Origin of the sequence: Sphingomonas sp. S-NIH.Pt3_0716 (assembly GCF_003950715.1) — a bacterium.
Lineage (GTDB): Bacteria > Pseudomonadota > Alphaproteobacteria > Sphingomonadales > Sphingomonadaceae > Sphingobium > Sphingobium yanoikuyae_A.
Genome location: NZ_QLJK01000028.1, coordinates 1 through 55,579 on the forward strand (window position 1 = coordinate 1; position 55,579 = coordinate 55,579).

54 protein-coding genes and 3 pseudogenes (1 of these 57 cut by a window edge) are annotated in these 55,579 nt (G+C 63.4%); 25 read left to right on the top strand and 32 right to left on the bottom strand.

All coding sequences use genetic code 11. The features are described 5' to 3' along the window. Positions 1-207: 207 nt before the first annotated feature. The gene (locus BRX37_RS19965; RefSeq protein ID WP_206434191.1) at positions 208-828 is read left to right on the top strand and encodes a GIY-YIG nuclease family protein; all 621 of its coding nucleotides are present in this window, start codon (positions 208-210) and stop codon (positions 826-828) included. Between the two features lie 4 nt (positions 829-832). Here the strand turns inward: BRX37_RS19965 and BRX37_RS19970 are convergent, their stop codons facing one another. The 7 genes from BRX37_RS19970 to BRX37_RS20000 all read right to left on the bottom strand — a co-directional run bounded on the left by BRX37_RS19970 (position 833) and on the right by BRX37_RS20000 (position 8,898). Further along, positions 833-1,432 carry a hypothetical protein gene (locus BRX37_RS19970; protein ID WP_206434192.1) on the bottom strand — a complete coding sequence of 200 codons (600 nt, stop codon included), beginning with the start codon at positions 1,430-1,432 and terminating at the stop codon, positions 833-835. A gap of 197 nt (positions 1,433-1,629) precedes the next feature. Then, positions 1,630-2,274, bottom strand: coding sequence for a hypothetical protein (locus BRX37_RS19975; protein WP_206434193.1), 645 nt, complete (start codon positions 2,272-2,274; stop codon positions 1,630-1,632). A gap of 3 nt (positions 2,275-2,277) precedes the next feature. After that, entirely contained in the window at positions 2,278-2,955 is a 678-nt protein-coding gene (locus tag BRX37_RS19980) for a hypothetical protein (RefSeq protein ID WP_125988968.1), read from the bottom strand. Positions 2,956-3,061: 106 nt separating this feature from the next. Next, a complete protein-coding gene (locus BRX37_RS27400) occupies positions 3,062-3,184 on the bottom strand; it encodes a hypothetical protein (RefSeq protein WP_318276798.1) in 123 nt (40 codons plus the stop codon). A 44-nt stretch (positions 3,185-3,228) separates the two neighbouring features. Next, on the bottom strand, positions 3,229-6,312 hold the full coding sequence (gene mobF, locus BRX37_RS19990; protein WP_125988970.1) for a MobF family relaxase: 3,084 nt from the start codon (positions 6,310-6,312) through the stop codon (positions 3,229-3,231). Between the two features lie 2 nt (positions 6,313-6,314). Then, positions 6,315-8,618, bottom strand: coding sequence for a type IV secretion system DNA-binding domain-containing protein (locus BRX37_RS19995; RefSeq protein ID WP_125988972.1), 2,304 nt, complete (start codon positions 8,616-8,618; stop codon positions 6,315-6,317). Beyond that, positions 8,608-8,898 (bottom strand): hypothetical protein, encoded by a 291-nt coding sequence (locus tag BRX37_RS20000; protein ID WP_125988974.1) that lies wholly within the window; start codon positions 8,896-8,898, stop codon positions 8,608-8,610. The genes BRX37_RS19995 and BRX37_RS20000 overlap by 11 nt, the downstream gene beginning before the upstream one ends. A 693-nt stretch (positions 8,899-9,591) precedes the next feature. Here BRX37_RS20000 and BRX37_RS20005 point away from each other — a divergent pair. After that, entirely contained in the window at positions 9,592-9,810 is a 219-nt protein-coding gene (locus BRX37_RS20005; RefSeq protein WP_125988983.1) for a hypothetical protein, read from the top strand. 111 nt (positions 9,811-9,921) lie between these two features. Here the strand turns inward: BRX37_RS20005 and BRX37_RS20010 are convergent, their stop codons facing one another. Then, entirely contained in the window at positions 9,922-10,146 is a 225-nt protein-coding gene (locus tag BRX37_RS20010) for a hypothetical protein (protein WP_125988985.1), read from the bottom strand. A 275-nt stretch (positions 10,147-10,421) separates the two neighbouring features. Between BRX37_RS20010 and BRX37_RS20015 the strand changes: the two genes are divergently transcribed. Both BRX37_RS20015 and BRX37_RS26825 read left to right on the top strand, forming a co-directional pair. Beyond that, positions 10,422-11,351, top strand: a complete 930-nt coding sequence (locus BRX37_RS20015; protein WP_125988987.1) for a hypothetical protein — start codon at positions 10,422-10,424, stop codon at positions 11,349-11,351. Between the two features lie 326 nt (positions 11,352-11,677). Further along, positions 11,678-11,851 (top strand): hypothetical protein, encoded by a 174-nt coding sequence (locus BRX37_RS26825; RefSeq protein ID WP_164522492.1) that lies wholly within the window; start codon positions 11,678-11,680, stop codon positions 11,849-11,851. A gap of 70 nt (positions 11,852-11,921) precedes the next feature. Here the strand turns inward: BRX37_RS26825 and BRX37_RS20020 are convergent, their stop codons facing one another. Together BRX37_RS20020 and BRX37_RS20025 are read right to left on the bottom strand one after the other, a co-directional pair. Continuing rightward, entirely contained in the window at positions 11,922-12,500 is a 579-nt protein-coding gene (locus tag BRX37_RS20020) for a hypothetical protein (protein WP_125988989.1), read from the bottom strand. 188 nt (positions 12,501-12,688) lie between these two features. Then, entirely contained in the window at positions 12,689-13,663 is a 975-nt protein-coding gene (locus BRX37_RS20025; RefSeq protein WP_125988991.1) for a DUF2493 domain-containing protein, read from the bottom strand. 470 nt (positions 13,664-14,133) lie between these two features. On the opposite strand from BRX37_RS20025, the gene BRX37_RS20030 reads away from it, so the two are divergent. After that, the gene (locus BRX37_RS20030; protein WP_125988993.1) at positions 14,134-15,336 is read left to right on the top strand and encodes a hypothetical protein; all 1,203 of its coding nucleotides are present in this window, start codon (positions 14,134-14,136) and stop codon (positions 15,334-15,336) included. Here the strand turns inward: BRX37_RS20030 and BRX37_RS20035 are convergent. Beyond that, positions 15,294-15,614, bottom strand: coding sequence for a single-stranded DNA-binding protein (locus tag BRX37_RS20035; protein ID WP_125988995.1), 321 nt, complete (start codon positions 15,612-15,614; stop codon positions 15,294-15,296). The two genes, BRX37_RS20030 and BRX37_RS20035, sit on opposite strands and share 43 nt — an antisense overlap. 982 nt (positions 15,615-16,596) lie before the next feature. On the opposite strand from BRX37_RS20035, the gene BRX37_RS20040 reads away from it, so the two are divergent. The 5 genes from BRX37_RS20040 (at position 16,597) to BRX37_RS20055 (ending at position 19,028) form a co-directional block, all read left to right on the top strand. Further along, on the top strand, positions 16,597-17,442 hold the full coding sequence (locus tag BRX37_RS20040; protein WP_125988998.1) for a hypothetical protein: 846 nt from the start codon (positions 16,597-16,599) through the stop codon (positions 17,440-17,442). A 92-nt stretch (positions 17,443-17,534) separates the two neighbouring features. Continuing rightward, positions 17,535-18,152, top strand: a complete 618-nt coding sequence (locus BRX37_RS20045) for a DUF4410 domain-containing protein (protein ID WP_164522493.1) — start codon at positions 17,535-17,537, stop codon at positions 18,150-18,152. Next, entirely contained in the window at positions 18,149-18,454 is a 306-nt protein-coding gene (locus tag BRX37_RS20050) for a hypothetical protein (RefSeq protein WP_125989002.1), read from the top strand. Before BRX37_RS20045 ends, BRX37_RS20050 begins: the two co-directional genes overlap by 4 nt. Further along, positions 18,451-18,612, top strand: a complete 162-nt coding sequence (locus tag BRX37_RS26830) for a hypothetical protein (protein ID WP_164522494.1) — start codon at positions 18,451-18,453, stop codon at positions 18,610-18,612. Before BRX37_RS20050 ends, BRX37_RS26830 begins: the two co-directional genes overlap by 4 nt. After that, positions 18,609-19,028, top strand: a complete 420-nt coding sequence (locus BRX37_RS20055) for a hypothetical protein (protein ID WP_125989004.1) — start codon at positions 18,609-18,611, stop codon at positions 19,026-19,028. The genes BRX37_RS26830 and BRX37_RS20055 overlap by 4 nt, the downstream gene beginning before the upstream one ends. Positions 19,029-19,042: 14 nt before the next feature. Here the strand turns inward: BRX37_RS20055 and BRX37_RS20060 are convergent, their stop codons facing one another. The 4 genes from BRX37_RS20060 to BRX37_RS20075 all read right to left on the bottom strand — a co-directional run bounded on the left by BRX37_RS20060 (position 19,043) and on the right by BRX37_RS20075 (position 25,123). Continuing rightward, entirely contained in the window at positions 19,043-20,377 is a 1,335-nt protein-coding gene (locus BRX37_RS20060) for a TolC family outer membrane protein (protein WP_125989009.1), read from the bottom strand. Then, positions 20,374-23,469 carry an efflux RND transporter permease subunit gene (locus tag BRX37_RS20065; RefSeq protein WP_125989011.1) on the bottom strand — a complete coding sequence of 1,032 codons (3,096 nt, stop codon included), beginning with the start codon at positions 23,467-23,469 and terminating at the stop codon, positions 20,374-20,376. The genes BRX37_RS20060 and BRX37_RS20065 overlap by 4 nt, the downstream gene beginning before the upstream one ends. Next, positions 23,466-24,539 carry an efflux RND transporter periplasmic adaptor subunit gene (locus tag BRX37_RS20070; RefSeq protein ID WP_125989013.1) on the bottom strand — a complete coding sequence of 358 codons (1,074 nt, stop codon included), beginning with the start codon at positions 24,537-24,539 and terminating at the stop codon, positions 23,466-23,468. Before BRX37_RS20070 ends, BRX37_RS20065 begins: the two co-directional genes overlap by 4 nt. A gap of 164 nt (positions 24,540-24,703) precedes the next feature. Then, the gene (locus tag BRX37_RS20075) at positions 24,704-25,123 is read right to left on the bottom strand and encodes a hypothetical protein (RefSeq protein ID WP_125989015.1); all 420 of its coding nucleotides are present in this window, start codon (positions 25,121-25,123) and stop codon (positions 24,704-24,706) included. A gap of 191 nt (positions 25,124-25,314) precedes the next feature. On the opposite strand from BRX37_RS20075, the gene BRX37_RS20080 reads away from it, so the two are divergent. From BRX37_RS20080 to BRX37_RS20095, 4 genes are all read left to right on the top strand, one after another. Beyond that, entirely contained in the window at positions 25,315-25,605 is a 291-nt protein-coding gene (locus BRX37_RS20080; protein ID WP_206434197.1) for a hypothetical protein, read from the top strand. 79 nt (positions 25,606-25,684) lie between these two features. Then, complete coding sequence (locus tag BRX37_RS20085; RefSeq protein WP_318276802.1) at positions 25,685-26,422, top strand: response regulator; 738 nt, start codon at positions 25,685-25,687, stop codon at positions 26,420-26,422. After that, entirely contained in the window at positions 26,416-27,753 is a 1,338-nt protein-coding gene (locus BRX37_RS20090; RefSeq protein WP_125989019.1) for an ATP-binding protein, read from the top strand. The genes BRX37_RS20085 and BRX37_RS20090 overlap by 7 nt, the downstream gene beginning before the upstream one ends. Positions 27,754-27,820: 67 nt before the next feature. Next, positions 27,821-28,318 (top strand): RcnB family protein, encoded by a 498-nt coding sequence (locus BRX37_RS20095; protein ID WP_051887092.1) that lies wholly within the window; start codon positions 27,821-27,823, stop codon positions 28,316-28,318. A 69-nt stretch (positions 28,319-28,387) separates the two neighbouring features. On the opposite strand, the gene BRX37_RS20100 is transcribed toward BRX37_RS20095, so the two are convergent. The 3 genes from BRX37_RS20100 to BRX37_RS20110 form a co-directional block, all read right to left on the bottom strand. Beyond that, entirely contained in the window at positions 28,388-29,362 is a 975-nt protein-coding gene (locus BRX37_RS20100) for a 2-hydroxyacid dehydrogenase (protein WP_318276803.1), read from the bottom strand. 197 nt (positions 29,363-29,559) lie between these two features. Next, positions 29,560-30,969: an argonaute/piwi family protein gene (locus BRX37_RS20105; RefSeq protein ID WP_125989021.1), complete on the bottom strand. Its 1,410-nt coding sequence runs from the start codon at positions 30,967-30,969 to the stop codon at positions 29,560-29,562. Then, the gene (locus tag BRX37_RS20110; protein ID WP_164522495.1) at positions 30,966-32,411 is read right to left on the bottom strand and encodes an SMEK domain-containing protein; all 1,446 of its coding nucleotides are present in this window, start codon (positions 32,409-32,411) and stop codon (positions 30,966-30,968) included. The genes BRX37_RS20105 and BRX37_RS20110 overlap by 4 nt, the downstream gene beginning before the upstream one ends. A 730-nt stretch (positions 32,412-33,141) precedes the next feature. Here BRX37_RS20110 and yhhA point away from each other — a divergent pair. The 5 genes from yhhA to BRX37_RS20135 are packed head-to-tail and all read left to right on the top strand — an operon-like array spanning position 33,142 to position 38,093. Beyond that, a complete protein-coding gene (gene yhhA, locus BRX37_RS20115) occupies positions 33,142-33,324 on the top strand; it encodes a YhhA family cyclophane-containing RiPP (protein WP_125989023.1) in 183 nt (60 codons plus the stop codon). 12 nt (positions 33,325-33,336) lie between these two features. After that, positions 33,337-35,472, top strand: a complete 2,136-nt coding sequence (yhhB, locus tag BRX37_RS20120) for a cyclophane-forming radical SAM/SPASM peptide maturase YhhB (RefSeq protein ID WP_125989025.1) — start codon at positions 33,337-33,339, stop codon at positions 35,470-35,472. Further along, complete coding sequence (locus BRX37_RS20125; protein ID WP_125989027.1) at positions 35,472-36,482, top strand: hypothetical protein; 1,011 nt, start codon at positions 35,472-35,474, stop codon at positions 36,480-36,482. Before yhhB ends, BRX37_RS20125 begins: the two co-directional genes overlap by 1 nt. After that, positions 36,472-36,963 (top strand): GNAT family N-acetyltransferase, encoded by a 492-nt coding sequence (locus BRX37_RS20130; RefSeq protein ID WP_125989029.1) that lies wholly within the window; start codon positions 36,472-36,474, stop codon positions 36,961-36,963. The genes BRX37_RS20125 and BRX37_RS20130 overlap by 11 nt, the downstream gene beginning before the upstream one ends. Positions 36,964-36,995: 32 nt before the next feature. Beyond that, positions 36,996-38,093, top strand: coding sequence for a glycosyltransferase family 2 protein (locus BRX37_RS20135; protein WP_125989031.1), 1,098 nt, complete (start codon positions 36,996-36,998; stop codon positions 38,091-38,093). Positions 38,094-38,353: 260 nt separating this feature from the next. Here the strand turns inward: BRX37_RS20135 and BRX37_RS20140 are convergent. Beyond that, a pseudogene (locus tag BRX37_RS20140) lies at positions 38,354-38,704 on the bottom strand (hypothetical protein); the annotation flags it as partial. A gap of 60 nt (positions 38,705-38,764) precedes the next feature. Beyond that, on the bottom strand, positions 38,765-39,061 hold the full coding sequence (locus BRX37_RS20145; RefSeq protein WP_206434194.1) for a hypothetical protein: 297 nt from the start codon (positions 39,059-39,061) through the stop codon (positions 38,765-38,767). A 381-nt stretch (positions 39,062-39,442) separates the two neighbouring features. On the opposite strand from BRX37_RS20145, the gene BRX37_RS20150 reads away from it, so the two are divergent. Continuing rightward, complete coding sequence (locus BRX37_RS20150) at positions 39,443-39,703, top strand: transposase (protein ID WP_125989036.1); 261 nt, start codon at positions 39,443-39,445, stop codon at positions 39,701-39,703. A 207-nt stretch (positions 39,704-39,910) separates the two neighbouring features. On the opposite strand, the gene BRX37_RS20155 is transcribed toward BRX37_RS20150, so the two are convergent. Further along, positions 39,911-40,936: an IS110 family RNA-guided transposase gene (locus tag BRX37_RS20155; RefSeq protein ID WP_017503545.1), complete on the bottom strand. Its 1,026-nt coding sequence runs from the start codon at positions 40,934-40,936 to the stop codon at positions 39,911-39,913. A 77-nt stretch (positions 40,937-41,013) separates the two neighbouring features. Between BRX37_RS20155 and BRX37_RS20160 the strand changes: the two are divergent. Next, positions 41,014-41,439: pseudogene (locus tag BRX37_RS20160) on the top strand (IS5 family transposase); the annotation flags it as partial. On the opposite strand, the gene BRX37_RS20165 reads toward BRX37_RS20160, so the two are convergent. From BRX37_RS20165 to BRX37_RS20175, 3 genes are all read right to left on the bottom strand, one after another. Further along, positions 41,406-42,380 carry a phosphoadenosine phosphosulfate reductase domain-containing protein gene (locus BRX37_RS20165; protein ID WP_318276808.1) on the bottom strand — a complete coding sequence of 325 codons (975 nt, stop codon included), beginning with the start codon at positions 42,378-42,380 and terminating at the stop codon, positions 41,406-41,408. The pseudogene BRX37_RS20160 and the gene BRX37_RS20165 sit on opposite strands and share 34 nt — an antisense overlap. A gap of 147 nt (positions 42,381-42,527) precedes the next feature. Continuing rightward, complete coding sequence (locus BRX37_RS20170; RefSeq protein WP_125989039.1) at positions 42,528-43,172, bottom strand: hypothetical protein; 645 nt, start codon at positions 43,170-43,172, stop codon at positions 42,528-42,530. Positions 43,173-43,233: 61 nt separating this feature from the next. Then, positions 43,234-44,244: a deazapurine DNA modification protein DpdA family protein gene (locus tag BRX37_RS20175; protein ID WP_125989041.1), complete on the bottom strand. Its 1,011-nt coding sequence runs from the start codon at positions 44,242-44,244 to the stop codon at positions 43,234-43,236. 67 nt (positions 44,245-44,311) lie between these two features. Between BRX37_RS20175 and alkB the strand changes: the two genes are divergently transcribed. Then, entirely contained in the window at positions 44,312-44,950 is a 639-nt protein-coding gene (alkB, locus tag BRX37_RS20180) for a DNA oxidative demethylase AlkB (protein ID WP_125989043.1), read from the top strand. 68 nt (positions 44,951-45,018) lie between these two features. Then, positions 45,019-45,507 carry a hypothetical protein gene (locus BRX37_RS20185; RefSeq protein ID WP_125989045.1) on the top strand — a complete coding sequence of 163 codons (489 nt, stop codon included), beginning with the start codon at positions 45,019-45,021 and terminating at the stop codon, positions 45,505-45,507. Here the strand turns inward: BRX37_RS20185 and BRX37_RS20190 are convergent. From BRX37_RS20190 to BRX37_RS20210, 5 genes are all read right to left on the bottom strand, one after another. Continuing rightward, positions 45,496-46,017, bottom strand: a complete 522-nt coding sequence (locus tag BRX37_RS20190) for a thermonuclease family protein (RefSeq protein WP_125989047.1) — start codon at positions 46,015-46,017, stop codon at positions 45,496-45,498. The genes BRX37_RS20185 and BRX37_RS20190 overlap by 12 nt on opposite strands. Beyond that, on the bottom strand, positions 46,017-46,205 hold the full coding sequence (locus tag BRX37_RS20195) for a hypothetical protein (protein ID WP_318276805.1): 189 nt from the start codon (positions 46,203-46,205) through the stop codon (positions 46,017-46,019). The genes BRX37_RS20190 and BRX37_RS20195 overlap by 1 nt, the downstream gene beginning before the upstream one ends. A 52-nt stretch (positions 46,206-46,257) precedes the next feature. Continuing rightward, complete coding sequence (locus BRX37_RS20200; RefSeq protein WP_125989051.1) at positions 46,258-46,866, bottom strand: DUF6927 domain-containing protein; 609 nt, start codon at positions 46,864-46,866, stop codon at positions 46,258-46,260. Positions 46,867-46,898: 32 nt separating this feature from the next. Then, positions 46,899-47,852: an ArdC family protein gene (locus BRX37_RS20205; RefSeq protein WP_125989053.1), complete on the bottom strand. Its 954-nt coding sequence runs from the start codon at positions 47,850-47,852 to the stop codon at positions 46,899-46,901. A 119-nt stretch (positions 47,853-47,971) separates the two neighbouring features. Next, positions 47,972-50,098, bottom strand: coding sequence for a ParB/RepB/Spo0J family partition protein (locus BRX37_RS20210; RefSeq protein WP_125989055.1), 2,127 nt, complete (start codon positions 50,096-50,098; stop codon positions 47,972-47,974). Between the two features lie 153 nt (positions 50,099-50,251). Here BRX37_RS20210 and BRX37_RS20215 point away from each other — a divergent pair, with 153 nt between their 5' ends. Then, entirely contained in the window at positions 50,252-50,842 is a 591-nt protein-coding gene (locus BRX37_RS20215; RefSeq protein ID WP_125989057.1) for a hypothetical protein, read from the top strand. Positions 50,843-50,870: 28 nt separating this feature from the next. On the opposite strand, the pseudogene BRX37_RS20220 reads toward BRX37_RS20215, so the two are convergent. After that, a pseudogene (locus BRX37_RS20220) lies at positions 50,871-52,706 on the bottom strand (strawberry notch C-terminal domain-containing protein); the annotation flags it as partial. A 159-nt stretch (positions 52,707-52,865) separates the two neighbouring features. On the opposite strand from BRX37_RS20220, the gene BRX37_RS20225 reads away from it, so the two are divergent. Beyond that, the gene (locus tag BRX37_RS20225; protein ID WP_082737013.1) at positions 52,866-54,170 is read left to right on the top strand and encodes a hypothetical protein; all 1,305 of its coding nucleotides are present in this window, start codon (positions 52,866-52,868) and stop codon (positions 54,168-54,170) included. On the opposite strand, the gene BRX37_RS20230 is transcribed toward BRX37_RS20225, so the two are convergent. Further along, positions 54,160-55,176 carry a tyrosine-type recombinase/integrase gene (locus tag BRX37_RS20230; protein ID WP_019053426.1) on the bottom strand — a complete coding sequence of 339 codons (1,017 nt, stop codon included), beginning with the start codon at positions 55,174-55,176 and terminating at the stop codon, positions 54,160-54,162. The two genes, BRX37_RS20225 and BRX37_RS20230, sit on opposite strands and share 11 nt — an antisense overlap. Continuing rightward, positions 55,173-55,579: the 3' portion of a tyrosine-type recombinase/integrase gene (locus BRX37_RS20235; RefSeq protein WP_019053427.1), read on the bottom strand. Its footprint extends 508 nt past the window's final position; only the last 407 of its 915 coding nucleotides appear in the window; the start codon falls outside the window, past its right edge; the stop codon is at positions 55,173-55,175. The genes BRX37_RS20230 and BRX37_RS20235 overlap by 4 nt, the downstream gene beginning before the upstream one ends.

A 55,579-nucleotide genomic window follows, 5' to 3' on the forward strand; every position in this document is an offset into this window, starting at 1 on the left:
ACAATACCAGCGCACCGCCCACAGGATCACATCACCCTGGAAATGGCGCCACTTGAAATCCGTCATCGTTCCGTCCGTCCAATCTCCGCCAAGCATGCTCAAGCTTCACGATTTTTGCAACAGAGCCGATTCGAGCGCTCTCAGGAGACACAAGGGATCGGGGACGCGCACGATCTCCGCGGTCCGATCTGGGCGTCGTTTATTGGCATGCCCGGCAAGGAAACGCTGTTCGTGGGCCTCTACTCCGCCGAGCTCGAAGGGCTACTCGCTAAAGACCGGCCTCACCCGATGACGGGTGGCACCGAAGCCGCCGGGAGCTGCCATTTCTACCGTCTGACGCCCCGCGCCGAGCTAGCTGACTACGCCGGTCGGCTCTGGATTGATTGGGGACCTGGTTATCGAGCGTGGATTCAACGCGGCGATCGCAAGGAGAAACCCATCGTCGAACTGCGGCGCGTTTTCGGAGAAGATCCCTTCCCTGGTTTCGCGGCTCTCATCATCAACCTATCCGAGCTCGGTTCCCTTCCGTCCGGCTGGGCTGCCGTTCTCTCTGCTACGCGCGGCATCTATCTTCTCACCTGCCCCCGTACCCGCGAACAATATGTCGGAATGGCGGCGGGCACCGGCGGCTTCCTCAGCCGCTGGCAGGAGTATTTTGCCTCGGGACACGGAGGCAATGTCGGCCTCAAGAGCCGCGACCCGAGCGACTACCGTGTTTCCATTCTCGAAACCGTGGGCACATCTGCAACGACGGCCGACCTTCTCGGTCTCGAAGCACGCTGGAAGGACAAGCTGCAGAGCCACGAGATGGGGCTCAATAAGAACTGATCAGCTACGCGACCCTGCCCAGTGCCCGTTTGACGCGCGGAGCGATGGTGTACACCGCTTCGCGCTGGGCGCCGCGGTTTTCATGATCGACGCGGTAGCCCTGATAATGGCGCCGGATCAGGCCTGCGCGAACAAGGTCGGAGACCGCCCGGCTCACGTTGGTGCGTCCCGAGTGACGCAAGCGGCTCCGCACCTCTTCCGCGATCATTTCCTCGGCCGACGCCTGATCGGCCGGAAGGAGGCCCGAGCGGTCGAGGTCCGAACGTACCTGGCGCACAAGAGCTACCCGCCGAGCATCACGCTGAGCCATCGGTATCAGAGCATCGCTCAGCCAATCGCGGATGCCGATCGCGCGGCCGTCTTCCCGGACATACGGGCCGGCGCTGTCGCTATGGCCGGCAGCTCGGGCGATCAGGTTGAGCACCATGAAAGTGTAGCGTGGACGAGCCGAGATGTCGGCAAGGGTCTCCAGCACGGCGGGCAGATCGAGCTCCGCAGCAGGAACGGCGTTGGTTGCCGCACCCGACCGCAGTGCCTCGACATCCGCAGACAGATCACTCTGCTCTGCGGGCTTATCAGCGGTGAAGAGGTCCGGCTGGAACATGGAACATTTCAAGCACAGATACGACGACGTGTGAATCCCTTCTCTGCACTTCGTCACCCCTTTAATCACGAGTGACACTTTACCAAGCGCTCTGGGTAAAGTGTCATTGGTGGTTCTTGGGGAAGGGATGATCGGTGACAGACCGCGCTTCATCATATCGAAGCTGGCCCCCGGAGGACTGACGGAACGAGCCTAGGCTAATCAGGCTGAGCGCCACCCAGCGCCGGTGGAAGCACCCAGTCGTCCGGAACGTAGGCGCCGTAGCACCGAAGGATGGCACGCGCTGCGCTCGACGTATCCCAAACCAGTCCATCCCCGCTCAGGACGCCGCTGAAATAGGTGCTGAGGGCGGCAAGCTGCATGTCGATAACATCATTGATGCGCAGATGCTCAGCACGACCCGTCTGACGACCGTTTTGCACCCACAGAATGTAATACACCATCATACACAGCGAATAACGGAACCCGAACATCCCAAGGGCTTCTGTCAGCTTAATGCCCTTGCGGCTAGGACGCGGCTGATTGTCGACAAAGAACCTAGCCGTAGTTTCCTTTAGCAGTCGAAAAAGTATCTCGCGGGTCTTCTCGCTGACGTTCTCGCCGGTGCGCAGCTCCTTCAACTGCGGCTGCTTGAACTCCTTGGTGATGTCGACCAGCGCCTCCTCGAGGCCAATCATCTGCTTGCCGAGTTCGGCAATGATGTTGGCGGCTTCAGTCTCAAGTTCGGTCATGCGCGTCTTCAGATCAGCCGACGGCGGCAGCTCCCTCAACCCATGGCCGATATGATCCAGTTCGATGCTGGCCTCATAGTCGAAAAGGAGGTCGATATCACCCGTTATCAAAACCTAGATCCGCGACGGTGCTGCTATCATCATTCGCGTTTTCAAATTGCCATCGGGGCGTCGATTCAGATCGATGATATGACCGCAGCGAGGCTCGAACGTCATCAACCGGGCGACGGTCTCATAGGAGGTATTGGAGCCGAAATATCGCTTAGGGCCGTGCCAATTCGTGCCTTCGATGAGCCGCATTCTGAAGGCCCCGGCTGGCGCGGGGACGGTAATTCGGTTTTGCCGGGCAACGCAGACAGAGAGAATATGGCCGTCGGTCTTCGGATCGTACAGCTGGAAAACCGCATTCGCGCCGCTAGCAACGATGGTCAGCGAGCTTGTCACATCGCGGTGCCCGATCGACCGCGCCACAGTCACCGATCCTGTCTCCGGAAAGGGCTCTCTCGCCTCAAAATCGGGCAGCCACCCTCTTCGCTGAACCTGGCCATAGAGAGGGATAAGGATCGTCAGAGCCGACAGCAGAAATATCCACTTCTGCGCCGGGTGGGGCGCGAAGCGCGGAGATTTGGAAAAACGACTAGTACGATAGTTGTGACCCCGGTTCTTCGCTTCGAACCAGAGGCCGTCGTGCTCGCACCGAGCCTTGCTGTCGATCCAGGATGCGCTGCCGAGCCGAGCACCCGCTTCCTTGCGGCGCCGCTCACGCATGTAATCGCGATCATCGAGACTCATGTTTACCTCTCCTCAGAAGCGCCGGACTCAGAACCACCCGTCCTTGCGCCCCTCGTTGCTGTCGCGCAGCCGGCGGCCGTCTGTCGCCAAGCGGCGGATCTCCAGCTCAAAGGTGTCGCCCTTGCGCCGGGGGCCAAAAATCAGCGTCGCTGAGACCGTTGCGGCGCGCATAGTCTTCGGCCGCTTTCTCGCTCTCGAACTTACCGCCTTCGTCGAATTCCCATGCCATTGGTCGTCTCCTTGGTTGTGCCGGCACCGCGCCGGCGGTTCGCTTCACAAATCGAGCCCCAGGCTGCGCTCGGGCAGCGGCGGGAGCAGATCGCCCCGATCCTGGCCGGCAGTTGGTTTGAGGTCGGGGGGGGCCTTGAGGTCGCTGCCCTTCGCCGCGGGCGGCGGCGCGGCGGCGGGGTCGAGCGGACCGTCCGGGATCGGCGGCAGATCGCCGATGAGGTCGGATTGACCCGCCAGATTGATGCCGTCGATCGGCCCGGGATCGAACCTGACCGGCGCGGCCGGCCCCTTCCTGCCGTCAATGTCGAGACGGCCGAGCGTTTCCAACGCGGAGGCCTTGTTGCCGGGGTTGAGGTCGAGCTGGCGCTCCAGCTTTTCCTTGTCGTCGACCACCATGGTGAGTTCGTCACGCACACGGGTGACGCCAACATTGAACAGGCGCTGGTTGGACAGATTGCGCTCGTGGCTGTCCATGACCGTGATGGCTTTGTCGGTCGTGATGCCCTGCGCCATATGCATGTTGAGCGCGTAGGCGAGGTCGAGCCGCGACAGCATCGGATCGCCCAGGTCGAGCGTCAGCGTCTGCTTGCCCGCCGTCTCGACCGTGACGCCAGCCGCATCGACCGACAGGACACGCGCGAGCGCCGCGTTGTGGAGGTCGCGTGGCTTGTCGTTGGCGGTCCAGCGGATGCGGTCACCCTCGCGGACGTGGATATCCTTTTTCTGGGTGAGTTCGAGCCGATCGCGCTTTTCGGTCGGCGAGAGTTTCTGGGGGTCGAACCGGATCTTGCGGCGACCGTCATTCAGTTCGACCTTGCCGTTCGGCAACAGGCGGGTGACGTCGTAGCGACCCTGCTTCAAGCCGATGTCCTGCGCGCCGCCGCGCCCGACATCGAGGGTCTGGCCAACCTCGTAGGTCGAGGCATAGCGCAGCTCCTCGCGGGTCAGGTTGACGCGCTCGTAGACGGTCAGGTGAATGCCCTGCCCCCGCACTGTCCCCTCGGCCGCAAGGCCGTCCTGGATGCGCTGGTTGATGATCGCGCGCGATGCGCGGCCCGACGCGAACAGCGCGGTCGCCTCGCGGTCGGCGGCCGACAGGCCAAGCCACATATCGGCGGCGGTCTCGGGTGCGCTGGCGCTCTCATGGACATGATCGCCGAGCACCTTCATCGCCTCGCCCGCCTTGCCGACATTGGCGAGCGCTGCGACCGTCCGCAGCGTGTCGGTGCGCTGGCGGATATTCTCGTCCATGCGGGCCATGGTGCCGCCGCCGGCCTGGATCATCGCGAAGGATTTGCCGGCATCGATCGAGGAGAGCTGCTGGCGATCGCCGACCAGCACGAGCTTGTCGACGCCGAGTGCCTCGGTGATCCGGTGCAGCTTCAGCATGTCGTCGCTCGAGACCATCGAGGTTTCGTCGACCACCAGCATCGCGCCGCCGAGGCGCCCGCGCGCCTCCTCGTAGCGGGGCGTATCGCGTTCGGTCACGAACCGCTCGTTGGCGAGCACGAATGAGGCGATGGTCTGGCTCTTGATACCGGCGCCCTCCGCAAGGTCCGCCACCATCTTGTTCTGGAAGGCGAGACCCAGGACCGTCCGACCTTCGGTTTCGGCGATCCGTGCGACAGTTTGGAGCATCGTCGACTTTCCGGCGCCGGCGACGCCCTGGATGGTCACGGTGCGGTCGGCCGACGACAGGATGAGCGTGGCGGCGGCGAGCTGGCCGGCGTTGAGCGGGCGGTCCGCGACAGCCTGCAGGCGCTCGGGTGCGCTGCTTGCCGCGATGATCGGGTCTGCCTTCCCCGTGCCGGCCTCGACGCTTTTGAGGATGTTCTCTTCGGTGCGCAGCGCCTCCTGCGTGGTCACCATCTGGACGCCCTTGTCGCCTGGGCGAGCGACGCCGGGGAGTAGCCGGCGGGTCTCGAGGAGCTGGCCGATCCGATGCTCCACCGTATCGACGGTGACGCCCTTCAGACCAAGGTCCAGCGCGGTCTTGGCGAGAAGGTGGACATTGAACGCCGCCTCGCGCTCGGAGAGGATGCGGATGGCTGATGCCACGGCGAGCTGGGAGCGTGCTTCGGCCGGTGACTGGGTGACGCGCGCGAGCCCGCTGTCGATGAGCGGATCGCGCGGCCGCAGGAGACCGCCGAGCGAGACCCGGGTGCTCGCGATCGCATCGCTCACCGCGCGAAAGCCGCGCTCGAGGGGGCTGTCTGCGACTCGCTGGCCGGCGCGCGCTTCGGCCGAGGCGAGCAGGCCCTTGCCGTCGAAGCCATGCGCCGCCGCCTTGTCGATCCAGCCCTGGACGAGACCGTCGCGGTCTTCGACATTGAGCTTGGGATCGCGTGTGGTGGTGGTCACGCCGTCGCGCCCCTTGGCCGACACGATGCCGAGCGCGGCGGCCTTTTCAAGGATCGCCTCACGTCGCTGGCTGAAGGCATCGATGACCGCCTTGGGCACGCCCGAAATCTCGAACGTGCCGTGCTTGCCCTTGAGCTCCACCTGGTAGCCGAGCTTCTCCAGCCCGGCGCGCAGAAAGGCATGGTAGATCGCTCCGATCGTGGCGTTGTGGCTCCAGATCTTGTCGGCATGGAGCGCCTGCCATTTGCCGTCCGGCATCTGTGTCAGGTTGGCGACGACGGCATGGACATGGACCTGCGGATCGAGCGCCCGGCTCGTGTCGTGCTGGAAGAGCGCATAGACCAGATTGCCGGTCTGGACGGGCACCTTGCGGCCGTCGACATCCTTGCGGCCTTCGGCGAGATTCTTCTCGACCCAGGCCATGGTCTTCTGGACCGCCGCCATGTTCGCGGCGAGCACGCGCTTGTCGCCGGGGATATAGGCCATGACGGATACCGACTTGGGCGCCGAGAAGGTGAGATCGACGCCGTTCCGGCGGTTCTCGTGGCTGCCGACGCCCTCCCCGCTCGGGAGCATGCCGCCGAGGATCGCCTCGAACGATTCCCGCGAAACCTCGCCCTCGAGGCTGAGCGCCTCGGCCCCCGCCCCACCCCAGCTATTGACCTCTGACGCGCCGTCGGCGGTGTAGTAATTGTCCTTGAAGTCGTCCTTCGCGAAATAGTTCGCGGCACCCGAAGCGGAGCGGACCGAGGCGATCGAATGCATGGTCAGATGCCCATATCGAGTTCGTTTTCATCGCGGTCGACCGCGATGCCGTGGCGCAGTTCGATGAGTGTTTGATTCTCGACCTGGCTGCTCTGCACCGGAGCCTCGCGACCGGTGCGGCGCTCCTCTGGCGTACGGGCCGAAGGGTCCCGCCCGTCCGCTTTGTCGCGGGCCGCCTGCGCCTTGTCGGCGGCATGAGTGGCGGGGGTCGACTGCTCGTTCTTATCGTCGGCCCGCTGCGCAGCGCGTCCCGCGTCCGCGCTCGGCACATCGGCGGGCATCTGCAGGATCCGCGCCGCCATGTCCTTCGCGATATTGACAGTGTCGACCACTTCATCGACGATCTGGGCGGCACCGTCGCGGCCGCCTGCCTCGCCGCCGTCTTCGGCGAACACGTCCTCGCCGCGGCGCGACCGGACGGGCTGCATCGTGGGCCGCGCAACGAAGCCGGGAGCGACCGTGGCATAGTCCTTCCATTCGAGGAGAATACGCGCCGCCGGGAAGCCGTCCGGGAACTTCACGAAGCCGTGCATCGAGGGCAGGTTGGTGATGTCGTCGGCGATGACGAGCGGTTCGACCTGCTTCCTGGGCGTCAGGGTCGAGGCGTCGCGATTGTTGTTATAGCCGTAGCTATAGGCCTCATCCATCTGCCGGACTTCGCGGTTGCCGATATAGCGCGCGCACTGCTCGGCCGTGTCGAGGTCGGCGGTCGCGAGGATGAGTTTCGAGCGGGCGAGCGAGGCGAGATTGCGGGCGCCCTGATCGCCGTAGACCTCGACCAGTTTCTCGAAGCTATGGATGCCAAGGATCATCGCGCCGCCGAATGCTCGCGCGGTCTGGAGGCCGTTCTCGATCGCCGGCAGTTTGTGGAGCGCGCCGAGCTCGTCGAACATGAACCACATGCGCAGGGACCGGGTGCGCGGCATGGTCATGAGGCGGTTGATGCACAAGTCCATCCAGAGCGTCAGCAGCGCCCGGTTCATCGGCAGATCGACATAGTTGGAGGTGATGAAGAGGATCGCGCCCGGCTGCTTGTCGCCGGTGATCCAGTCGCGGATCGAGAAGGGCTCGCCCTCATCGGGCAGGAAGCGCAGCACCTGCGCATTGGTGTTGAAGACGGCGCGGATCGATTCCGCCATGCGTGCGGCTTCCGGCGCAGTCAGCGGGTCGGCGATGGTGTTGGCGAGGAAGCGGTGGACCCGCTTCAGGTCCGCGGTCATCAGGTTCTCGGAGAGCGCCAGATTGGTGGTCTGCCCGCGCTCCTGCAGCCGGATGCACATCTCGATGAAGAGGGTGCGCGCGGCGAGCGCCCAGAAGGGTTCGGAGGAGCCGCCGTCCGACGGAATCAGCGCGGCCGCGGCGGCGGTAAATTCGCTGTGGGTGCGGCAGTCGTTGAAGATCGACCAGGCCGGACAGCGCTGGTCCATCGGGTTAAGGATGGTGTCCCGTTCGGGATCGTAAAAAGCTTCGACATAGGCGCCCGTCAGGTCGAAGATGACGGCATTGTCTTGGCGCTCGCGCATCTGCGCGACGAGGCTTCTGAGCTCGGTCGTCTTGCCCGATCCGGTCGTGCCGATGAGCATGGTGTGCGACTGCTCCATGCGGTGCGGATAGGGCACGCCGGCGAGGGTGTAGGGATGATGGATCCCGCCAGCCTTGCGCTCGGCGAACGGCAATTTGAGCACGGCGGCGGCCGTCCTGCCGGGGAAGAATTGCGCGGCGTCTTCCTCGAATTTGGCGACATTGTGCTGGCCGATTTCGGACTTGAGGACCGCGACGTCGACGAGCATCGCGCCGCGTTCGTGGCGTTCCTGAAGGATCGTCTTTCCGCGCCGGCGGGAGATGTCGACGAACCAGATCGCGAGCGGCGCGATGACGAAGACCGAGAGCAGGATCGAGCCGATCAGGGCACGGATTGTCGTCTCCCAGGCCTTCTGGACGGCAGGCACATAGGGCACCGAATGCATGACGGTTTTCAGCACTGTGCCACTGGGCAGCGTGACGTTGACGCGCTTGTCCGGATCGAGGTCGACCCAGTTCCAGAGCGTTGCGTAGATCTTCATGCAGACGAGCTGGAATCCATGTTCGTCGAGGCGGATCGAGAGGATCACGAACCAGGACGCGAGGAAGGCGAAGAACCAGGCGATGACGGGCAGCCGCACGCCCGAGAACCACATCAGCATCTCGTGGGTAAGGAGCTGGGATCCGCGGGTGAAATTGCCCGAGTTACGTTGCACGCGGCCGCGCGCGCTGTGGTGGGTCAGCGGGATGTTTCGGCCGTCGGAGCGGATGTCCTTACGCGCCATGATATTGCACCAGGCGCTTGTCGGTTTCAGCGACGAGCCGGTCCCGCAGATCGGGATATTGCTCGCGGATGATGACGTCCAATGCGAGCTGCTGGAACTCGCTGATCCGGGCGATTCGACGCTGGCTGGCGGTGAAGAGATCGGACGAGGACAGGAAGACGTCGAGGGCCGATCGGAGGATGTCGGCGACGCTCAGATTGCGCTCGGCCGCGATCGCGCTGAGGCGGTCCCATTGGGAGCGCTCCAGGCGGACATTGTAGTGCCTGTAACTGGTAGCCAAGACCAACCTCCTAGCAGGGAGGCTGGTGGGGACTGAAGAATGCCAAGAGTTATAGCCTAGCAGCCGGTCATCGGCAAGTTGATCGTCATGTCGCGTGGGACCGTAGTCTTGGCGACTACACACAAATGACGGATTTCCGCCATTCTTCGAGCGGCGCCGCGACGTACTACGCTGTAGTCGCGCTTCCATCCGCGCTAATCCGTTGTGAAACAACGAAAACCCTGCACCACTTGGTGCGTAGGGTGTGCATATCCTAAGAGACCGATCCCAGTCCCCCGACGTAAATCAGACGTGATCGGAGATGACCCGCAGCCGGGTCCGGCTGGGCACCGCTCCGCCATCAGGCGGAACGCGGCAATTGGGCGTGAGACGCGATCGAACGGGAAGATCGCGCTGCGATCCAGCCGGCGAAAAGCCCCGTCTTCCTTCGAAGGGCGCGGGTGCAATGGCGGCCGAAAGCCCCATTGGCCAGGCGAGGATCGTTACCCGAATGGGCGGAGACAAGGCTTGCCTTGGCTCCGTGAGCTTGGGTTGCCGGCGTCCCAACGGGGCGGCGGCGGCCCTAGCGAATAGAGCCGTGATCGGGCGCAAGCCCGATCCGCCCAGACCCCTTATTCTTCCCTTTTCGATGAACCGGATCAGTGCTTATACTTGCCCGGTTCATAGCCCGATTAGCCTTCACAAGAGGCACCTATGGCAAAGACGTTGGAACAGGAGCGCCAGGCGCTCGAAGAGGACGCGCGGAAGCTGGAGACCCGGCGGAAGCAGCTCGAAGAAAAGGAACGTGAGCAGGCGATCGCGACGGTCGAGAAACATGGTCTGCTGAAACTCGATCACAAGCGCCTGACGAAGCTGGCCGAACGCATCAAGACCCTCGGCATCGAGGAAGTCGAGAAGCGGCTCGCGGCCTGATACCGAACTTGCCGCGGCATCGCCGCGGCGCGGTCACGGGGGGCTCGATGCCCCCCGTGATCGCACCTCTTCCAACAAAAAAAGGGAGAGGCCGTAGCCCCTCCCTGATCCTTAGAACTCGTCGGACATCCGACCGGGCACCGTATGGACCACCCGGTCGATGAGCGTCATCGGCAGCGCGTCATAGTCGCCCTCGTCGATGGCGATGTAGTGCCCCTCGCCTTCCTCGATGACGTGCTGATCGAAGAAGCTGTGGAGCGCGCGGCGCTCGGCGAAGGCAAGCGCGGCGAGATAGTTGGCGGTGTCGGCCTGCGCGGCGGTCGAGATGATCTGCATGGGAGCCTCCTGTCGTCTTGAATGACAGGGGAATGGCCGTCGTTGAGGGAGCCGCCGGGTCAGGGACGCCGGCACAGCCGGCGCCGCGGAGCGGCGGTGGGGGTCACGATTTTCTTTGGCGGCCACTGCCGCTGAAGGGTGAGCACCACGCCCGATCCGCCGAAGAAAATGGTGGGGCCCCGCCGTCCTTGACGCGGCGGCTCCCTCAACGACATCCTGGAAGTCTGTGAGAGATTTTATCCTCTGATGTGGAGCGCAACGGGAGAAACTGGCGCATGAGCGACGATGATCATTTACCCGGGCGGCGGCGGTTTGGATGGTATGTCCCGAAGCCTGACGGGAAGATGGACATCAAGATAGATCATCGCGCTATCGACGGTGCTATCTGGACTGAGTTTCGTCGCTATACCCGAGTGGTCGAACTGCTCCGGCCGTATATGGTAGACTACCTCGCACTGAGGGCCGACTTCGCGGCCGTTCAGACAGCGGAAGCCGAAATCGGGGAAGCCCTGTCGGCGCAGCTGTCGGTCTTGATGATCGCGATCCCGGCTGGGGTCGATGCCAACGCCAATGCACAGCGGCGGGTCGGCAATTTTCTCGGCGCGGCGAGCGCGTTCCGGGATCGAAGCAAGACCCGGCTGAGCAAGGACTTCGGCAAGGACAGCACACAGGAGGCAGCCTTCAAAGCGGCGACTTCACACTGGTTCGACACGAGCTTTGCCTATCGTTGCCTCTATCAACTGCGCAACTTCGCGCAGCATCATGAGCTGCCGATTTCGTTCGTGCCGATCACGGCCGATCGCGGCGGTGATGGCCAAATGACAGCGAGGGTCAGGCTACAGCTTTTCCCGGCGACGCTCGCTGCAAGTGACCTCGTCAATAAGAAGGTGCGTGCGGAACTGGCGGCCCTGCCAAGCGATCCGCTCGACCTGTCCGAACTGGCGGTTGGATATATGGATGCGCTCGACGGCCTAATGGCGCTCGTGCTCGGTCTGTATGCGCCGCAGCTCGAAGAGATGGCCCACTATGCGGCCGCCTTGTATCGCAAGTTCGAGGTACCGCACGACGCCGTGCCGGTGATCTGGGAGGGCGACCATCCGAGCGGTGGGCCAGGCTCCCAACGGCGCGCGATCATGATGGGGTTCGACGAAATGCTCCGCGCGTTCGAACTGCGGGAAAGGCTTCACCGCGAGCGTTCCGAATAGGCCGCGTTCACCAATGCGACGCCGTTCTTGGTGTGCCAAATAGCATCCGCCGAACACAAAGGCTGGTCGATGAGAGGGCCTCATGTTAGGCCCGACCCGCGCTGCGAAGCGGCAGTGCCGGGACTGGTAATCCCGTCGAGATCGGCAACTCGGTGTGAGCTTCACGCCGGGGTGCCTGCGCATATGTCCAGGTGTCTTGGCACTAAAAGCGTAGGCGCATGTCTCGACGTGTTACCAGCCCCGGCTCCCGCGCCTAGCGCGCGGGAGTTGATGGTCCGGGCGCACCGCCACTCTCGCGAGGGTCGTCCTGCGCCAGGGATCTGGACATGGAAAACAGTCCGACGGAACCGGTGATCGCGCGCGCACTTGCGCTTGTGCTGATGCGGCAAGCAATTGAGTATCTTGCGACCGCCGGCGACAGCGATTCTGCTGCTCATGCGCAGCGAGCGGTCGATGCGCTTCTAGCGAAAAACGGTGATAACTCCGCGCCCGCGGGCTGATGGCCAGGCAGACAAAAAAAGGGTGCGCCGCGAGGACGCACCCTTCCCGGACGGATGGTATGGACGGAGGCTATGCCCATTCCAGCCGACCGGATTCCTGAGGCCCGGCACCGGCCAGAAGCTGGTCGAGCCGATCGAGATCGTGAGTGATGCCGGCCTGGATTGCGCGGCGGCGGATCGCCGGATTGCCGAGCCGCTTGCGGATCGTGTCGATCGGAATTTCGCCGACGCCATCGGGGCGGAGTCCAAGCTCCTCGAGCAACGCAAAGGCGTCGCCATCGGGTAGCTGCAGCTCGGTGCCGAGATCCGAGGTCACGGATGGGCGCATGCGGATGCTGCGGTCGACATCATACCACGAGATCAGCAGCCGGCGGTTGCGGAACTGGGCCTCGTCGAGAACGGTGATCACCGCCTCGTCATTGTCGAACACGCGTGCAACGGCGGCTACTGCCAACGGGCAGATGCGCGCCTCGAAGTTGAGCGCGAGCATGCGCTCCTCATCGGCGTCCGGGTCAAGCAATGCGATGCCGAGTCGCGCGCCTTCTTCGCGCAGATAGGCGCGAAAAGCGGCGAGTTGGCGGGCATTGATGATGGCGACCGGTCCGGGCAGGTCGTCGGCGGCGGTCGCGATGCGGAATGTGATGGACATCTCGTCCTCCCTCGATGATCCGCCCCGTTCCCTCCCCCTCTTCTCTGACCGCTTGCGGGCACTTCCTGCCGAGCGCGCACGCGCTCAGCCCGCGTGGCGCGAAGGGGCTCGATGCCCCTGAGCGCCGCCCTGCTGCAGAAGAAAAGTGGAGAGGCCCCGGCCGAAGCCGGAGCCCCTCCGAGGCGCACTCAGGCGCTGCGACGGGTGCGCTGGTGCTCGAGCCGGACGATGTGCAGCGGGATGCCCGCCTTGCGCAGTTTCTGGGCAAGGTTCTCCTGGATGCCCGAGCCTTCGCAGATGACGGCGTGAACGGGCTTCAGTGCCAGGATGCGGTCGTTCCGGACGAAGGCCGCGCGGTTGCCCTGCGACCTGTCGAGGCGGAACTGGATGACCTTGACCCCGCGCGATGCGGCCCATGCGTGGGCGACGGCATCGCACCCCTTGGCCTGCGCCGTCGTCGCGAGGATCATCTCCGGGATCCGGGCCTTGATGCGGTCGAGGCCGTCCCAGAGCATGTCGCCGTCTTCCCAGACCTGGCCGCCCGAGAAAGCCACCACTGGACCCTCCGGCGCGAACTGCTCGCGACGCTCACGTGCGCGTGACGCGAGATAGTCGCGCGCGTCGATCATCGAGGCGTTGAGCGCGCTCGATACACGGCTTCCCCGGACCGGCGAGAACGGCTTGCCCGTCTCCACCCGATAGACCTCGGCGGCGTGGTCGCGCATGCATTCCATCGCTTCCCGGCATCCCTGCAGTGTCTGGCAAAGCAGCTGCGTATCCTCCAGTTCGGTCGCGTAGATCTCCGAAGGGTCGTAGCTGCGCGCGAGATCGCCGAGCTTCTTGGCTGCGTCGTCCTCGCGGCCTTCGATGCGCTTGGCGACGACGTGGAAGCTGTTGGCGAACCCCCAGGCGAGATCGGTTGCGAAGGCTTCCATCCGGCTGTCCCGCAGCACGTCGAACATCGTCTGCATCATCATCTCGACGGCGGCGCGAACCTGCTCGGGATCTGGCATGTCCATCGCTTCGGGCGCTTCGACGATGCTCAGCTTGGCCATCTCGCTGTGCTCGATGAACGCGCCTTCGTAGGTCTGCGTCAGGTCTTCGTTCTCGCGCGACGCGGCGATGTGGCTGGCGAGATCGGCGAAGTTCGTGAAAGTCTGCATGGTAGCCTCCATGGATTGAATCTCATCCACTCGATGAGGCCACTCATCCGGGGTGCGGTGGTCGAGGCAGCTCAAGGACGTTCACCGGGAAGCCGGCGCAGCCGGACCCCGGTTAACGCTCGGGAGCGGGGGAACCGATTTTGTCGTGGGTGGAGTGGAGCGCAGCGGAATGGAGGCCGCGTCAAAATTGGGGGGACCGCTCATCCTTGACGGCCGACAATCCCCGCACACCACAATTGGACGTCATAAGAGAGAGATTATTGTTTTCCCCTCGCCCCAGCGCCCCGCAAGGTGATTGTCACCCGCAGGGCGGAGACCGGCACGGGCTCCGGGAGCGACAAGCGAGTAGAGCGCCGGTCCCGTCCTGAGCTTGTCGAAGGGCCGGGATGCGCCGAACAATCTCTTCGCGGTTCACTGTGGTGCACCAAATGTTGGTCGCACCCCTCCCGCCGATCGGGCAAAGATGCGGCATGACGAACTCTCCATCTGGCCTGCCTGAAACGGCCGCCGACCGATTCCTCCGCGAGGAGCGCGAGCGCGCCGAATTCTATCGCAAGATGGTCGGCGGCGGGGTCGTCGCGGAGGCGGTCGAGCAGGCTCGCGCGCACCACAAGCTGCTACGCGATGTCGACGTCGAGCGCACCATCCGGCCGGTGCTCGATGCCCTGAAGCGCGATCGAGCGGACCGGGAGGCGTTCCGCCAGCTCGCCAGCAATGGATGGGCGTTGTCGGTGGCGGAGACCGCTCGCAGCATCAGCCAGCAGAGCACGGACCTGATCGAGCAGCAGCGCAAGCTGTCGTCTTCCGTGCTCGACACCGTGCGCGCGTTCGACGCCAGTCGCGGTGCGGTCGCAACGGCGATCGCCGCGGCGAAGGCGGAGTCAGAATTCAGGCAGATGATCGCGGGAAGCCTCGCGCAGTTCTCGGCCTACGGTGCGATAGCCGAACGCATGCGCATGGTCGACATGATGACCCTTCGCGCGAGCGAAGGGATCGTCCAGTCGGCGACGGCGCTCGCGGCCGACATGGTCATGGAGACGCAGCGGATCGCCGAAGCGATCGCTGCAGCGCCGACCGAGGCGCAGAGCAGCGCGCTCGCCGGCGAATTGCTGGAGGTTATCGTCGGCTACATCACGCAGCTGGGACCGAACACGGTTGCCGAGCTGCAGAAGATGGGGCTCATTCAGTGGTTCAGCCTGATCATCGCCGTCATCGGCTTTTATCTCGCCGTCGTCCCCGCGCAGCCGCATCAGTCGCCGGAAGAGAAGGCAGCGCATAGCGAGCTGAGCCAGAAGTTCGACACGCTCCAGCGCGAGACGCACGCTTTCTTCGAGACCGAGGCGCGCGCGGACGACGCGTATGTGTCGGGCCTTCCCCGGGCCGAACTTGCGCGCGAGGCGACGTTGCGGCGCAAGCCCGAGCGCGCGGGCGAGATCGTGCTGAAGGCGCAAAAGGGCATGGTCCTCGCGATTGAGAAGAGCGAGGGGCGCTGGCGGCTCGTGGTGTTCCGCGATCCGCTGTCGAACCAGCTCGCGCGCGCCTGGGTCTATGCGACGGCCGTGACCCCACTCGCCGACCCACTCGAACCAGACGAGAGGTTGAGGCGGCGCCGAAGCGCCGCCCCGAGCGGTCAGAAGAAGTCGATCTTGTCGGCCCGGATTTCGCAGCCGTAGCGAGTCACCCCATCGCGGTCTTCCCAGCTCGAATAGTGGAGGCTGCCGGTGATCGCGACGACGTCACCCTTCTTGCGCGAGGCGCCCGAGCGGGCGAGCCCGTTGAAGCAGGTGACCTTGTGGAACTCGGTCTCCTTGGCGGTGTAGCCGGTGGCCTCGTCGGTGTAGGTCTTGCCGTCCTTGAGCTTCACGCGATCGGTCGCGACGATGAGAGTGGTGACGGTGCCCCGGCTCTCGGGATCCTTGACGACCCGGCCGGCGATGTTGACGTTGTTCATGGGCGTGCTCCTCATTGGGTCCAGCGGCCTTCCCGCCGGTGACACCGAAGAGCGGCGTGCGGGCTTGGACCACACCGGAGCGCGAAGCGCGCAGGGGAACCTCTGGAGGGAGCTGGCGCGGGCAGCCGCGTAGCGGCAACACGGGCGACCGGAAGGGGTTGTGGGCCTGGTTCGTCTCGCCGCAGGTGTCAGGCACAGGCGACGGGAAGGCGGCAGGTCCAGGGATATGGCGCGCCCCGCAACGTCAATACCGGCCGATCGTGAGATCGACCGAGGCCGCGTCGTCAGCGCTCGAACCTGGCCGCGCCTTGCGGCGTGGCGGTCTCAGGACGTGCGCTTCACCTGGGCGATCTTTCCGGCGTCATAAGCGGCAAGCCAGCGGGTTCGGATGGTCTCGTAGAGGCTCGCCGGAAGGAATCCGTAAGCGACCTCGCCGTCAGGATCACCGGGTGCCGGGCGCAGGTCGGGCCCGGGCCATTGGAAGTGGGAAGTAGACAAATTGGGCAAACGAGTTTGGTCAATGCGATGACCAGGAATCTCATAAAGGACCGGGCGGGGAGGGAGGGCATGGGCCCCCCTTGAATACTCTCGGGCTGTTCTTCGTAATCGACTCCACTTGATCGATAGCCTTCGTGTCGCGGCGCTCTATATTTGGGTGGCTTGGGGATCGGATGAAGGTTCGTACATCTCCGGTTCCCAGACAGGCGACGCCACGCGGATGTCACAAAGATTTACAAACGCCACCAACTCCTGTTGCGCGATCACGCGATAACCGCCTCAGACAATGAGGAGACGGTTATGCCGTTCAGCAGCCATGACAGCGGTTGACGTATCGCGATCTGACCGGTCGCCTCCCTTGTCGTGCAATGCTCTTGCGTGGGTCGTCGTTGCTTGCTCCTCCCCCTGGACGACCTGCGCCGACGCGATGCGGACCCCAGACCCTGTGTCCGCATCGCGTCGCCCTTTCCTGAAAGGCCCCATCATGCCCTATCGCCCTCTTGCTGCGGCGGCGATGCTGCTCGCCGGCGTTCCAGCCATGGCAGGCGCTGCCCCGCCCCTGGCCCTTTATCCGCGACATCTCGGTGCTGAAACCGCCCGCTATGATCATGGCAGCGCAACCATCTCGCTTCGATCCCCGACCGCTACCGTTGAAATTCGTCCTCTGCCGGTCGAGAAGGGGCAGGTCGCCTTCTCCCTGGCCGTCTTCAACCATGGTCCAGGTCCGGCCAATCTGGGTATCGAGAATATCAGCGCGACGGTGAACGGCATTCCCGTCCCGCTGCCCAGCCATGCGCAACTGGCGGAGGAGGCAGAGCGCAAGGCCCGCAATGCCAAGATCGGAACCGCGCTGTTCGCCGGCGTCCTGGCGGGTGTCGCGTCGACGGCGTCGAACGAAGGCACCTATTATCGCCATGTTCGCGGACCACGGGGAAGCTATACCCAGGCGATCCACTGGCATGATGATATGCCGGGCGTGATCGGTGCGACGGCGGCGGTCGCCGGTGGCGCCATGGTGATCAAAGGCATCGATCGGAAGCTGGATTATACGCTGGCGCAACTGGGCACACAGGTGTTGCAGACGACCACGATTGACCCCGACAGCAGCTTTGGCGGCATGGTGATCCTGCCGCTGGGGCATCGGGCCGCCGGCCCGGCCGACATCCGGGTCAGCATCCGCTTCGATGGCAGGCCCTATCTGTTCGGTTTTTACCTGGCCCAGACCGGCATGGCGCCGTCAGCCCAGCTTCCCGCAACCACGAGGGCCGACGTGATCGCCCCCCAGTCCGCGCCTGCCACGGATATGCCAACGGACCGAGGCGGCCGATGACGCGCCTGGTTTCAACGCGGCGTTCGGCCAGCGGCCTACGCCCCCGGCTTGCGCTGGGCGGGATATTGTTCCTGCTCTCGGGATGCGCAAGCGTGGCCGTCCGCGACGTCCGCATGACCGCCGTGCATCAGCGCCCAGCGCCTGGCGCCTTGGCCGTTCATGTTGCGCTGGCGCAGGATATACAGGCCGATCCCGATGCCGCAAAAGCAGCCCTCAGGCTGCAGGCCTGTCTGATCGAGGCCTATCGCTATGCGGGGCTTTTCGCGTCTGTTGCCAGTAGCGGCGCGCCATCTGCCGGTGACGCGATGATCCGGGTCCGGATCATTCGCGCCGATCGCGGCAGTCAGGCCGAACGCTTGCTGATCGGCTTCGGTGCAGGCCGGTCCGCGCTACTGACCAAGGCCTCATTCGAAGTTGCGGGACAGGCGGACGCCGCCATGACCTTTTCCGCTTCCGCCAAGGACGGCCGCAAACCTGGGGTGATCCTGCCAGGTGGCGTGGCGATGGCGACCGGTGAATTGTCACGCCTCGCCATCGGCGGCGGCCTCGGCCTGCTGATGGAAAGCCGCAGTGGCCTGGACAGGGGCGCGAAGCGATCGGCTGCCGCCATCATCAAGCAGACCCGTCTCCTTTACCGCGCATCCGGCTGGACCTGGCCGTCCGACCAGAACGAAACACGACATAGTCCTCCCCGGAAGGCAACATCATGAAAATGCATCCCCCGATCCAGCCGCCCGTGCCCGACGCACCCCTGATCGACAATATGTTCGCACCGGAACTCCTGGCCGGCGGTTTGTCCGGCCTGTCCCTGATCAACGGCATCGTGACGATCACATTGGAAAATCCGAGGGCCGATCATGCCCGGCCTGATCCGGTCCTTGAACGGGTCGTCGTCGGCAGGGTCGGCATGCCGGTGCCCATCGCCCAGGCGCTGCTCTGCGCGCTTTACCAGTTTCTGAGCCAACATCGCCTCAATCCCCTGATGGCGCAAAGCGAGCAGCACCGCCAATGAGCGATTTTCCCCTGTCCCGCCTCATCGGCCACCCGACCGGTCAGGCGGCGGCGCTGCATATGCCATCGAGCGGATATCGGCTCTCGATCAAATGGCAGTGTCCGAGTGTCACCGGCGCTGCCGGCCGCAAGACATTGCGCAACAAGCAGGGCGCATGACGGCGCCATCATCCTTCAGCATCGAGCAGCAGATACTGATGATCGGCGCGCGCCAATGGCATCGTGCCCGGCACCTGCGCCTGCCGGTCCAGCCCTGTCTGCACCGGCAACTGGCGCGCTTGGGCTGCGAACAGCTTGCCCCCGCCTGCGACAGCCTGATGCGCCTTTCCGAATTGCTTCTGGGGCATCCCTTCCGTTTTGGTGAAGGCACCATCCTGTCGGAGGATGAGTGGCGGCTGCTCGACCTCGTCGAGGGGCGGGAGCATGCACTCGTCCATGAATGTAGCGCGGCGCTCGGCAGGGCATTTGGCCATGCAGCCCGATCGTTCACCATCATGGTCGCCATGGCGATCGACGCAGGCGCCGGCCGTAATATCGCCAGTCCCGCCCCATCGATCAGCCCGGCCAACGCCTGAATAGCGGCCGGCGCTCATTGCAGCATGGCGTTGACGCCGGCCAGCGCCTCGCTGTTCAGGTCGCCGGTCGCTGCAGCCAATTGGAGCCGGGCCGTCAGATAATCATAGATTGCCTGCCGCCGGTCACGATCCGTGGAAAAGCTCTGGGCCTGCGCATTGAGCACATCGTCCTGGGTCCGGATACCGACTTCGCGACCGGTATTGGAAGCCACCTGCTGCAGGCCAGCCGAGCGCTGCGCGGTATCCAGCGCCGCGACCCGACGCGCGCCAGTCGATACCCCATACCAGGCCTGCTGCGCCTGCAGCCGCGCATCGCGCCGGGTGCCATCCAGATCGTGCGCGGCCTTGCTGGCGTTGGCGCGGGCCTCCCGTTCCTTCGACGCGATCGCACCGCCGGCATAAAGCGGGATGGTTATACGCAGCCCCGCCGATGCCGATTGGAGACGGTCAGGCACGATGCCATTGCCACTGTCGCCACCCAGGCGATATTGCCCCTGATAGCCTGCAACGCCTTCGACCACGGGGCGCCCGGCAAGACCGTAGCGGTCGATCTCGGCGCCCGCGGCCCTGGCCTGATGCACCGCCGCTTGGACCAGCGGTGATCGGCGTTCCGCCTGCTCGATACATTCCTCCAGCCCGGCAGGCGGCGGAGGCGCCTGGAACCCGTCCGCCGGCCGCTCCAGACCTTCCGTCGGCAGGCCGGTCAGCTCCGCGAAATCGGCGCGCGCATAGGCGAGTTCGGCTTCCGCGCCGATGCGCTGCGCTTCGCTTGCATCGCGCCGCGCTTCCGCCTCGCGGACGTCGGTTATGCGCGCCCGGCCGGCATCGAAACGCGCCTGTGCGCCGCGCCGTTGCTGTTCGGATGCAGCGACCTGGGCCTGATAGGAGGCAAGCCTGTCCTGCGCTGCCAGCAGCTTGAAATAAGCCTGACCAACGCGAAGGATCAACTGCTGCTGTTCGGCTGCAAATTGCACATCGGCGCCAGCCGCCTTTTCGCGCAGCTGAACCGCCTGAGCCTGTTTCGAGGCATCATAGAGGGGCTGGACGGCCTGCACCGCAATGCTGGCACGACCACCGGACCGGCTGCCGGTGAAGACCGGCTCCAGATCCTCCGGCAGGCGGGCGTTGGTTTCGGTGACATTATATTGATAGCCGCCCTGGAACTGGACGCTCGGACGCTTGAGTGCCCGCGCCTGCACGGCCGACTCGCCCCCTGCATCGCGTTGGGCCTGGGCCGCCAGATAATCAGGGTCGTGGGCGGCGGCGGCCTGCCATGCGTCGACAAGGTCGGTCGCATGGGCCGACGGCACGACCATGATCGCGGCCCCGAGGAAAAGAAGATGCTTCATGCGGAAATCTCCGGGTTGCCGGCACAGCGCTGCGGTCGATCGAAGACCAGTTCGTAAAGTGCAGGCAGGACGATGAGGGTCAGGATGGTGGCGACCATCAGGCCGCCCATGATCGCCCAGGCCATCGGCCCCCAGAAGGTTGACCGGGTTAGCGGGATCATGGCCAGGATGGCGGCCAGCGCCGTCAACATGATCGGTCGCAGCCGATGGACGGCCGCCTCGCGCACGGCTTGCCGCATCGTCAGGCCATGCGCTGACAGCGTGTCGATCTGCGCGATCAGGATGACCGAGTTGCGCAGCACCATGCCGAACAGCGCTAGCGACCCCAGCATCGCGACGAAGCCAAAGGGAATGCGGAACAGCGCCATGATCAGGGCTACGCCGATCAGCGCCAGTGGCCCGGTCGCCAGCACGACCAGCATGCGCTTCACATTCTGCAACTGGAGCATCAGCAGGATGACGATCACGAAGATGGCGAATGGCACCGCGGCCAGTGTCGCCTTCTGGTTGATGCTGCTCTGCTCGTCCGATCCGCCCTTGACGATCGATGCGCCGGGCGGAAGCGCGCGGCGCATCGCGGCGATCTGCGGCTCTATCCGCTTTGCGAGGTCGCTCGCCTGCTCGCCCTCGACATCGGCGGCGATGGTGATCGTGGGCTGCCGATTGCGCTGGTAGAGGACAGCCGGCTCGCTGCCCGCGGACACATGGCCGAGCTGCGATAGCGGGACGGCGCCATTGGGCGTCTGGATCGGCAGATTGGCGATCCGGCCAAGATCCGTGCGTTCGGCTTCATTCAGGCGAAGAACCACGTCCAGCGCCAGGTCGCGATCGCGGAAGCTGGTCGTCCCTGCACCGCCGATCGCCGTCTGCAACGATTGCTGGACCGCCTGTGTCGACAGGCCCAATGCCCGGACCTTGTCCTGGTCCAGATCGACGCGGATGGCCTTCAACGGTTCGCCCCGATCACTGTTCACGTCGCGCGCATGGCTGTCCGCCCGGATCAGGGCCTCCAGCTTGTCCGCCACGGGAATAATCTGCGCCAGTGCCGGTCCCGCCACGCGATATTGCAAAGGCTGACCGACGGATGGGCCATTTTCCAGACGGCTGACCCGCCCCCGCGCCTCTGGGAAATGGGTGGCGAACAGGCCCTGAATATGGCCGATCACCGCTTCGCGCGCCTCTTCATCCCGCGTCTGCAGGACCAGTTCGGCCAGCGTGATGTCGGGTGTCTGGACGTTGAGGGGGAGATAGAAGCGCGGCGATCCACCCCCGACATAGGATGTGACGGACAATATCCGCTTGTCGGTCGCCAGCAGCCTCTCCATCCGCGCCGCCACGGCCTGGGTCTGGGCGAAGCTGGCATTTTGCGACAATTGCAGGTCGACCACCAGTTCGGGCCGGTCGGACGCGGGAAAGAACTGGCGTGGCACGCCGATCTGGAACAGCAGCATCGACGCGATGAACATGGTCAGCGCCAGACCCACCACCGCCTTGCGCCGTTCCAGGCATCGGTCGAGCAGTCGCCGGAACCAGCCGTAGAAACGGCCCTCATATTGCTCCTCGGGCTCACCCGCATCGTCGCGCGCATCGGCCCGCTGCGGCAGCAGATGATAGGCGATGAAGGGCGTGAAGATGACCGCGACGATCCATGAAAGGATCAGCGAGATGGCGATCACCTGGAACAGCGAGATCACATATTCGCTGGCCGTCGCCTTGGACATGGCGATCGGCAGGAAGCCCGCAACGGTAATCAGCGTGCCGACCAGCATCGGCACGGCTGTCACGCCATAGGCGCTGATCGCAGCCCTGGTGCGGGTCCACCCCGCCTCCAAATGGGTCGCAACCGCCTCGACCACGATGATCGCATCGTCGACCAGCAGGCCCAACGCAATGATCAGCGCGCCGAGCGAGATGCGCTGCAGGTCGATGTCCAGATAGAGCATCGAGACAAAGGTCATTGCCAGCACCAGCGGGATGCACAGGGCGACGACGATGCCGGGACGCCAGCCCAGCGACAGGAAGTTGACGGCCAGCACGATGACGATCGCCTCGACCAGCGAGGTCGCGAATTCACCGACGGATTCGTCCACCACATGGGTCTGGTCGGACACCGTGTGAATCTCGACGCCGACCGGCATCTCGGACTGGAGAGTGGCGACGACATGCTTGAGATCGCCCCCCAGGCGGGCGACATCGCCGTCCGATCGCAGGCTGATGCCGACACCCACGGCATCCCGAGCGCCAAAACGCATCTTGAAGGTGGCGGGGTCGACCGGCCTGCGCTCGACCGTCGCGATCGCGTCGAGCCGGATGCGCTTGCCATTGGCGACGATCGGTGTTGCGCCGATCGCCTCGACCGATCCGAAGGCGCCCGTCACCTGCATCCGCACCCGTTCGGCACCGGCCTCCACGATGCCCGATGCGGCAATGCCATTGGTCGTGTCGAGCGCGTCGGCTATCGCCTGCGCGGAAATGCCCGACATGGCGAGCCGGGCGCTGTCATAGGTCACATAAATGGCTTCATCCTGCGCACCGATGATCTGTGTCTTGGCGACATCGGGCAGCATCTGGATGCGGTCGCGCAGGGTCTCGGCATAGCGTTTGAGCACCGGATAGGAAAAACCGTCGCCGGTGATCGCATAGATATTGCCATAGGTGGTCCCGAACTCGTCGTTGAAGGACGGCCCGATCACAGCGTCAGGCAAATCGCCGCGATGGTCGGTCACGGTCTTGCGGACCGTGTACCAGATGCCGGGAACCGCGCTGCTCCTGGCGGTCGAGATCAGCGTCACGTTCAGCGTCGCCTGACCCGGCCTGGCCTTGCTCTTCACATAGTCGATCTCGGGGATATTTTCGGTCAGCACCGTCTCGATCGGCTTGATGACCTGCTCCGACATCTGTTCGGCGGTGGCACCGGGCCAGCCGACGCTGATCATCATCGTCTTGACGGTGAATTCGGGATCTTCCTTGCGGCCCAGTGCCATGTAGGAAAACAGGCCCGCGACCGCCGCCAGCACCAGCAGGAAGCCGACCATCTGCTGATGCGACAACGCCCAGCGCGACAGGTTCATGCCCTTCTGGTCCGCACTCATGATTGCGGCACCTGAACGACGCGCACCATCTCGCCCGCGCGCAGCAGATGGATGCCGGCGGTGACGATCGTCTCGCCGGGCCTCAGCCCCGATAGGATGGTCAGCATGTCGCCCTGGGCGCTTGCGATCTGCACGGCGCGCGGTTGCACCGTCATCGTCCGCCGATCCAGAATCCAGACCTGTGCCTGCTCATTTGCCTGTAGCACGGCCGTCAGCGGCACCCGGACGGCGGCCTTTGCCGTTTGATCTTCAACCCGCAATTCGGCGGTCTCTCCCATCCGCAGCGCTTGGTTTGGTGCGGCAATGGCAAAGCGGGCCGCGAATGTGCGCGTCGTCGGATCGGCTGCGCCGGCGATACTGCGCAATGTCGCCGGGTAACGCCGGTCGGGGCTGCTCCACAGGGTGACGCTGAAGCGCGACGCCCCCCTGATCCGCTCCACACTGCCTTCGGGCAGTGCCACGGCGATTTCCGGGTGCGCGGGATCGGCGAGCGTGATCACCGCCTGCCCGGCGCCCACCACCTCACCGACCTCGGCCTGAATCTGCGTGATCACGCCCGAGCGCGGCGCGGACAGAAGCGTGCGCCCCAATTGGGCGGATGCCGTACCGCGCTGGGCGGCTGCAGCCCGCAACTGCGCCTGCGCCTGGACTGCTGCGGCCTTTTGCTGATCGAATTCCGCTGGCGAGATGAAGCCTTGCTGCAACAAGGTGCGCGATCGTGCCAAGTCGGCCTGCTGCACTGCCGCGGCGGTCCGGGCCGAACCGCTTTGCGCCACGGCGCTGTCCAGCGCGCGCGCATAATCGGCATTGTCCAGCCGCAGCAGCATCTGGCCTGCGCGGACATGGCTGCCCGGATCGACGCTGCGCTCTACGATGCGGCCCGCCACCTCGAAGCCGATCTGGCTTTCGAAGGCGGACCGGATTTCCCCGGCATAACTGGCCTCGCTTGCGTGACCGGCGCCGACGCGCTGGACCGTCACCGCGCGCCGTTCATCCCTGGCGGGTGGCTCCGTGTGGCAGGCGGCGAGCAACAGCACCGCGATCGGTGCGACATGGGCAAAACGTGCCATTCCATCCCCGTGGAGAAAGGCCGCAAAAGCAGGCCGGTTCGTGCAAGGGCTTGGAAATGGAGGCGATCTGCAACAGCTCGATGGGGGCTATGTAACATCATGTAACAGCCCGCCTGAACCATGGCGCATCGATGCTGAACGGGATGCGCCATGGTTCAGCATGTTCAGCGCGGTCCGCCGCCTATAGTGCCCGAGCGAGAGGCCGAACCGCCATTGGGACCAGTGATGTCGCGCTGATAGGTTGCGGTGCCATCGCCGTTGGCAACGGCGCTGGTCGACCGTCCCCAACTCTTGCCGCTGTTGGTCACATGGCTGGTCGCACCGTGGAACTGGCCATCCTGCACCTGATATCCGCGCTGGCTGCTGAGGCCGCGTCCGTCATTGGTCTGGATATTCCGGCTCATGGCGGCCTGCCCGCCACCGCGCGAGGCCGCATAGTCCTGATGGAATCCGCGCCCGTTTGGTCCCTGAACGCTCCGGCTATGGCTGTGCTGGAAAGATCGGCTGCGGGCTTCGGCCGTCGATGTCGTGCCGGCGGCAGCCAGCGTCGAAAGGAAGGCAATGGCGAATTGGCGCTTGTTCATGGTGCATTCTCCTTCTCCGCATCAGCGAGAGCCGTGCGGGAAGGAACATGTCGGGCATCCGCATGAACCGCCTTGCCGCAGAATGTATCGAATATTTGCAGCCCCCACGGCATCGCGCGCCGCCGTTACAAACTGTAACTTGTCTTCATCCAGCCATCGGACATGGCACCTGTGGGGCCGCTATATGACCCATGCTCATTTCGGGCCTGACCAAGGAGAATGACATGAAATATCCGACGATCGCCCTGACGCTGGCGGCCCTGGCCGCAACCCAGGGCCCGACCGCCATGGCGCAGGATGCGTCCGCCAGGGCCAGGGACATCTTTGTCAAGGCGGATACAAATCAGGATGGCGCCCTGTCGCTGGAAGAATGGAAGGCCGCAGGCCGCCGCGAGCGTGGCTTCTCGATGATCGACGCCGACCGGGACGGTAAACTGACCCCGGAAGAATTGCGCGCTGCCGCTGCAAAATATGGCAAGTGATCGATCGTCCCCGGCCGCAGCGTGGCTGTTTCCGGGGACGCCCTGATCGCAGCCATATGCTGATGACGAAAGGAACGAGATGATGGCCCCGCCCCAGGCGTCCAATGGCATGGTCGCGATCGTCGAGGATGACTCCGGCATCCGCGACCTGGTAAAGCTGTTGCTGACCCGCGAGGGCTTCGATGTGCTGGCCTTTGAAGGCTCGGCCGGACTGGAGGCGGACGGCGTCCTGGAACGGCTCGATTGCCTGATCCTCGACCTGATGCTGCCGGGCGAGGACGGGCTGGAGATATGCCAGCGTCTGCGCGCGCGCTGGCCGCGCCTGCCGATCCTGATCGTCACTGCCAAGGATGATCCGATCGACCGGATCATCGGCCTGGAGATCGGCGCGGACGACTATCTGGCCAAGCCGTTCAACAAGCGCGAATTGCTGGCACGGCTACGCTCGATCATCCGGCGCACCCGCGACATCGCGACCGCCTCTGCCGAAGAAAGCGGCGACAATTTCCGCTTCGAAGGCTGGTTGCTGCGCCTGGGCGCCCGCGACCTCACCAACCCGGCAGGCGAACCGGTCGGCCTTACAACCAGCGAATTCGACCTGCTGCATGCGCTCGTTCTCCATCCCCGACGCATCCTCTCGCGCGAGTTGCTGATCGACTGGACGCGTGGCGGCCATGCCAGCCCGGTCGATCGCGTCATTGATGTGCAGATGAGCCGGTTGCGACGCAAACTGGGCGATGATCCACGCGAGCCGGCGATGATCCGCACGGTGCGCGGCGACGGCTATCTGTTCGCGCCAGCGGTGACGCGATGCTGAAATTGCGTCCGCTGCGTCTGCGGGACCGCATCGGACTGATCGTCCTGTTGCATCTTCTGGCGATGATCGCGGTGATCCTTCTGTTCCTGCAGCAGACGGACATGCGCAAGATCGCACCGCTTTACCGGGTTCCCGTTCCGGAAAAGGTTGCCCTCATTGTAACGGCCTTCGAGCGAACGCCGCCCAACACCCATGCCGACCTTGTCCGCGCCTTTTCCGATGCGACCCTGCGCGTCACCCTGCTCAAGGCGCTGCCAGCTGAAAATCCGGCATCGGCCACCCCGACGACCTTGGCCAGATATCGACAGGCCCTGGGCGGCCGCCCCTTCAGGATCGAGACACAGGGCGATATCGGCCCCGCCAATATCGACATGCGGCCAGCCGTCACCCTGAGCCCGGTGCGGGTATCGGTCGCATTGGCGGAGGGCAACGCCATCCGGGTCGAGCAGATGGTCGCCTGGCCCCTCACCAAGATCGTCAGCAATCTGATGCTCTTCCTGCTCACTGTGGCGATCGTCGACATCATCGTCATCCTCTGGCTCGCCTCGCAGACCACGCGCCCGGTCGAGCGACTTGCCCGCGCAGTGCGCGACGACCGGCTCGACCATTTGAAGCCGGGAGGACCACGGGAAATCATCGAACTGGGCGAAAGCTTCAGCCAGTTGCGCCAGCACCTGCGCGCGCTGCTCGATGAGCGAACCCGCATGCTCGCCGCCATCGCTCATGATTATCGCACCTATCTGACCCGGATGGATCTGCGCAGCGAGTTTATCGAGGATGAGGATCAGCGCCTGCTGGCGCAACAGGATATCGAGGAAATGCGTGCCCTGCTGAGCGACACCCTGACCTTCGCGCGCGAGTCCGCCGCGACCGATCTGGACATGGCGGTCTGTGATGTTCGCGCCGAATTGGCGCTTGTCGCCGCGGAACGGACCCAGCGCGACGAGCTGATCGACATCGCACCCTTGTCGCACCCGCTCCATGCCCATGTTTCCCACATCTCGTTGCAGCGCATGCTGGCCAACCTGCTCGACAATGCAGTTCGCTATGGTGGTGGCCTGGCACGCATCCGGGTGGAAAGCGACGCGTCCCATATCCGCATCCTGGTCGAGGATGATGGCCCCGGCGTGCCGCAGGGAAGCTTGCAGCGCCTGACCGAACCGTTTGAACGGGTCGAGAGTTCACGGGCCAGACAGACCGGCGGCGTCGGCCTGGGCCTGTCGATCGTGCAGGCGCTGACCCAGCGCTATCGCGGTGACCTCATGCTGGAGAATCGTCGGGAGGGTGGGTTTCGCGCGATATTGTCGCTCCGCAGGGCCGACACGGATTGATACACAAGCCCCGATCAGTTGATGCAAAACGGCGCGATAACGGGCTCCCATCACATGGAGTTCGATCATGTTCCATCCATCCGGCCGCCCCGTCATTGCCCTGCCCAAATTCCGCATCGGTTCCGTCCGGGCGAGCACCGGCCTTCTGCTCTTCATCGCCATGACCACGGCAATGGGCACGCCGGCCAAAGCACAGGCCGTGCGTCAGACGACCGTCATATCTGCGCCAAGGCTGGTGCAAAGCCGCACGGTCGTGGTCGACCGGGGACGCCCTGGCTGGTGGCGCGGCCATCCCGCCTTCGCTTATTATCATGGTCCCCGCCATGGCTATTATTTCGCGCCCGGCTTTGGCTATTATCCCGTGGCCCCGCGCTATGTGAACGTCGTCTGGCGGGTGGGCGGCACCTTGCCTGTTTCGATGCGCAACTATGTGGTCCTCAATCCCGCCGGCTTCGGCCTTGCCGTGGCGCCGGCCGGACATGTCTGGTGCTATGCGGGCACCAATTTCGTGCTGATCGCGCGGACATCCGGCGTCATCGTCCAATCCGTGGCCGGGGGGTGGTGACGGCCTCTTCCCAGGGTGTATCGCGCTGTGGCGTCACCAAGCCGCCCAATACCGAAAATGCGTGCCTTTCTATACCACTGGCGTCAGCAGCGCCTCTCCGCCGAACCAGGCATCCAGATTGGCGACCACCAGGTCGGCCATCGCCTTGCGGGTGTGGACGGTGGCGCTGCCCTGATGGGGTTGCAGCACGACATGGTCCATCGCGAACAGCGCTTCGGGCACATGCGGCTCGTGCGCGAACACATCCAGCCCCGCACCGGCGATGCGCCGGTCGGCCAGCCGCTCGACCATCGCCGTCTCGTCGATCACGCCGCCCCGGCTGATATTGACGATCACGCCATCCGGCCCGAGCGCGTCCAGCATCGCGCCGTCGACCAGCTTGGCCGCTTCCGGCCCGCCCGACGTGGCGACGATGACGACCTCGCTCTGGCGCGCAAAGTCGATCGCGTCGGCGACATAGCGATAGGCCGTGTCGGCCGCCGGCTTGCGGTTATGATAGAGGATCTCGCCTGCCACCGGCTCCAGCCGCTTTGCGATCGCCCGGCCGATCCGGCCCAGCCCCAATATACCGATGGTCGCGCCGGTCACCCGGCCCGCCAGCGCCGGCTTCTCGCCCCGCGCCCAGCCGCCCGGCCGCACCAGCCGGTCATTCGCCGCGATGTTGCGCACCGTCGCATAGAGAAGGCCGACGGCCAGGTCCGCGACATCGTCGGTCAGCACGTCGGGCGTGTTGGTGACGCGAATGCCTTTCGATCGCGCATGGTCGACATCGACCTTGTCATAGCCGACCGAGAATAGCCCGATCATCTCCAGCTTCGGCAGCGCGTCCATGATGGCGGCGGGCGCCCCGACCGATCCGAAGCTGCGATAGGTCGCGATGACGCGCTCGTCGGCCTCGCGCCATTCGATCCCCGATTGTTCGAGCGAGTCGAACCAGTCGTGGAGATGCTCGCCGTACGTCCGCACAGTTTCCGTGGCCTGGGCGCGGCCGCTCAGTTCGGCGTGCTCCATGAGCCAGAGGAACGCCGGCTCGATGATCGCCATGTCGGCGTCAAACAGAATCGGAAAGCCGACGGGTATGCTTGGCTCACCCGCCAATGCTCGGATGATCGATACCATGCTATCGGAATCCCTCGCGCTGAGATTCCGACGAACAATACCGTTATTTGGCAACCTGCGGGCAAAAGGTTCGGCGGATCGGTAACTTTCCGGGATGCATTGGGGCGCGCCGTCGGCGCGGATCACATGTAGAAGCTGTAACTGACCTGGGGTTTCTCGCTGACACTCACATATTTCATGATGTCGCCGATCTTCTTCGCGCATTCGAGCGTGATCGGGAGGCGCCCGTCCATCTGGGTGTTGTTCCAGTTCATCTTCGTCAGACCGAGGATTTCGTCGCAGAGGCTTTCGAGCGAAGAGTCCTGTTCATATACGGTGATTTTCAGAGGGCTCGGCACGTACTGCCCAGGATAGGTCTTGTAGAAATCGACCGTCCCGCGGGTATATAGAACGCCCTCCGTCTCCGAGATCGTCAGCAGTGTCCCCCGCTTCGGCGGATACTTCTTGTCGCTGAACAAACGGACGTCAGTGTCCGTGATCGCGACGAAATCCTTCGAGCGGATGCCCTTCTCCTCCAGCGCCCGTAGGAAGCCCTTGCGCTCGCCGTCGCGGAAACGGCTCGACTTGTGAATCACGATCCTGGCCGGCATGTGTTCCAATGCCCGGTCGTACTCATCAAGCGCGTCACGCAGGAGTTCGTAGGCCTGATCCTCGCTCAGGTATGGATGACGGTTCTTCTTATCGATCGACACTGGGGTCCCGCGCAGGATGATCCCATGCCCGAACTCATCAAAGACCTGTGCCAAGCTGGACGACACGGTCTCACCGTCACGGCTCTTGTAGAAACCAATACCGATGTAGCACGAGCGGAGCTTGGCTGTGTCCTCGACGAGCCGCCAAGGAATTGTTCGGTTGCCCTTGTAGTAAAGCGCCGTGCAGAAGTTCCATGCCTTCGTCGCGGGGTCCTGCTGTTCCCCGGCGAACTTGGTGATCAGGATGGTTTTCTCCCGCACCAGCTGAAGCGGCGTGCCGAGGTGCATGCACGTGGCTTTCAGTATCCGCCGGAAATTATGCTCGAGCTCGCTCTCATCCTTCTCGTCGCCAGTGGCCGAGATAGTCACGGAATCAAACATCTCGTTCGGCAATACGCAGACGATGACGTCAACCGACCTGTTCTCCGCCAGGAAGCGGATCTGCTCATAGTAGAGCTCAACAGCCCTCTCTACCCGGTCGGCGCGGGAGGCAAGCTTCACGATTCCGGTGATATCCGACTTCTTTAGTGTCCGCGTATACTGGGGCGAGTTGATCAGCCGGGTTAGGAAGCCGTAGCTCTGGTTCACCCCACCGAAGCCACGGAACAGGTTGAGAAGTTGCGATTCCTTCTTCCGTTCGATGCCGTCCCGGCACCTCTCGAGCCACTCGTCCAGCAGATCAATGCCCTCGCCTCGACCGACGACCCCGATTCTTAGTTCCGTCCTGCGCAATTCATCGCGCTTGTCATACACGCCCATGTGCTCGATCCCCGTACGCGGGCATATGTGGGTGCCGGTGCCGAACTCGAGCATAGGCTCCGCGAGCGTCGTCAGCCTCATGCCGCCATCCCTTCGTCGGTCGCATCGTCATCATAGTCGGCGATAGAGACGTCGCCTTCGTCAAGATCGTCATCGACCTCGTCGCCAACGTCGAATTCGACGAGCGTCCCGAAGCTCAACGGCGCCTCGTCCAAGCCGTCCTCACCGCTGGTGTTGGAGAGAAAGTAGGCGACGAAACGAACCGCGTTCCTGACGCTGAGATTCAGTTCAAGCCGCTTCTGCTTCGAGAGCAACTTGTCGTGCCAGTTCGAGCGCTTGAAGCCGTCATACGAATAATACCAGCTCGGCACGATTTGCGAGAACCAGGTCCCGCCCAAATTTGAAAACGTCAGATCGAAAGATAAGTGCTGGTGATGCGCGATCTTGTCAGGGTCCTTCTTCTGATACTTCACTACGTACACGGTGCGTGTCGCACTGGCCTTGCCGACCCAGGCCTCCTTGCGAAGCTCCTGCCCATCCTCGCCGGGCACGAAGAAGAAGAAGCCGTCCTTTGGATGCGAGCGCACGTTGCGCGCCTTCAGCATCTGCCGCGTCTCGGCCCACAGGAGTTGCTTGAGAATGTTCACGTTCTCGGGCTCGTCGGAGTCGGCCAGATCGGATATCTCCAGCCGTTCGATTGTGCCCTCGTCCACGATGCTGATCAGGCCGCTGGCCTCGATATCGGTGAACGAGAACAGCTTGTTGTTGTAACAAACCCATGCGTCCTTCGGCACGTCGTTCAGAAGGAGCGCCATCTTCACGACAGACCTTCGACTCTTTGCGTAGCCCTTGTAGTTCAGTTCCGCCTTGGCCTGCGCGATCACCGCCTTGTCGTCGATCGTCAGCTCCGCAACGTAGACTGCCTCGGGCAGCCGGATCTCCTGTAGGTTGGTTGTGATCGCAGTCGGCGCCTCAACCGTCTCCGATCTCATGCTGATGAAGGCATCCACCTCGCCGAGGATGTGCTTAAGCTCCGAGAGCACGCGCTCTTGCGCTGTGAGGCGCAGCCCGGTCACCATGCGGAGGATGTCGCTAAGGTCGATGATGTGCTTTGCGCAGTTGAACGAGAAATCCTCCGTCAGCAGGGCATTTACGGCGCTCTGACTGTAGGATGCCTGCTTCTTGCCCAGCATGAGTACGTATAGCTCGTCGAAGGTGTTATAATACGACCGGCTCATGAATTGCCCGATCGTGAACTTCACCTTCTCCAGCCCGGTGGTAGACGTGACCTGGAAAGCGACGCGGTCATGGTCATCGCCGAGGTCGATGCCGGGGAAGTTCTTCTGCTTCCGGTTGAGATTGATGAGGTGCGGCAGGTTGAATACCGACTTCAGGATCGGGATGAATGCATCTTCGAGCGCGAGGTTGATGTCGGTCCGCCCCTGCGCGGTCGCCAGTTCTACCTGTACGACAATACGGCTCACGACGTCGCGGAGCTGATTCTCAACCTCAAGCTGCCTCATACCGCGGCGCTCCTCCCAAGATGGCCCCATGGAGTATGGGAACGCACCAAGAACATTGCAAGCGGGCGATAGCTGATGACGGGCCTTTGAAGCTCGGAGAGCCTCCAACGCCCGCTCTCTGCTAAGCTCAGATGCCTCCGGGCGCTGAGCGAAGGGATGAACCCGGATCGCTTGGAGGCGGGCCACCGCATATTGAAAAAATGGTGACAAATCAGATGGTTGGCCTTTGCCGATCTCAGTATGCGCCAGCATTTTGGCGGGGTGATTATGGCCAAAAATCCATCACCCTATTGCGGCTTACACCACGGTATGGAAATGACTAGCGGGATCCGACCGACGTTTGCACCTTCTTTTCAGAGGGCTCGTAACACACTGTTATTATGTAGAAAAAATCGATCTTTTATAAGTCGATGTCGCGGAAGTATTAACCCTCTACCTTCCGACGCGATCGGTCCAGACTGTGGACTATCTCCAAATAATTTGGTCCGTAATGGATCCAATTTATTATAAACATAGGATGAAATAAATATATAAAATAAAACTCTAATATTATTTAGATACAACCTTTCACGTATACTCAATCATATATATTTTATCTCCGAAAAAAATTGCTCGTCTAGTTACATACAGCACATTTATAAATATATCCTTAGATTTCGCGCGCCGGGAGGCGTGATGGACTCCTTCAAAATAGCGTGTATTATGGCGATGCATCGAAAGGAGTATACCCATGTCGATCGATACCGAAGTTCGGCCGCCGGAAGCTAGCCCCGAAATCCGCACAGCCCTCCTGCGCGAACAGCCTCTGAATCCGGCGCTTCGCCGGCTGAAGGGTCGCGTTCTCGCCGAAGCGGAAGCAAGCGAAGTCATCACGAGCTATGACCGGATGCATCACCGGCACAATCGCTCCTAAGGACTTCCTCGCATGACCCCTGCCAGGATCACTTCGTTCCTGGTCAAGGTCGCGTCGCGTTGCAATCTCGATTGCGATTATTGCTACGTCTACCACCACGCCGACCAGAGCTGGCGCGCCATGCCTAAGCTCTTGTCGGCGGAGGATCGGTCTCGTTTCGCGACCCGACTAGGTGCGTATACCGCGCAAGCGGAAATCACGCATTGCGCGGTCGTGTTCCACGGCGGCGAACCTTTGCTTGCCGGAGCCGATGCGCTGGCGGCCTTTGCAGCGGAAATCCGTGCCGCGACGACGGCTAAGGTCGATGTCGGGCTCCAGACCAACGGATTGCTGCTCGATGATACCGCGCTCGATCATCTCGAGGCGGCCGACATCGGTGTTTCACTGAGCCTGGATGGTCCGCGCGCGGCGCAGGACAAGCATCGAACGACGCGCAAAGGGCGATCGAGCTTCGACAAGGTATTCGCTGCGCTGGAACGACTCAAGAAGCGCCCCAGGCTATTTGCAGGCGTCATCGCCGTCATCGATACCGCGACCTCGCCGGAGGATCTCTTCGCCTTCTTCGACGCGCATCATCCGCCGAAGCTCGATTTCCTGCTACCCGATGCCCACCATTTGCGTCTCCCACCGGGCCGCGCGCTCGATCCCTCGCTCTATGAGCGCTGGCTGATCCGCGCATTCGATCTGTGGCTCGATCAGTATCCGCATTTGCCGGTGCGAACCTTTGAAGCTTTGCTCGATGCCGTTTCCGGGCTGCCTTCCCGAACCGACGCATTTGGCTTCGGGGACGTCAGCCTGGTCTCGATTGAAACCGACGGAAGCTATCACGATCTCGACGTGCTCAAGGTGACCCAGGACGGAGCGACCAGCCTTGGCGGTTCGGTACGGGATACGCCGATCGCAGACATCGCGACCTCGCCCCGGATCGCAGCGCATCGCGCGCTGCTAAGCAAAGCAGGACTATGCCGCCAGTGCCAAGCCTGTACGATTGTCGAAATCTGCGGGGGCGGCTCACTCCCCCACCGCTTTGGCACCGACGGCTTCAATCATCCGACCGTTTATTGTCGTGAGATGCTCGCGCTGGTCGAACATGCGCGGGCCCGCCTCGCGGAACTGCTCTTGCCCTCGGATGATGCGGTGGATTCGGCCCTGCCCGCTCGCACCGACCTAGCAGCGTTCGACCTCGCGGAGAGCGCCACGGCGATGATGGACGATCTCTGTGCCGGCGCGCGGTCAGCCGCGCGTGACGCGCTGTTGGGGACGGTCCGCGAGTTGCGCGCCACCCATCCCGAACTCGGTCCGGCGATCGCGGCGTTCGACGCGCTGTCCCTCTCCGAGCAGGAAGAACTGGCGAGTGCTCCGGGCGCCATCGCGTGGCGGCACACGCTCGACATTCAAACCGCCGCCTATGAAGTTCAGGCCGTCGACGGCGCAGCCATCCAAGCCGACGCATCCTATCTGCAGGACTTGCTTGCCCAGCCATCACGCGATGGTTCCGGCTTTCAGATCGGTTTCCCCGATCCCTGGCTTCGCATTCCCTTTGGCGAGGCAATCTATTTTGAGGATGAGGCGACCACGGCCAGGGTCAAGCCGATCGTCGAGGAAGCGCTACAGATTATCGAGCGCTGGCGGCCCGCAATGGCACGCGAGATGCGACTGGCCTGTCGGGCTGTCCAGTTCATCCGCGATCCGCTTGCGCATCCCGACAAGATCGTCTCGTTCAGCGACAACTCGGTGCCGGGCGCCCTCTATGTGTCGGTCCTGCAGGGCGATGATCCGATCGACGCGTACGATCTCGCCGACTCGTTGTTGCACGAGCACCGACACCAGAAACTCTATCTGCTGGAGCGGTGTGCGCCGACCGTTGCTTCCACCGCGGCGCTGGTCTCCTCGCCATGGCGTGAGGATCTTCGCCCGCCCTCGGGCCTGCTCCATGCGGTGTTCGTCTTTGTCGAACTGCGGCGCTTCTGGCTTCATGTCCGGGACGAAGGGCCTGCCCGCCTCCACAATCGCGCGATCAATCAGCTCCGCGACACCGAGGACAATCTTCGCGATGCGTTCGTGACCCTCGATAGCTGCCCGCTGACTCCATTAGGACGCGAATTGGTTGCCGTCCTTAAAACGTCTGCCGAATGCGAACTGGCCTGATGTCAGATAACGTGATCACCCTTCCTTTTGACCGACTCCCGGGATCGGCGGCCGAGCGTCATGCGACGCTGCGCGACTATTTTTGCGACAAGGATGCCAGCGCCGAACGGACCACCGGCGGCTGGGAGTTGACGCTCGGTTGGCCCAATGATGCCGCGCGGCATGTCGATCCCAAATTGGCCGACGGACTCGCGTGGTGGGATCAGAGCCTGGAGCGCTCGGGTATGGCGCTCTCTATACGCCGTAGTGGTCGTATTCTGAGCGCGCTCTACGATAGCTGGACGCTTCTCAGCTGGAGCGAATGGGTGGAGCGGGCCGGCCCACAGGCTGCTGCGCCGATCGTGGTACTCCATGTCGACGATCACCGCGACCTCGGCGCGCCGCGGCTGTTCGTGGAGCCGGCGGGTTGGCGCGATCCCCTGACCGGTCATCTCGTTGACTTTGCCCAGCCCGACAGCGTGGCAAGTGCGATACGAAGCGGCGCCATCGGCATGGGCAGTTTTCTGACGCCGTTTCTGCACGCTTTTCCGAACGCCGAGGTTCGCCACCTTTGCCAGCCGCCGAAGGCGGTCGACACCAGAGACTTCCAGGTCAAGCTGATCGAGGAGCAGGACACGCTGCTCAACCCTGGCGCGTTGCGCCCCGCTGTCGATCTCGTCCCGGTCGCGCGCGAGACCGGTCCGGGGCGATATCGCGTCACCCCTGACCTTGGCGATTGGCTGCAAGGGATCGGCCCTGGGCCGGTTCTGCTCCACATCGACATGGACTATTTCAACAATCGCTACGATGGCGACAGCGACTGGCTCGACCGGCGGCGAAAACTCGACCCTCCGCTGGCATCGGTGCTCGAGAAAATCGATGCGCTCGCCGATGCGCTGCAAGGCGCCGGGCTCGCGTCGCGCATCGAAGATGTCGTGATTGCCTATTCGCCGGGCTTCTTCCCCGGCGAATTTTGGCGTGCGGCGGACGAGCGTTTGCGCGCGGCCTTTGCGCGGCTAAATGTCCGCTAAGCCCTCATCCGCTAAGCAGAAGCGACGGCGCCGGCCGGCCAGCCCGACACCGAAGCCGCCTCCGGTCGTTGCGCATTCGCCGCTCGGGCCGATCGATCCGGGGCTAGTGCGATTGGTTCCGAGCCGGGGCACGACTAAACGCGGCGGAGGCCCGGGTGGCGAAGCCTGGGTTATCGAGGCTTGCGGCGAGCGCGCCGGAACAGTCTTCATCAACCTGATCGAAGAACCCCCGATCGGAAAACATGCCTCGCTCCAGATTTTTCTGAATCGGGAAAGCCAGGGGCGTCAGATCGGCCGCCTCGCGTATCGTAAGGCGTGCGAGGCCAGCCAATATGATGTGATCTACGCCCATATGCGCAAATCCAACATCGCTTCGCGGCGCGCCGCTGAAGAAGCCGGCTTCGCGGACGTGACGCCGGTGGGTCACTCCCAGTTGATCATGAAGCATGTTGGTAAGGGGAGGTCGCCGTCCGGAGGCTGACCGCGACCGCACCGGAATTCTGAAAGGTCCGAATGCGCGCCTATATCGTCATGCCCTGCCTCAATGAGGAACGCGAGCTGGTAGCGACTTGCGCGTCATTGGGCTTTGGTCCGGGCGTGGCGACGGACAATCCGGACGGCACGCTGGTCCTTGTCGACAATGGATCGACGGACCGTACGCCGGAGCTCATGCACCACATCCGGCAAGGCTCGCCACCCGGTGCTGTGGAACTCGCGCATGAACCCGAGCGCGGCTACGTGCCCCCGCGTCGGCGCGGCATCGATCTCGTCGCGCAGTTGGCGCTCGAGAAAGGGCTGGTCGCCGAGGATGTCCTGATCCTGCAAGCGGACGCCGACACACAATATCAGCCCGGCTATGTTGCCGAGATGCGCGCGGCCGGCGAGACGGCGGGCCCGCAGACGCTCCTCGAAGGACGAGCGGAGGCCCCTCCCGAGTTCGCGCTTGAGCACCCGGGATATCAGGCGCTTTGCGAACAGGTGAGCGCCTCGGTTCGCACGCTCTGCGTCGCCGAAGCGGATGATGTCGTCGTCGATGACAAAATCTGCGCCTTCCGCCTCGCTGACTATCGCGTCTGGGGCGGACATGTGAGGGAGTATGAGCCCCAAGGTCAGGAGATCCAAGCCGAAACCTCGCGCCTGTTTCTGAGGGCCAGGTCTTACGGAGCCAGGAAAATCATGGCCGAAGGGGCGGTGGCGCAACCTTCGCGCCGGAAGTTATACGAGAGCCCAGGGCTCTATTTCGCGACCACTGGGTTCCCACACGGCGCCGAATGGGTGGCACGGTGGCGCCGCGACTATGCGGGGATCGACAGTTTCGAAGCATTGCATCAATCACATCCCCTAGTCCAAGACGCGATATTGCTCCGCCAATGCCATGACCTGATCCTATTTGGTGTCTTGCCACTATGGGTCGGTCACGCGCTTGGGAGCCTGGCTACGACCGACGCACTGGGAGCAAGGTTGGCACCCTTATTGAGGCTCTTGCCGCCATTGACGCGCGACCAGCTACACCACACACCCGGGCTTGTTCTCCACACAGCGTTGCAATTGATCGATATGCAATTGCCGCAACTGAAGAGCTACCTGGCGGAAAATACAAACCTTGGCTGATGGTGCCTGGCGGCCGTTCCGCTTCTCAGAATAGGGCGAAAGGCGATGGCTCGCTGTGGTCGCTACGCGTCCCCTCTTTGATCAAAACGCAGCATTTGAGATCAACTGCCGGGCGCTCGCCTCACGGGTCGCCGATCCGAAATCTTAGTGCTGAAGTGAAGGAAGGACAGGCCGGGCGCCACTAGCTTTTTGGATTAGCGCGTCACCCGGCCTGCCCTTCCTTCACAGCAAGCTAACAGGACACTGGCTAAGCCAAGACCTAAGCTGCAGCTGTGTCGGCCCAGGCTGATGCTGGGGAGCGTCGCATTGGTGAGGACGTTGGCCAGGATCGAGTAATAGGGCGGCCAGTGCTTGAACCGCTGGGGCACGTAGCGGACGACGTCGTAGCGAATGCCGCGCGCGGCCATCCAGGCGGCGATCATCCGCTGGTACGCGTAGGTGTCCGGCTTCTCGGCGCCGGGATCGGCGGTCAGGACGAGATCCGGGGCCTCGCCGCGCGCCTCGAGTTCGACGAGCAGCGCCGTCGAATCCACGCCGATGCCATAAGCGAGAACGACGGGGGGTGGGGCGCTGACCATGATCGTGTCGATCGGTCTGTGGGGAGTGCTCATGGGGAACCTCGAACTGGCAGGTGGACATCGACCGCTACCCAATCCGCCCCCCCCTCCCCTCTAATCGCTGACCGTCGGGTTCGGGGTTTCAGTCGCCTCCGAGGACAGCGGAAGCATCGGGTGCTGCGCGGGCGGCGCCTTGGGGTAAGGCAGGCGCGAAAGCGTGCGGCCTCGGCGGTGCGCCTCGCGGGTGAGTTCGAAGCAATAGGCGAACAAGCCGGCCTGCCGGTGGGCCAGAAGATGACGCTCGCGCTGCAGGCGCTGAAGCCACGCACGCGGCTCCTCGCGGGCACCCGGCTTCGGGGCGCCGAGCGTGATGAACTGGTCGACCGCACCGGCATGCCCCTGCTCGCCCATAGCCACCGATCGTGCCCGTCGAGGTCGACCACCGCGAGCGCGAGGCAGCGCGAGCCGGCGTAGGGGTTCGAATTGAGCGGATCGCCGGGGAAACCGGCGAGCGACCAGAACCGCCAACCGAGTGGAGGTGGATCATCGACAGCGACGACGATGTCCCAGCGGCCAGATTTGACCTCAATGGTGGTCATTTGGGCGCCTTTCGGGCCGAAATTGCCATCAGCTCCGAGAAACGATCCATTATGGATGAACCGTTCGGGAAGAGGTTCGCTAGGCCGTGCCGCTCCTAAGGCTTGTGGGGATTTAGGATTCCCATTTTCCAGCAGATGTGATTCACACTGCGGATGGATCGCTTTGTACTGACCGACGCCCAATGGGCGAAGATTGAGCCGCACTGTTTGGGGAAGATCAGCGATCCCGGACGCAGCGGTAGGAACAATCGGCTATTTATGGAGTACGGTGTTCCGGCGTTTCCGTGACTGGCGCGAAGCGGACGTTTTCAAGCGGATTTTTGATGCTTTGACGCATGAGCCTGACATGGAATACGCCATGATCGATGCCACCATCGTCAAGGTTCATCGTCATGGGCAAGGCGCAAACGTATGGCCCGCCCCGTCGGCAAGCGGTTTGTTTCTGACGATCTGAGCAGTCTGCGAAAACGTATCCGGCCTTTGGGCATGATGCCGTTGGCCAAGATGGAGATCCGCGCGTCCTGGTCCTCATAAAGGGGCCGGCATCGAAGTGCCATTTTGCGCCATAGGGTTCCAAGACACCGGTCGACTGTCAGGCCATCTTCTTCTCACCTCCCGCAGACATCATGCAGCGGATGCCAAAGGCATCGGCCGATCTCGTTCACGCCGCCAGCAATGTGGGTTCGTAGGTCCGTCCGTGGCGCAGAAGTGCCCAGACGATCCGCGCCATTTTGGCCGCAAGAGCGACGACGACGGTGTTTTGATGCGCTCGCGAGAGCAGGCCGCGCACCCATGCGCCCAGACGTGTATCGCTCTTGCTCATCGTCGGCAGCGACGAACGTGCACCCTGGATAAGGATCTTACGCAGGTATCGGCTGCCGCGTTTGGTAATGCCGAGCAACCGAGGTTTGCCGCCGGTGGTGGCCTGACGCGGGACCAGGCCCAACCATGCAGCAAGATCGCGACCACGCGCAAAGGTCCGGGCATCGCCGACGGCAGCGACCAGTGCAGTCGCGTTGAGGGCGCCAATGCCGGGAATGGTCAGCAGGCGCTGCGTTCGCTCGTCGGTCAGCGCTGCTTGCGCGAACTCGGCATCGAGGTCCGCAATCCTCTCGTCAAGCGCTATCCAGCGGGCGCGCATGTCCGCGACGAGCCGATGAATGCGAAACCCCAGAACGGGTTCTTCGGCTTCGAGCATCTCGCCGAGCCGAACCGCGAGCTTCGCACGCCCTTGCGGGACGATATGCCCGCGCTCGAGGAGCAAACTCCTGATCTGGTTCATCAGTGAGGTCCGCTCGCCGACGAGCTGGTCGCGAATCCGGTGCAGTGTCTGCATGTCCAACTGCTCCTGGCTCTTCAGCTCCACGAACCGCATAGTCGGCCGTGTCGCCGCCTCTGCGATAGCTTCGGCATCGCGATCGTCGTTCTTCTGGGCCTTCACGTATGGACGGACATATTCCGGCGACATCAACCGGACGGTATGTCCATGCGCTACCAGCGCACGGCCCATATGGTGGGCACCGCAACAGGCCTCCATCGCCACAACGCATGGCGCGAGTGACCCTGCAAAGGCGATGACCGTCTCACGTCGCATACGCCTGCGAACGACAACCCTACCGGTGCCGTCCAGCCCCACCACGCTGCAGCTGTTCTTGCCGAGGTCGATCCCCAGAACTGAAACTTCCATGACCTTCTCCTTCCTCAAACGATCCGATGTCGGTTAAGCAACAACGGTTCGGTTAAGGGGCGGGCCATCCATAAAGGGGGACTTCGGGCCAGGCCATTGGCCGCTCTAAAGGCGGCATGACGACCAAGATACTGGCGCTCACTGATGCCTTGGGCAACCTGGTGCGCTTCCGTCTGATGCCAGGCAATCGCTTCGATAGCGTCGGTGTTGCGCCGTTGATCGAAGGCGTGGAGTTTGGCGCATTGCTTGCCGACAAGGCTTTCGACAACAACGACATCATTACCGATCTCAACGAACGCGGGGCCGGGATCGTTATCTCTCAGCATCCGCGCCGTGCCATACCCATCCCGCTTGACGCCGAAATGTACAAATGGCGGCACCTGATCGAGAACTTCTTCTGCAAACTCAAAGAGTTCAAACGCATCGCCATGCGCGCCTGCAAAACCGACAGCAGCTTCGAGGCCATCATCTACCTCGCCGCAGCCGTCATCAACTCTCGATGAATCCCCACGGGCCTAAAAATGGGGCGCCTGGCCGCCGCGATGTCCTCGGCCTCGGCGCGGGTCGGTAGACGCGGTGGCCAACCTTTCACAAACCGGAGACCGAAGGGCATTGCGCCCTCGAGCCTGCGCCGTTCGCGCTGATCGGCCTTGGCGCGCATGATGTCCGATTGGAGCGCGGTCGGAAGTAGCCGGGGCGCGACATCGGCAAGCCAGCGCGCCGGCTGAAAGGGAAAGGTCGAGCGCGCTTCAATACCGACCAGCTCCCGGTAGATTTGGGCATTGGACGGCGCGGCAGCGGAGGCTTTGAGGTCATGAAGCGACGCGAAGATGCAATAGCGGCACGAAAGTCGCGTCGATCCCCAGATCGTGTAGGCCTCGTGAAGCGGAATGCCGAGGACGTCGTGTGCCAGATAGACGTCGTCGCTCGTCCAGTCCGCGATCGGATACCACAAGGTCATCCGCGTGCCGTGACGATTGCCGGCCTTGGCGTAGCGCAGGTCCGCCTTGGCGACGGGCGTCGAAGCCCGGTTGTGGCTCTCGTCGCGACGAAGGCCCAGGACAGATATGATTTGCTGCCCCTGCAGCATCCGGGCGATGGTCGGACCGATCACCGCCGACTTCATTTCGGACTGGCAGAAGCGGAGCGAGGCGGACGACCAGGGACCGATCAGGTTGTAGGTCTCGAACGCCTCGTACCGGCGCTTGCCGCTTTCGAAGCGCTGGTTCCATCGATCGATGAGGTCGCCCGCCGCGCGGCGCACGACGGTCAACGGTATGCCGGCCGAGGCTGCGAGCCGATCGACGATCGCCGGGGTCGCTGCCCATTCCGCGCGGCCGAGATCGGAGTGGATCGCGATGCGGCGATCTCGAGGGTGACCGAGAAGGTCGAGATAGAGGTTCACCGCGAACATCGCGGCGCTCGAATCCTTGCCGCCCGACAGGTTGAAGACAACTCAGGCGCCGGCGACGAGAGCGGCGACGATCTCTGGGCTGATGGCAAGTATGGGAAGCTGCGGCGCGACGTTGGCCGCGGCAGTTCGCGAATGATGGATCATGTGGGACTCCCACAGGTGATGGCGGGCGTGCGATCAGGCGAACAGCCGGTCCGACCGGCCGACGGGGGGCGACAAGCGAAGGTCGTTCCGCAGCTTGGCGGCGAAGCGATCCGGCGTGAGCAGGTCGGTCACCGACGCGAAATGATTGCGCTGGCCACAATAGTCGGTGCGGCCGTTGACCCGGCGGTAAAGTACTTCACGACCGTGGCCGAGCCCACCGAGCGACAACTGGACATAGGCTTCTTCGCCGTGCAGCGTGACCTCGCCAGATACCGCCGGCCCGCCCTTGTTGGAGCGGACCTCGAAGCTCTCAGCTTCCAGCCCCAAGGCTTCGGCAAGCCGGCGCAGCGCGCTGCGTCCCTCGCTATGGAAGGTGCGCTTCGCGGCCTCGTCATAGGCGACGCCCCGATAGGCGAGCGTTCGCAGAACCGGATGACGCCGGATTTCGGCAATCTCATCCACGCAGGCGCGGCGCAGTGCGATGGTGCCGGGCCGGGCGTCGCAGATCGCACCGAGATGGCGCACGAGCAGCACCACGGCCGCATCGAGTTCAGGATCCTTGCCGGCGTTTCGGCAGTCGGTGATCGCCGCGCCGATCGCGTGCAGCCCAGCAGCGATAGTGGTGAGCGCGCTGGGATCGAGCGCCTGCTGATGGCGCATCGCAACGTCGTAGTTCATGGGGAAGGCCTCCGGTCTCAAGCGCAAATCCGCTCGGCCAGCCCCTCCCCTCTCTTCTCTCTCAGCCTCGGCGATGGCCTCGGTAGAGATCAGCCGCCCATTGCTCGATCCAGGGAGCGGTGATCTCATCATGATCGAGCTCTCCGGTCTTGATGAGCTCACGGATTTCTGCGCGCGCCTGTGCGATTGCCGCTTCCCAAGGATCGCTGGGCTGCGGGTCCAGGACCTGCCGCGCTGCATGAGGCAGACGCCGGGCCGTCTTGGCGAGGCGCGCGTCCTGTGCGCGCACCCATCGCTCGAGATGGTCGGCGACAAAGGCATCCGACTTGGAGATGCCACCGCAATGGGCGGCGCGCCGTGCGCCCACGCCGTAGGCTTGGCTATCTATCGAGGCGATTCGGTGTGCGAATGGAAGGAGGTAGGGCAACGCCGTGCCCTTGACGCCGAAGGCGTGCAACCGGACGCCGGCCGGTAGGATCTGGTCGAGATGATCGACGACGGCGGCGAGACCTTCAGGCCCGTGGATGTCGCGCCGGCACATGCTCCCGATGCCGATCAGCGCGCCGGGTTTGATGGAGCGCCACAGAGCATCGACGCAGCGTTCATAGTCGGTCGGTCGGCGACCCTGGATGACTGGCATCAGCGTGTCGGCAATGCCCTGGTCCTCGGCGAGGCGTCGACAATCAAGATTGGCGCGGATGGTGCGCGCCAAACGGTCGTCGACCTCGTCGCGGTCGCGAGCGATCTCGGCCTCGACACAATAGTCGGCACTCGCCCACCAGCGAAACGGATAGGCTGCAGCCAGCGCCACATAGTCGGCGAGCGACCAGGGGAAGCCGCCGTATTGCGCCGCCGCGACGAACCCAGCCGAATCCAGGCACAGAGCTTCGAGACCACGGGCATTCTGCAATTGCCCGAGCCCCCAACCTGCCCATTCGCGCCATCCCCTACGCGTCGACCAGCGTGAAAGGCCGTCGGCGGAAATGAGCGCCGGGCGGCGGAGTGTGCACGCGCGATCGAGGATCGGCCCTTGACTGAGATGCGGCAAACCGATGATGATCTCGATCGACATTGCGGGGCGCTCCCTTGCGCGCAGCCGGGTTTGACCGCGCCTCTTGTTCTCATTACGTTCCGACAGAATGAGCGACCTCTTCGCCTTCGATCGCCGGGACGCGGAGCTTGACGATGGAGCGGTGCTGCTCGCCGGTTTCGCGCTTCCGGTCGCGGACACACTGGTGAGCGCGATTGAGGAGATCGCTGCGATCGCTCCCTTTCGCCATCTCGAGACCCCGGGTGGGGGGCGCATGTCGGTGGCGATGACCAATGCCGGTCGGTTGGGTTGGATCTCGAACCGTCGCGGCTATCGATATGGGGAGGCCGACCCGCTAAGCGGGCAAGCGTGGCCATCGATGCCAGCGGCGTTCGTCGATCTGGCGAGCAGAGCTGCGGCAACGGCAGGGTTCGACGGATTTGCGCCGGAGGCCTGTCTCATCAATCGCTATGAGCCGGGCGCGAAGCTCTCGCTCCATCAGGACCGGGATGAGCGCAACCTCGATCAGCCGATCGTGTCGGTGTCCCTCGGTGTGGATGCGACATTCCTGTGGGGCGGCCAGCGCCGCAGAGACCGGCCGCGCCGGATCACCGTGCGTCATGGCGACGTGGTCGTTTGGGGCGGAGCGGCCAGGTTGACCTACCATGGCGTGGATACGCTCAGGCACAGCGAACACGCGCTGACTGGGGCGTTGCGGTACAATCTGACGTTTCGACGGGCAGCCTGAACGCCAGCGCAGCAGCAGTTGACGGCGCCCGTTGTTCATGATATGTTCCGTATCGCAGGAGGATTGCCATGCGAACGTCGACTTTTCGGAACCGGTTTGACCTCGACATCGCGCTGCGCGATGCGGCGCTCGACGAGTTGAACCGACCGACGCGGCGCATGATCGCCAATGCCGCGATCGGGATGGACGTCGAGGACGCCTATTACTCAGTCCGTGAGCTGAGGGAGGCAGTGAGCTGGGTCCACGAAGGCGTGCCCGCTGCAAAGGCAAAGCTGTCTGCAATCCTTGCTAGCGATGGATCGGACGATTTTCAACGCTGCGTCTATTTCTGCCTCGCGGGACGCGGGGTGGTCGCGATGCTCGACGATCTCGAGTGGCTCGAAGATCTGCTGGAGCGACGCGGCCGTGTCGCGGGCGAACAAAAGCGCCTCGGCGAGACGCGGATGCCGCTCACGAACCCCTATGTGGCGGACGCGCCGGATGGCCCGTTGATTTCGTTCGACAGCACGTTCGAACAGGGACCCTCCTGGTGGGCCGATCCATCGCTAACGGCCTGACGGGCGGCGTTCGCATGCAAGGCGCTCACCGCCCCGCCATCGTGACGGATCGATCCAGGTGCCCCTGAACGCCCCTGCCCGGCTGGCTTTTGCCTGAGCGAAAGCGGCGCTGTAGCGCGAGGCGCGCTGCGGGTCCGCCCGAAGATACTGTGTTGCGGGAACAGCGAGGCCGGCCCGGATCAGGCGCTCGCCGAGATCAGCGCCGTCGACGGTGACGATGGCGACTGGCCGACCATAGGAACTGGTTGGAGTAAGGCGGATGGTGGCTGTCTTGTCGCGCAACGCCCTCGCGGAGAAGTCCTGCGCGGCCTTGCCGCACTCCCAGCAGCCAGATGCCATCTGGCAAAGCTGGCGCCGCTCGAAGGCATCGACGCCCAGCAGCCGAAAGTCGACCGCGACCGTGTCACCATCGAGCGCACGCGTCTTCGCATCGAATGTTTGTGTTTCCGCCGGCGAACAGGCCGCAGCAATCGCGAGGGCGGCCAGACGAGTTGCGAATGCGCGCGGCATCAAGAAACCATCTCCACCACGACATGATCGTCGAATGCCGGCGACGTCGACACCCGAAAGGGTTGCAGCGGATTGCCAGTCAGAACGATACTGACGCGGCCAGGGCGTTCGTCGAACAGCCGGGAAGCAACGCGATCAGCATTCTCACGGCTGCAGAGCAGCAGCCGCTTTGGCGACAGGGCGGACATCGGGACGGACATGACTGATCCTCTTCGAGCTGCATGATACCGTGACGTCGGCTCAGGCAAAGATCGTCTTGTGGACCTTGGTGACGGGGACGATGTCCCAGCGGCTCTGCATGAAGTTCCGGATCCGGTAGCGACCGTGTCCGTCCGGATCGCGGAAGCTGAGACGTCTGCCCCGGCGCTCGACAATGAACTCCTGCCCGGTATGGCCGTCGGTGAAGGAAAGTGGCTCCGCGAACCTGACGCGATCGCCGTCGGCAACCTTGCGGCTGCGGCGGGCCAGGTTCTCGGAACATCGCCGGCGCCAGTCGAGGGCGAACTCCTTGTCGGTTGGCGTAAGCAGATCGAGAATATGCTTGGGGCACTCTGCCGCATTCGGCCCCATGCTCTCGGTCATATCCTTGTATCCGAACTGCTCGCCGGTTGTGCTGCGATGATTCCAGGCGAGCAGGCAGACTACCGCGAACACGTCGCCGCCGATTCCGTTGGTCATTACCTGAACCGCGGCATAGTAGGTGCGGTTCTTGGGGCATGATGACGCGAGCACCCGAAGGCCAGCCGTGCCCCCGTCGACCGACCGGCTATAGGTGAACTGGTCATCGAGATAGGCTTTGGCCGAGGTATGTCCGCCCATCGAGCGGAAGGGCATTGTGAGCCATCCCATGGATCGTCTCCTTGTTTTATCGATGAAGAGGCTCAGGCGGCCTCGGCGAGCGGTTCGATGTCAGCGGCTACGACATGGTCGGGCGCCGCGTCAGGCGAGCTATCGCTAAAGCCGAGCAGGTAGTTGAACGCCTGTTCGGCCTTCGACGCGGCGTGAATGATGGCCGTCTTGTCGAAGCGCAGAATCCCCAACCAGTGGGCGACATAGCTGGCATGATTGTCATGCAGCTCGTTCGGCAGCCCGAGATGGGCGCACACGAGACCGCTGCCGATCTCGGCGACGAGTTCCTCGAAGGCGTAGGCCTTGTCGCCAAACCGTTTGCCGAAGGTCCGCGCGAGGCGTGCGGTCCCGCCAGACCAGTGCGTCGTCTCATGTGCGCGGACCGACGCATAATGATCCATCGACTTGAACGACCGCGGGTGCGGCATCTGGATGTAATCGAGGGTTGGCTGGAAGAAGGCACGATCGCCGCCGTGGCGGACGTCGGCGGGGATCGCGTCGAAGAACGCGTCGATCCCCGACTGCCGGATCGAAGGGTCAATCGGCGCGGGATCCTCGGCCGCCGGATAATAATAGGCGGGAAGACCGTCGATCTGATCCGCATTGAAAACGATGTAGTGGCGCAGGAAGCGGATGTTCTTCGTGCTTTCGGCACCGGTCACCGGGTTCGCTTCGGTCTTCTTGAAGCTCGAATAATAGACCGATAGCGATCCGTGTTCACCGCGACGGACAACCCCGCCAAGTGCCTCGGCCTGGCGATAGGTCATCCAGTAGCGCGACCGACAGCCGTTGGCGTCGGCGATCGCCCAGAGGTACACGGTGTTGATGCCGGTGTACGGCGTGCCGCAATGCCGCAGGGGCCGGCCTCCAGCGCCCGTCACCCGCCAAGGACGGCTCCAAGGGAGGACGCCTTCTTCCAGTTTGCGGATGATGAGATTGGTGATCTCGGCCGCGACATCGCGGCTTGGCTTTTGGTTGGGGCGCATGGGACAACTCCGATCGCGAGGTCGAAAGAGACCGTCGGCGCGACGCGCGCACCGACGGTCGATCTGGTCTTGTCGGTGAAGTCGGGACCGCCGCGCGGGCTGCCCCGACACCGGGTTGGTCAGGCGGCGATTGCCTCATCGGCGTCGACCGGCGCGACCAAGTCATCGCTTGTCTCGGCGTCCTCGGCCCCGGCCATGCCGTCGTCCGAAGCACCGCCATCATCGCCTTCGGTGGGATCTGCGGGGGCCGTGTTGTCGTGATCCAGGAAGCGCATGGCGTTCGGAACCCAGGCAAGGGCCGCCTCCTTGACCTCGGGCTCGACGATCGTCTCGCCGGCGAAGAGCTTCTGACAGCTCTCCGAGATCTCGGTCTTCTTGAGCGAGGCATGTCGGACCGTGAGGGCCGGTCCGCCGACGTCGGTCAGCAGGGTCAGAATGCTGCCCTTGTTCACCCGGTCGAAGAAGTTGTCCGAGGTGGGCCGCCACCAGCTTGCGACATCGATTTCGAGGATGGAGGCAAGGCGGTTCTGGAGCGGGATTTGCTCGTTCGACATCCCGGGTTTCGCCTCGAGCGACAGCGCGACGATATAGGCGAGCCAGTTCGCCTTGCTGTCGTCGTCGAGCGCGCGGAACGCCTCAAACCGCTCGACCTCGTTGTCGCGCTCTGTCCATGTCGCATCGAGCCCGTCGTGCGCCTCCGCGAGATATTCGCGCGCGCGCGAAGTCGGCATGTCTCCCGTGACGGGATCCTGCGGGCCGCCCGCGCGGATCGTCGTGCCGTACCGGGTGGAGCTGGAGCTGTATCGGCTCGGCGAGGTCGTCCGCGCGTCGACCATGACGAACAGTGCATAGTCGAGTGCCAGGGCAGGCTGAGCGAGCAGGCAGGATGCGAGGATGTCGCGCCGCTGGATCGCGAGTTCATCGTAGAGGCGGGCGCTGAGCGGTTTGCCACCCGGTGCCACGGCCTCGGGACGATAGGTGGGCGCGGCCGGGCCGCTACCGCCGATGCGGAACCCACCGCTCGAATAGCGATCGGCACCATCATCACCCTCGCCATCGGCCGTCTCGTCGCCGCTGGCGGGCCTCTCGATCAGGATTTCGTGCTCGCTGTAATACTGCGTGTCGAGACGCATCTCGCCCTGCGGCGTCAGGAGCAGGAACGCGCCGACATGCGCCTTCAGCTCCTCGGGCAGAACCGGAGCACGATTCTCGATCGCTTCGGCCTCGGCGATCAGGCGATCATCTTCCTGGTCGAATGCCTTAAACTCGTCCTCGGTGAGGGACTCGTCCTGCATCTCGCCCTCTAGATAGATCCGACGTTCTTCGATCTCGACCAGGCGGGTGGCCTGCTCCTCGGTCAACTCCGGCTGCTGGAGGATCGCACGGTACAGACCGTGCGCCGCGTTGTGCGCATAGTTGCTGGCAATCGAGCGGATCCAGGCGAGCCCGGTTTCCTCACCGATGCGCTTGGCTTCGGTCTCCATGATCTCGCCGGCGAGCCGATGGGCGATCTCGGGATCGATCCAGCGGTCGTTGCCGTCGGTGAACAGGTCGCCGTCGACCTTGCCGCCCGCTTCGCAGTAGCGGCCCTCGCCGACGAGCATCGCGATCGGATCGTTCGCCTTAAGCGACTCATTGGCGATGACGCGGCGGATCGTGTCGGCAGTCACATGGCTGTGCTGGTAGCTGGACCAGACGAGCAGCTGCTTCTCCTGGTTCTCGGTCGACGCGTAGGCCTTGGCGATATCGAGCGTGATCTCGCTTTTGCTGAGCGCCTCGAAAATCGGCTCGGCCAGCGAAGCAAGTCGCAGCCGGCCCTCGACGAACCGGCGCGTCACGCCGAAGCGCTTGGCGACCGCGTCAATATCGCCGCTCTTGCCGATGAAGTGCTGGAATGCGCGGCACTCTTCCGCCGGCGTCATCTTGAGCTGGTGGAAGTTCGTGGCGGTCGACGTCTCGGAGAGCTCGGCGTCGTCGCCGGTCAGCACCATGACGGGCACGTCATACTCGCTATCGACGATGGTGCCGCGCTGAACGAGCAGTTGCATCGCGCGCCAGCGACGGCCGCCGTCGAACACCTCATACGTGCCGCGGGGCTTCTTTGCGGGCGTAACCAGCAGGTTCTGCAGAACGCCCTTGGCCTCGATGCTGGCGGCCATGGGTTCGATCTGCAGCTGCTCGTCGGGCGCAGTGCGGACATTGATCGGCGAAAGCCGAAGCTTGTTGAGCTTGATGGTCTGGATCACTGGGGTAACTCCTCGTGGCATCCGGCGAAATCCGGACACCCACCCCCGCTCCCCCTCCCCTCTCTCCCTGGGCCGATCAGGGGTCGTGCAATTTTGACGCGCAGTGCGCGCAATGCAGGTTACGAAGGACAACGATGGTTTGGGGGATCTGCCATGGACTGGGACCGAGTGAATGTTTGGACGAGCACGCTCTACACGCTCATCCATTCGCTAAGTCTGGCGCGAGAGCAGGAGTTCGGCGCGTTGGAGACGCTGTCCGACCGTATAGTCGAAGCCGAAAGCTGGCTTCCAAAGGGTTGGTCGTACAATTCCGTCCTCGCCGCTCAGCCGATGGGGCGAAACAAGGTCGTCTTCAGGCGTGACCCGAACAAGCATTTCGAGGGCATTGCGCGCCAGGTCGTTCAGATGCTCATCCAAGATCTGGTCGTGATCCTCGACGGAATGATGGACGACATTCTTACGGCTCGCTCCGAGACCGCTGGACCCTTTCCGCAATCAAAAGTCGAAAAGCTGGCGACGCACCTCGACCCCCAATACGAATGGTCGAAGCAAGGTTGCCTTGAACTGATCGCGGCCCGAAATGTCTTGTGCCATGCCGGTGGGCGGTGGAACGAGAAGTCGATCAAGATCGTCAGCACGTTCGTCGTCCCGCCGCCCAAAGACGGTGAGCGGCTCGAAATCGGGTTCGTGCCGCTGTTCCAATTCCGAAAGGCGATGCGAACCTTCCTCAACGAGGTGAAGTAAGCTAGCCATCGGGTGCCGCAGCCCGGCCTCACTTCAATATTTGATCCAGTAGCTCCGCCGCGTCGGAGAGCGGCAGGAACACGCGCGTCCGGTACTGGATGACCTCGGTGAAACAGCCCATGGTTTTCAGCCAGGGCAGCTGCTGCGGCGGAGCACCGACCAGTTCGATGCGCGGCGACCCGTTCACGAGCGCGCGCTTAATCGTCATGGGGAATGGCCGTGCGAGGTCGACACTCCGTCCGGACAATGCGGACTTGGCGATGTCAGCCGGAGGCAGGTTCTCAGCCCGATCGATGCCGAGCTTCGTGAAGAGCTGCACGACGTGGTCGTCGAACACCAGACGACCGAGCCAGCTGTTGCCGGCCTCGTCGGCGATGCGGTTCACGACGAGATGGTCACTCGGGAGTGCAGACCAGATTGGCAGCAGCAATCCGGTCGCCAGGCGGATCGTCTCGGTATCGACCTTGGTGGCGGCGTCAGCCGCTTCCTCTGTCCACTTGGCCGAAAAGCTGTCGCGGTCGATGATTGTCCAGGCGCTCTCGAACAGCTCGTCCTCACGCATATACTCTCGCCGGGTGGGCCGCATGAGTTCGAAGCGGGGAATAGGCGTGCCCTCTTTCTCCTCCATTAGCGAGCGCGCCCGGGTCTGCAGCGCGACCATGCCGGACTTGCCGTTGATCAGGAACTGCGCGGTCGCATCATGTTGGGCGATGTGGAGGATCCGTTCGAGCGACACTGGAATGCGCCGTCGTGCGATCTCGATCGTGAGGAGATGCGAGGTCGCTCCGCTGACGGGGTCTGTCCGCAGCAGCGTGTCGTCGACCAGCGTGGCAGTATCGACCAGAACCGTCTCCACGCCGATATCCAGACGACCCGCATCGCGCGCTGCAGAGACGCGAGTCTCCACGAGCGATAGAAACTCGTCGAAGATGCTGTTCTGCAGGCCGATCGGCAAGGCGAGGATGCGATTGAGCCACCGCTGAATGGGCGGAAGCTCGTTTTTTAGCACGCCGTCCTTGTCGCAAAGCTCCAGACTGGTCCGCCGTTCGAATTCCGCGTGCGAAACGCTTTTCAGTTTGCCCCGGACGAGAAGGTGGAACCAGCTGACCAGTGCCGCGCAGGCATATTCGCTTTCGAGATTGTCGGCGGGATCGAACAGGTTCTGCCCCCCAGTCTGTCGTTGACCTCTGGTCAGCGCGCCGAGACTATCGAGCCGGCGAGCGATAGTGCTGGTGAAGCGCAGTTCGCCTTTGCAATCGGTGGTCACGGGTCGGAAGAGCGGCGTGCTGGCCTGATGCGTGCGATGCGTGCGGCCAAGGCCTTGGATTGCGCGATCGGCGCGCCATCCCGGCTCGAGGAGCAGGTGAACGCGCTGCTCCTGGTTCGGCACGTCGAGGGAGGCGTGATAGGATCGCCCCGTTCCGCCAGCATCCGAGAAGATGAGCGTGCGCTTCCGGCCGTGCATGAACGCGGAAGCTTCGGCCTGGCTGGTCCTCGTCGAACGGGTCTCGAGCTTCTGCCGGCCGTCCCCGGTCGAGACTAGGCGCTTGGTTCGCCCGGTCACCTCGGCGACATTGTCATGGCCGAACTGCTCAAGGAGACCATCGAGCGCCGACACGATCGGCGGTAATGCGCAGAGCTGCTCGATCAGCGCGGCGCGCGCCGCCTCCGCTTCCGGGTTGTGGACAGGATTGCCGGCCTCGTCCTCCATCGGAAGCGAGCGCTGGGCGCCCGTATCGTCGGTGAAGACCCGCATCTGCCGGGTGGGGAAGGCTCGCTCGAGATAGTCGATCACATATTCTTTGCAGTCGCAGTTTATGTCGAGCGTGGCGGCGGGAGGCGCAGGTTTCCTTCGGTTTTCCATGATTTCACTCCAGATAATTGCCTGACAAGGTTGAATGCTGGGGCCGTTAGGATTGTCGGCACCGCTGGAATGGTGCAGGTTGTAGAAAATCCCCGAGGCAGTCGTTCGTCGCTTTCAATCGAGGTCCCGATGCAAGGCTGTCCGCCATGGAGATCTGCCATGCCGAACAAACTGCCCAAGCGCCCCATTATCGTTTTTCTCGCAGGGATTTTTCTGGGCTTGCCCGGCGTCGCAGGCGCAGTGACATTGACGTCATTAAAAGGCATGGATCTCGAAGGAAGCTATGGCTCGTATGCGCCGCGTGGCGATTGCTCTCGAGGGGCGAGCCTTGAGATCAACGAAACCGGCTTTACTTTCAAAGCGTCTGGTCAGACTGTAAAAAGCACCCGGTTTGAGTACGCGGCTTCGTTTCTTGGCCCGACCTATGAAGGCGTTAGCGCGGTCTTTTTTCCTTTTCCTGTCAATGCCAACGATTTCGGACGCGTGATCTTGACGGTCAATGACGACGAAAAGCGAGGCGTAGTCCGCCTTGAAGCAGACGTCGCGCCTGGACAGCGCCTGGATCCGTTCAAGTCAGCGCTCGTGTCGCAATCCCCACTGCTCTTGTGCAAGGGGTCTGGGCCGGCATCTGCTGCTTCAAAAGCACCTCTGCAAGCAAGGCCAGTCTTGGGAAAACCGACGCCGCTAGCCTGGACCAATCTTGCGAGTTCCATAGGAAAATTCCAAAGTGATTCCGATCCCAACGGAATAGATCTTTTGACAAGTGGTCCGATAGCTGACGCGATACGTTCGCGTTTGGGCCGCAAAATAGACCTGCTGGCCAGCAATCTTTCGGCGATATCCGGTCTCCAACGACAAGGATCTCTCTATTGGGTTACGGGAAATGCGCCGCATCAAGGCGGTGTAGAGCAAGCCTATGTTTTGCTTGATGCAAATCGCCGTGCTGTTCAAATTGGCCTTTGGGAAAAGGGAAAGTTGACGGTCTATGCGCCTCAAGGAGGCCGCTTGCCCGTGCCCCAGGACATTGCTCGCCTGCTTATGGACAGCCCACCTGAGGACGCAGTGCCGCTGCCTGGGACTGCTTGGGAGGTCGTGCCGGTCCAAGGTCGCGCCCCAATGGCCTATGTCGATGTAGCTGCTTCGCCAAACATCAAGTCGTTTAGCCTGTTTTGTGAAGGCAACCGCCCCATGATGGCCATGCTCCTTAACAAGCCCGCGACGGTGCCGCGCGTTACGGTTACATGGAATTTTGCTGGTCGATTAATTGACATTCCGACCGGCCGCGCGAACGCTCAGAGCACGTTTTGGCAGGCCAACCTCACTGGTTCCCAACTCATTCCGATGCTTCTCCGTCAAAACGGTTCGGTTATGCTACGCATCAACGGCCGCCTCGAAGGCGAAGCTTTGTTGGCGGGAGCGCCACTGGCGCTTCGAACTGCGATGCGGACCTGTGTCAAATTTTGACATGACCTCCTGCACGTATTTCCTGAAGCATTGATAGTAGATCGTCGCTTTGCGGCTTGAAGCGCCCGGGCCTGATGGCGGGTGCGCCGTGAGCCGCGAGGATTTGCAGCTTCTCCTCGGGATCGGCGCGCAAATAGGTCTCGGTGCTCTGGATGCTGGCGTGGCCGAGCCACAATGCAACCTTGCGAATGTCCCCGGTCGCCGCGAGCGTGTGCATCGCACAGGAATGCCGCAGCACGTGCGGCGTAACCCGCTTGCCAAGGATCGACGGCTGCTTCGTTGCCGCGGTCTTGACGTGCTCGGCCAAACGGAACGCAAATCCGTCGCGGGTCATGGGCTGCCCGTTGGCATTGAGGAATATCTCGGCAGCTTGCGCGTCGGGCCGTATCGCAAGCCACGCGCGCAATACGAACTGGGTCTCTTTCCAGAGCGGCAGGACCCGTTCACGCCGACCCTTGCCCATGATGTGCACGGTGGACAGGGAGCGGTCCGGGAAATCGCGCAGCTGCAGCGTTACGAGTTCCGACACTCTCAGCCCGCCGGCATAGGCCAGATGCAGCATCGCGCGATCGCGGGTGCCAAGGCGTGTCCGGGGATCCGGGGCATCGAGCAAAGCCTTGATCTCGGCCCGGTCGAGGTAGTCGATCAGCGCCTTGTCGGTCTTCTTGGTCGGGATCGATCTGACGCGGAGGGCCAGATCCAGGCAGGCCGGAATCCGATACTCGATGTACCGGAAGAAGGACCGGATCGCGGCGAGCCTGCCATTGCGGGTCCGCACACAGCTGCCGCGCCCGGTCTCGACATGGTCCAGGAAAGCCATGATCATGTCGGGGCCGAGATCCTCGATCTCAAGATCGGTCGGCCGACGCTTCAGCCGATCGGCAGCGAACTGAACGAGGAGGACGAAGCAGTTGGCATAAGTCTTCACTGTGTGCGGGCTGACAGCACGTTCGCGTGGCAGATGCTCACGCAGGTATGCCGAGAGATGCGGAGCGAGCGCCGTCATGCCGCCTCTCCCCGGTAAAGCTGCTCGCTCGCAGCCGCAATGTCGCGCAGCAGCACCGGAGTGGCCTCGAGATACCAGTACGTGTTGGCGACCGACGCGTGCCCCAGATAGACACTGAGACCGGCCATGTGGTGAGCGATGGCCTCCCTGTCAGGTGGGCAGGACTCAAGGGAACGGACAGCGAAGGTGTGCCGCAGATCGTGGAGTCGCATGCCCGCCGTACCGGTTGGTCCACGATATCCGAGCTGCCGGGCCAATCTGACGAACACGACGTGGGCGCGCACCTTGTGCGGTGCCCGTCCCCGGATAGTGACGAACAGGTCGTTGCCCCTGGCCGCGTGCTTCTCGCGGAGGGCGAGATAGGCTTCGAGTGCTTGGCGCGTCGATGGCTGCAAGGCAATCA

Excerpts from the sequence above, each read along its gene's own strand:
- BRX37_RS19965 (WP_206434191.1), top strand. The coding sequence starts at position 208 with ATGCCCGGCAAGGAAACGCTGTTCGTGGGCCTCTACTCCGCCGAGCTC.
- BRX37_RS19970 (WP_206434192.1), bottom strand. The coding sequence starts at position 1,432 with ATGTTCCAGCCGGACCTCTTCACCGCTGATAAGCCCGCAGAGCAGAGT.
- BRX37_RS19980 (WP_125988968.1), bottom strand. The coding sequence starts at position 2,955 with ATGAGTCTCGATGATCGCGATTACATGCGTGAGCGGCGCCGCAAGGAA.
- BRX37_RS27400 (WP_318276798.1), bottom strand. The coding sequence starts at position 3,184 with ATGGCATGGGAATTCGACGAAGGCGGTAAGTTCGAGAGCGAGAAAGCG.
- mobF (WP_125988970.1), bottom strand. The coding sequence starts at position 6,312 with ATGCATTCGATCGCCTCGGTCCGCTCCGCTTCGGGTGCCGCGAACTAT.
- BRX37_RS19995 (WP_125988972.1), bottom strand. The coding sequence starts at position 8,618 with ATGGCGCGTAAGGACATCCGCTCCGACGGCCGAAACATCCCGCTGACC.
- BRX37_RS20005 (WP_125988983.1), top strand. The coding sequence starts at position 9,592 with ATGGCAAAGACGTTGGAACAGGAGCGCCAGGCGCTCGAAGAGGACGCG.
- BRX37_RS20010 (WP_125988985.1), bottom strand. The coding sequence starts at position 10,146 with ATGCAGATCATCTCGACCGCCGCGCAGGCCGACACCGCCAACTATCTC.
- BRX37_RS20015 (WP_125988987.1), top strand. The coding sequence starts at position 10,422 with ATGAGCGACGATGATCATTTACCCGGGCGGCGGCGGTTTGGATGGTAT.
- BRX37_RS26825 (WP_164522492.1), top strand. The coding sequence starts at position 11,678 with ATGGAAAACAGTCCGACGGAACCGGTGATCGCGCGCGCACTTGCGCTT.
- BRX37_RS20020 (WP_125988989.1), bottom strand. The coding sequence starts at position 12,500 with ATGTCCATCACATTCCGCATCGCGACCGCCGCCGACGACCTGCCCGGA.
- BRX37_RS20025 (WP_125988991.1), bottom strand. The coding sequence starts at position 13,663 with ATGCAGACTTTCACGAACTTCGCCGATCTCGCCAGCCACATCGCCGCG.
- BRX37_RS20030 (WP_125988993.1), top strand. The coding sequence starts at position 14,134 with ATGACGAACTCTCCATCTGGCCTGCCTGAAACGGCCGCCGACCGATTC.
- BRX37_RS20035 (WP_125988995.1), bottom strand. The coding sequence starts at position 15,614 with ATGAACAACGTCAACATCGCCGGCCGGGTCGTCAAGGATCCCGAGAGC.
- BRX37_RS20040 (WP_125988998.1), top strand. The coding sequence starts at position 16,597 with ATGCCCTATCGCCCTCTTGCTGCGGCGGCGATGCTGCTCGCCGGCGTT.
- BRX37_RS20050 (WP_125989002.1), top strand. The coding sequence starts at position 18,149 with ATGAAAATGCATCCCCCGATCCAGCCGCCCGTGCCCGACGCACCCCTG.
- BRX37_RS26830 (WP_164522494.1), top strand. The coding sequence starts at position 18,451 with ATGAGCGATTTTCCCCTGTCCCGCCTCATCGGCCACCCGACCGGTCAG.
- BRX37_RS20055 (WP_125989004.1), top strand. The coding sequence starts at position 18,609 with ATGACGGCGCCATCATCCTTCAGCATCGAGCAGCAGATACTGATGATC.
- BRX37_RS20060 (WP_125989009.1), bottom strand. The coding sequence starts at position 20,377 with ATGAAGCATCTTCTTTTCCTCGGGGCCGCGATCATGGTCGTGCCGTCG.
- BRX37_RS20065 (WP_125989011.1), bottom strand. The coding sequence starts at position 23,469 with ATGAGTGCGGACCAGAAGGGCATGAACCTGTCGCGCTGGGCGTTGTCG.
- BRX37_RS20070 (WP_125989013.1), bottom strand. The coding sequence starts at position 24,539 with ATGGCACGTTTTGCCCATGTCGCACCGATCGCGGTGCTGTTGCTCGCC.
- BRX37_RS20075 (WP_125989015.1), bottom strand. The coding sequence starts at position 25,123 with ATGAACAAGCGCCAATTCGCCATTGCCTTCCTTTCGACGCTGGCTGCC.
- BRX37_RS20080 (WP_206434197.1), top strand. The coding sequence starts at position 25,315 with ATGCTCATTTCGGGCCTGACCAAGGAGAATGACATGAAATATCCGACG.
- BRX37_RS20085 (WP_318276802.1), top strand. The coding sequence starts at position 25,685 with ATGATGGCCCCGCCCCAGGCGTCCAATGGCATGGTCGCGATCGTCGAG.
- BRX37_RS20090 (WP_125989019.1), top strand. The coding sequence starts at position 26,416 with ATGCTGAAATTGCGTCCGCTGCGTCTGCGGGACCGCATCGGACTGATC.
- BRX37_RS20095 (WP_051887092.1), top strand. The coding sequence starts at position 27,821 with ATGTTCCATCCATCCGGCCGCCCCGTCATTGCCCTGCCCAAATTCCGC.
- BRX37_RS20100 (WP_318276803.1), bottom strand. The coding sequence starts at position 29,362 with ATGGCGATCATCGAGCCGGCGTTCCTCTGGCTCATGGAGCACGCCGAA.
- BRX37_RS20105 (WP_125989021.1), bottom strand. The coding sequence starts at position 30,969 with ATGAGGCTGACGACGCTCGCGGAGCCTATGCTCGAGTTCGGCACCGGC.
- BRX37_RS20110 (WP_164522495.1), bottom strand. The coding sequence starts at position 32,411 with ATGAGGCAGCTTGAGGTTGAGAATCAGCTCCGCGACGTCGTGAGCCGT.
- yhhA (WP_125989023.1), top strand. The coding sequence starts at position 33,142 with ATGTCGATCGATACCGAAGTTCGGCCGCCGGAAGCTAGCCCCGAAATC.
- yhhB (WP_125989025.1), top strand. The coding sequence starts at position 33,337 with ATGACCCCTGCCAGGATCACTTCGTTCCTGGTCAAGGTCGCGTCGCGT.
- BRX37_RS20125 (WP_125989027.1), top strand. The coding sequence starts at position 35,472 with ATGTCAGATAACGTGATCACCCTTCCTTTTGACCGACTCCCGGGATCG.
- BRX37_RS20130 (WP_125989029.1), top strand. The coding sequence starts at position 36,472 with ATGTCCGCTAAGCCCTCATCCGCTAAGCAGAAGCGACGGCGCCGGCCG.
- BRX37_RS20135 (WP_125989031.1), top strand. The coding sequence starts at position 36,996 with ATGCGCGCCTATATCGTCATGCCCTGCCTCAATGAGGAACGCGAGCTG.
- BRX37_RS20145 (WP_206434194.1), bottom strand. The coding sequence starts at position 39,061 with ATGGGCGAGCAGGGGCATGCCGGTGCGGTCGACCAGTTCATCACGCTC.
- BRX37_RS20155 (WP_017503545.1), bottom strand. The coding sequence starts at position 40,936 with ATGGAAGTTTCAGTTCTGGGGATCGACCTCGGCAAGAACAGCTGCAGC.
- BRX37_RS20170 (WP_125989039.1), bottom strand. The coding sequence starts at position 43,172 with ATGAACTACGACGTTGCGATGCGCCATCAGCAGGCGCTCGATCCCAGC.
- BRX37_RS20175 (WP_125989041.1), bottom strand. The coding sequence starts at position 44,244 with ATGTCGATCGAGATCATCATCGGTTTGCCGCATCTCAGTCAAGGGCCG.
- alkB (WP_125989043.1), top strand. The coding sequence starts at position 44,312 with ATGAGCGACCTCTTCGCCTTCGATCGCCGGGACGCGGAGCTTGACGAT.
- BRX37_RS20185 (WP_125989045.1), top strand. The coding sequence starts at position 45,019 with ATGCGAACGTCGACTTTTCGGAACCGGTTTGACCTCGACATCGCGCTG.
- BRX37_RS20190 (WP_125989047.1), bottom strand. The coding sequence starts at position 46,017 with ATGCCGCGCGCATTCGCAACTCGTCTGGCCGCCCTCGCGATTGCTGCG.
- BRX37_RS20195 (WP_318276805.1), bottom strand. The coding sequence starts at position 46,205 with ATGTCCGCCCTGTCGCCAAAGCGGCTGCTGCTCTGCAGCCGTGAGAAT.
- BRX37_RS20200 (WP_125989051.1), bottom strand. The coding sequence starts at position 46,866 with ATGGGATGGCTCACAATGCCCTTCCGCTCGATGGGCGGACATACCTCG.
- BRX37_RS20205 (WP_125989053.1), bottom strand. The coding sequence starts at position 47,852 with ATGCGCCCCAACCAAAAGCCAAGCCGCGATGTCGCGGCCGAGATCACC.
- BRX37_RS20215 (WP_125989057.1), top strand. The coding sequence starts at position 50,252 with ATGGACTGGGACCGAGTGAATGTTTGGACGAGCACGCTCTACACGCTC.
- BRX37_RS20225 (WP_082737013.1), top strand. The coding sequence starts at position 52,866 with ATGCCGAACAAACTGCCCAAGCGCCCCATTATCGTTTTTCTCGCAGGG.
- BRX37_RS20230 (WP_019053426.1), bottom strand. The coding sequence starts at position 55,176 with ATGACGGCGCTCGCTCCGCATCTCTCGGCATACCTGCGTGAGCATCTG.